Raw genomic sequence first — 48,661 nt, 5'->3', positions numbered from 1 at the left:
GTTTCGCCATCCGTGAAGGCGGTCGCACCGTCGGCGCCGGCGTCGTTGCCAAGATCCTCGCGTAATTCATGACGTGTGCCCATCTGGCCTGTGGGTCAGGTGGGCGTCATCTCTCTGTTTAAGGAGCCGTCATGGCACAACAAAAGATCCGCATTCGCCTGAAGGCGTTTGACTACAAGCTGATTGACCAGTCATCGGCTGAAATCGTCGAAACCGCCAAGCGCACCGGCGCGATCGTCAAAGGCCCTGTGCCCCTGCCGACCCGTCTGCAACGCTTCGACATCCTGCGTTCGCCACACGTCAACAAAACGTCGCGCGACCAGTTCGAAATCCGCACCCACCAGCGTTTGATGGACATCGTGGACCCAACCGACAAGACGGTTGACGCCCTGATGAAGCTCGACCTGCCGGCTGGCGTGGACGTTGAAATCAAGCTGCAATAAGCCGCGTTGGGCTGTCAAAGGCCCTTCAACCCGCTGACGCATCGCAAGTACTTGCGGTGTTCAGCGGGTTTTGTTATAGTCGCAGGCTTTTCCGCCTTTGTTGCTGGAGAGAATTAATGGTGGTTTGGCGGAATTTTCGCCCAGCCACTACCTAAGTCAGCCCGGCCAATCGATGTCGGGCTTGTGTAAAAGGCCCCTATGTGGGGCTGGAGAAAAACCATGAGTCTTAGCAATCGCCTCGGATTGCTGGGCCGCAAGGTGGGCATGATGCGCATCTACACAGACGACGGCGATGCCGTTCCTGTGACAGTGCTCGATGTGTCCAACAACCGCGTGACCCAGATCAAAACCGTTGAGACTGACGGCTACACCGCCTTGCAACTGGCATACGGCTCGCGCAAAGCATCGCGCGTGACCAAGCCAGAAGCTGGCCACCTCGCCAAGGCGGGTGTGGAAGGTGTGGAAGTCATCAAAGAGTTCCCCGTCACCCCGGAAGTTGCCGCCGAATACACGGCTGGCACCGCCATTGCCGTGTCCGCCCTGTTCCAGGTCGGTCAAAAAATCGACGTGCAAGGCACATCGATCGGTAAGGGCTTCACCGGCACCATCAAGCGTCACCACTTCGGTTCGCAGCGCGCATCGCACGGTAACAGCCGTTCGCACAATGTGCCTGGCTCCATCTCGATGGCGCAAGATCCTGGCCGCGTGTTCCCAGGCAAGAAGATGTCGGGCCACCTCGGCGACGACACCGTGACCACGCAAAACCTCGACATCGTGCGCGTTGACGAAGCCCGTCAACTGCTGCTGGTCCGAGGCGCCGTGCCAGGTTCGAAGGGTGGCTTTGTCACCGTCCGTCCTGCCGTCAAGGTCAAGGTCAAGAAAGGAGCCAACTGATGCAGCTCGAGCTCCTGAACGAACAAGGTCAGGCCACTTCCAAAGTGGAAGCTCCTGACACCGTGTTCGGCCGCGAATACAACGAAGCCCTGGTGCACCAGGTGGTCGTGGCTTATCAAGCCAACGCCCGCCAAGGCACCCGTGCCCAGAAGGACCGCGCCGTCGTCAAGCACACCACCAAGAAGCCCTGGCGCCAAAAAGGCACCGGTCGCGCTCGTGCTGGTATGTCCTCCTCGCCCCTGTGGCGTGGCGGTGGTCGGATTTTCCCGAACAGCCCTGACGAAAACTTCAGCCACAAAGTCAACAAGAAGATGTACCGCGCCGGCATGGCCGCGATCTTCTCGCAGTTGGCCCGCGAAGGCCGCCTGTCCGTGGTGGACTCGATCTCGATCGATGCCCCCAAGACCAAGCTGCTGGCTGCCAAGCTGAAGGCCCTGAACCTCGACCACGTGCTGGTGATTGCCGACGAAATCGACGAGAACTTGTTCCTCGCCGCGCGCAATCTGCCCAACGTGCTGGTGGTCGAGCCGCGTTACGCCGATCCCCTGTCATTGGTGCACTACAAAAAAGTGCTCGTGACCAAGGGCGCGATCGACAAGCTCAAGGAGATGTTCGCATGAGCATCCTCAAATTCGATGAAAGCCGCCTGCTGAAGGTTCTGGTTGCGCCAATCGTGTCTGAAAAGGCCACGGCTGCTGCTGAAGAACGTGGCCAGGTGCTGTTCAAAGTCGTGCGCGATGCGACCAAGCCCGAGATCAAAGCCGCTGTTGAGTTGCTGTTCAAGGTCGAAGTCAAGTCGGTGCAAGTGCTCAACCAGAAGGGCAAGACCAAGCGCTTCGGTGGCCGTGTTGGCCGCCGTGACCATGTCAAGAAGGCCTATGTGGCCCTCAAAGACGGTCAAGAGCTGAACTTCTCCGGGGAGGCTGCGTAATCATGGCTGTCGTTAAAGTCAAACCAACCTCGCCCGGTCGCCGTGGCGTGGTCAAGGTGGTCCACAAGCATCTGCACAAGGGCAAGCCCCATGCGCCTTTGCTGGAACCACAAATCCAGAATGCTGGCCGCAACAACAACGGTCACATCACCATCCGTCACCGCGGCGGTGGTCACAAGCAACACTATCGCTTGGTGGATTTCGTCCGTAACAAGGATGGCATCCCCGCGAAGGTCGAGACCATTGAGTACGATCCCAACCGCACGGCCCACATCGCCTTGGTGTGCTATGCCGACGGCGAACGTCGTTACATCATTGCGCCCCGTGGCTTGGTGGCTGGCGCTACCGTGATCAGCGGCTCCGATGCCCCGATCAAGGCTGGCAACACGCTGCCCATTCGCAACATCCCCGTGGGTTCCACCATCCACTGCATCGAGATGATGCCTGGCAAGGGTGCGCAAATCGCGCGTTCTGCTGGCACGTCCGCTGTGTTGATGGCCCGCGAAGGCACCTACGCTCAGGTTCGCCTGCGCTCCGGTGAAGTTCGTCGGATCCACGTCGAATGCCGCGCCACCTTGGGTGAAGTGAGCAACGAAGAGCACAGCCTGCGCCAATACGGCAAGGCCGGTGCCATCCGCTGGAAGGGCATCCGCCCAACGGTTCGTGGCGTCGCCATGAACCCGGTGGATCACCCGCACGGTGGTGGCGAAGGCCGCACGGGCGAAGGTCAAGTCCCGGTGTCCCCATGGAACACCATGACGAAGGGCTATCGCACCCGCAACAACAAGCGCACGCAAACGTTCATCGTTTCGCGTCGCAAGAAGTAAGAGGTAGGCTGAAATGGCTCGTTCTCTTAAAAAAGGTCCCTTCGTTGACCACCACCTGTCTGCAAAAGTCGACAGAGCTGCTGCCATCAAGGACAAGAAGCCCATCAAGACTTGGTCGCGTCGTTCTACGATCCTGCCCGAGTTCATTGGCTTGACGATTGCCGTGCACAACGGCAAACAACACGTGCCTGTGTACGTGACCGACCAGATGGTTGGCCACAAGCTTGGCGAGTTCGCCCTGACCCGTACGTTCAAGGGTCACCCAGGCGACAAGAAAGCCAAGAAATAAGGAGCCCGACGATGGAAACCAAAGCAATCGTTCGCGGCGTTCGGCTCTCATGCGACAAAGGTCGCCTGGTGGCTGACCTGATTCGCGGCAAGAAAGTCGATCAAGCCCTGAACATCCTGACCTTCACTCAAAAGAAGGCCGCTGGCATCATCAAGAAGGCTCTGGAGTCCGCGATCGCGAACGCCGAGCACAACGACGGTGCTGACATTGATGAACTGAAGGTCAAGACCATTTATGTGGAGCAAGGCACCACGCTGAAGCGTTTCACCGCACGGGCCAAAGGCCGCGGTAACCGCATCAGCAAGCCAACTTGCCACATTTATGTGACCGTGGGTAACTAAAAGGCAAACCATGGGACAAAAAATCCATCCAACCGGTTTCCGCCTGGCGGTGACCCGCAATTGGTCATCACGCTGGTATGCGAGCAACCGCAACTTCAGCAAAATGTTGGCTGAAGACTTGGGCGTGCGTGAGTACCTCAAGAAGAAACTGAAGAATGCCGCCGTGTCGCGCATCCTGATCGAGCGTCCCGCCAAGAGCGCACGCATCACCATTTTCTCGGCTCGTCCGGGCGTGGTGATCGGCAAGAAGGGCGAAGACATCGAGAACCTCAAGATTGAACTGGCCAAACGCCTGGGCTGTCCTGTGGCAGTGAACATCGAAGAAGTGCGCAAGCCTGAAATCGATGCTCAACTGATCTCTGATTCGATCACGCAGCAATTGGAAAAGCGGATCATGTTCCGTCGCGCCATGAAGCGCGCCATGCAAAACGCCATGCGTCTGGGTGCCCTGGGCATCAAGATCATGTCGGCAGGTCGTCTGAACGGCATCGAAATCGCACGTACCGAGTGGTACCGCGAAGGTCGCGTGCCGCTTCACACCCTGCGTGCTGACATCGACTACGGCACTTCTGAAGCACAGACCACCTACGGTGTCATCGGTGTGAAGGTGTGGGTTTACAAGGGTGACCGTCTGCCTAACGGCGACGCACCGGTGGTCAAGGGTGAGGATCGTGAAGACGACCGCCGCAACCGCCGTCCCCGCAGTGACCGCCCCAACGACCGCCGCCCACCCGCCCGTGGTGCAACACGTGGTGCCCCTCGCGCTGATGGCGCGCCGGGTGCTGCTGCTGCCCCCGAAGGTGGTGACAAGCCCGCTGATGCTGGTGCCAAGCGCGTCCGCAAGGTCGTTGCTCCGGTTGCCGCTGAAGCGCCGAAAGGAGAATAATCAATGTTGCAACCTAATCGTCGCAAGTTCCGCAAGGAACACAAGGGTCGCAACACGGGTGTCGCCACCCGTGGCGCCACCGTTGCGTTCGGCGAATTCGGTCTGAAGGCCACTGAACGTGGTCGCCTGACGGCCCGTCAGATCGAAGCTGCCCGCCGTGCCATTTCGCGTTGTGTCAAGCGTGGTGGCCGCATCTGGATCCGCATCTTCCCGGACAAGCCCATTTCCCAAAAGCCCGCAGAAGTGCGGATGGGTAATGGTAAGGGTAGCGTTGAGTACTACGTCGCTGAAATTCAGCCCGGCAAGGTGCTCTACGAAATCCACGGGGTTCCCGAGGAACTGGCCCGCGAAGCCTTCCAGCTCGCGTCCGCCAAACTGCCTCTGCGCACGACATTCGTCACGCGCATGATCGGCTCTTAATTGGTCGCAAAGGAAAAGAAGCACATGAACGCCTCTGAACTGCGCGCCAAAGATGTGGCCGCACTCGAAACCGAAGTCAAAGAATTGCTGAAAGCGCATTTCAACATGCGCATGCAAAAGGCTACTCAGCAGCTCAATGACCACTCGGCTCTGAAGAAGACCCGTCGTGACATTGCCCGTGTCAAGACGATTCTGACCGAGAAGAAAGGAGCTGCGAAATGACGCAAGCTCAAGCTCAAACCGCTGCTACACCAGCAGTCAAAAACACACGCACCCTGGTGGGTCGTGTGGTCAGCGATGCGCGCGCGAAGACCGTGACCGTGCTCGTCGAGCGCCGTGCCAAGCACGAGCTCTACGGCAAGATCGTGGCCCACTCGCGCAAGTACCACGCCCACGATGAGAACAATGAGTTCCACATCGGTGACGTGGTCGAGATCAGCGAAACGCGTCCCATTTCCAAGACCAAGGCCTGGGCTGTGACCCGCTTGGTGGAAAAGGCTCGCGCGGTCTGATCGATCGCTGGCGAAAGCCAAGCATGTCCGTGGCAGGGTAATCCTGTCATGGCCAGCATGAGAACCGGATGTCCAGTTTTATACTGGCCCTCCGGTTTTTTCATTTCCGCTTCTCTTTCAAGCCTGTTTTACTCTCACCTGAGGTTTCCCCATGATCAAAATTGGCGACACGCTGCCCAGCGGTTCCTTGTCCGAGTTTTTCGACGTGGAGGGTGAGGGCTGCAGCCTGGGTCCGAACACCTTTGACATTGCCAAGATCACGGCCGACAAGACCATCGCCATCTTCGGCCTGCCGGGCGCGTTCACGCCCACTTGCTCGGCCAAGCACGCGCCTGGCTACATCGACCAAGTCGAGGCTTTCAAGGCCGCAGGCGTGGACGAGATTTGGTGCGTGTCAGTGAATGACCCCTTCGTGATGGGGGCCTGGGGCCGCGAACTGAAGGCCGGGGGCAAGGTCCGCATGATGGCCGATGGCAGCGCCGCCTTCGCCAAGGCGACGGGGCTGACATTGGACCTGACGGAAAAGGGTTTGGGTCTGCGCTCGCAGCGCTATTCGTTGCTGGCCTCGAACGGTGTCGTCAAAGCGTTGAACGTGGAAGAAGGCGGCGGCTTCAAGGTCAGCGATGCTGACACTCTGCTGGCCCAGGCCCAGGCCTTGAAGGCCTGATCGACGGACCCGCTGGCCGACCCGAAAGCCTTTGGGTTTCAGCGGACCGTGCCGACCTTTTGCGCAATGGCGGCCTCAACGTCTTTGCGCAAGCCCAGCAAGAAGGCGACTTCGGCCAGCACGAACAGGGGCCCGATGAGCAGGCCGATGAGGTCATCAACAAAGGCGGGTTTGCGGCCTTCGAAGTAGTGGCCTAGGAACTGGATGGCCCAACCCACCAGGAACAAGCCCAGCCCCCAAGCTAGCCAGGCACCTGTGGTCAAGGGCGCGGTGTGGAGTGCGACGTCCAGACCCAGCACGAACACGGCGGTCATGACTGCACCCATGCGCAGATCCAGCTTGAGATAATAGAACGCTAGCAGGGCCGCGATGACCATGCCGGGGTTGACGGGCAGGCCGCCGAGGGTGGCCAGTGTGGGCCGGGCCAGCAACACCATCAAGGACAGCACGATCATGGGGATGCCGACCAAGTGCGTCAGGATGTTGCGGCGGTCTCGGTGGTAGCTGGCGTACTGGGCCAGAAGGTCGGTGAGCTTGTTCATGGCAGGGGTCCTTTGCGTGAATCCTAGTCCATCGGGGCTGGGGCCGACTGTCAACCGGGCGACGGATTTGCCCACGATGTGTTCAGGCGTGCTACATTGCCAAGCATGAACACGGCTCGCTTTTATTTTTGGCACTTTTACTTCTCGCCCGCAACCGGCGCAGGAGTGGAGAGCGCGTAAGCAGCCACCACCACATTCCTGAAAACCGCCGGGTCACCCTCCGGCGGTTTTTTTTCGACGTTTTCAACCCGCACCACGCCTCAGGACGCTTTTCATGAACGCCAATTCCAGCGCCTCATCCGGCTGGGTTCCGCCCGCCGACAAGACTTCGCAAACCGATGACGAACGCATCCTCAACGTGACACCGCTGCCGCCACCGGAGCACTTGATCCGCTTCTTCCCGATTCGGGGGACGCCAGTGGAGACGCTCGTGTCGGGCACGCGTCAAAAGATCCGCGAGATCATGCAGGGCAAGGATGACCGCTTGTTGGTGGTCATTGGTCCTTGCTCGATCCACGATCCTGCTGCCGCGCTGGAATACGCGCGCAAGTTGTTGGTCGAGCGTGAGCGCTATTCGGACACGCTGGAAATCGTCATGCGGGTGTACTTCGAAAAGCCGCGCACGACGGTGGGCTGGAAGGGCTTGATCAATGATCCCTACTTGGACGAGAGCTACCGCATTGACGAAGGCCTGCGCATGGCCCGCCATCTGCTGCTGGAGATCAACCGCCTGGGCGTACCGGCCGGCAGTGAGTTCCTGGATGTGGTGTCGCCTCAGTACATTGGTGACCTGATCAGTTGGGGCGCGATTGGTGCGCGCACGACCGAGAGCCAGGTTCACCGCGAGCTGGCCTCGGGCTTGAGCGCGCCCATTGGCTTCAAGAACGGCACCGATGGCAACATCAGGATCGCGACCGATGCCATCCAGGCTGCGGCGGGGGCGCACCACTTCCTGTCGGTTCACAAGAACGGGCAGGTGGCGATTGTGGAGACGGCGGGCAATCCGGATTGCCACGTGATCCTGCGCGGTGGCAAGGCGCCCAATTACGATGCGGCCAATGTGGAAGCCGCTTGCAAGGATCTGGCCGCCGCCAAGCTGCCCACCACCTTGATGGTGGACTGCTCGCACGCCAACAGCTCCAAGCAGCACGAGAAGCAGATCGACGTGGCCAAGGACATCGGGGCGCAGATCGGAGGGGGCTCGCGGGGCATTTTTGGCGTGATGGTGGAAAGCCACCTGAACCCCGGCAACCAGAAGTTCACGCCGGGCAAGGACCAGCCCTCTGCGCTTGAATACGGCAAGAGCATCACCGATGCCTGCATTGGCTGGGCTGATTCGACCAATGTGCTGGAGATCCTGTCGAGCGCCGTGAAGGCCCGGCGCGCGCGCTGAGCATTGACCATGGCGAGTAGGTACCCCCTTAAGGGGGAAACCACCGGCTTGCGGGGTATCTTGGTAACGGGCTGAAGCGGAGGCGGGGGATACTGCGGTCTGTTGCAGTTCAACCCCGCCGTTCCCATGCCTTCGACGCCCAATCCCCGCATCTTGCTGGTGGATGACCATGCCTTGTTCCGTACCGGCCTGGGCATGATCCTGCGCGAAGCTTTTCCGGGGTCGACCTTGCTGGAAGCGCCCAGCCTGGCCGAGGCCATGAAAGTGGGGCCCTCGCCATCGCTGGACCTGATCCTGCTGGACGTGCATTTGCCCGATGCGAATGGGCTGTCACTGATCCAGGTGTTGCAGGACCACTTTGGGCCCGTGCCGGTGCTGATGGTGTCGGGCAGCGATGACGCCTCCCAGATCACGCAAGCGCGAAACGCCGGGGCCGTGGGTTACTTGTCCAAGTCCGCCAGTGGTGCACAGATGGTGAACACCTTGCGCGAGTGCTTGTCGGGCGGTCAGGCCTTTCCGTTTTCGCACTATGAGCAGGCGCCCGCCGCCACGGTGTTGCTGGCCTGCCAGGATCCCATCCGTCCCAATGAGCGGCAACTGTCCATCCTTCGTCTGCTGGGGCAAGGGGCGCCCAACAAGGCGATTGCGCGCCAGGTGGGCTTGAGCGAAAACGACGTGCGGGCCGAGGTGTCCTGGCTGACCGAGATGCTGGACGCCACCAGCCGCCAGCAGGCTTACGACGTGGCCGTGCAGCGAGGGTGGCTGAGGCCATGAGTTCCTTGGCGGGCTTGCTGTCGCAGGCTTGGCGCTTTGACAAGGGCCGTGGTTTGACCGCCGAGATGGAGCTGCTGGACCGCAACCTGCCCGCGGCCTTCGTCACCTACACCTTGGTGGCCATCATGGCCGCCTGGGCCTATTGGTCCACCATCGGGGATGCCAGCGTGCTGTGGTGGGGTGTGATTTCCACGCTGTTGGGCATCGCTTGTTTCACGGGCCGACATTTCCTGCCGCGGCCAAGTGATCCCGCGAAAGTGCTGGTTTATGCCCAGGCGGTTCGCTTGATGGCGATGCTGCTGGGGATGACCTGGGGCTTGTTTGCCCTGCTGTTCATGAAGCCGGAATGGCCGATCACCCTGACCCTGGTGATCACGATGCTGTCGGGCATGAGCGCGGGCGGCCTGGTGGTGTTTTCGTCGAGTTGGCCGGTGTCGGTGGCGTATGGCTTGCCTTGTCTGCTGCCCTCGGTGCTGGTGCTGCTGCCAGCCGCCGACCCGGTCAGCCAAACCATGGGACTGGCCTCGCTGATCTACCTGTTGGTGATGGGGGTGTTTTCCTTCCACGCCGTTCAGGTGACGCGGCGGTCCATCCACCTGCGTTTTGAGAATGCGGACCTGGTCGAGCGCCTGCGGGAGCAGACCGGCCGTGCGTTCGAGGCCCGCCAGATGGCGGAAGAAGCCTTGCGCGATGCCGAAGCAGCCAACCGTGCCAAGTCGGTGTTCCTGGCATCGGCCAGCCACGACTTGCGCCAACCTTTGCATGCCTTGGGCCTGTTTCTGACGGCCTTGGGCCACACCAAACTGGATGCGCGCCAGCGTCAGATGTGGGGCCATGTCGAGGCCTCGTCTGCGGCGGCCAGCGAGATGCTCAACACCTTGCTGGATTTTTCCAAGGTGGATGCGGGGGTGATCACACCGCTGCCGCAGGCGTTTGCGGTGCAGCCCTTGCTGCACAAGCTGGAGCGTCATTTCGCGCCGCTGGCCAATGACAACGGGCTGGTGTTCCGGGTGCGCGACAGCGACCTGGTGGTGCGGGCCGATCCCCGGCTGGTGGAGCAGGTCCTGCGCAACCTGTTGACCAATGCCATCCGCTACACCGAGCGCGGGGGCGTGTTGTTGGCCTGCCGACGCCGAGGCGATCAAGCCGTGCTGGAGGTGTGGGACACCGGCATCGGCATCGAATCTGCACAGCACCAGGCCATCTTTCAGGAGTTTCACCAACTGGGCAACCCGGAGCGGGATCGCACCAAAGGACTGGGATTGGGCTTGGCCATCGTGGAGGGTTTGGCGCGCGCCATGGGCGCGACGGTCAGCCTGGTGTCCAGGCTGGGCCGGGGCTCCGTGTTTCGGCTGGGTGTGCCTTTGAGTCTGGACGTGGTGGCGCCGTCGCCAGCGCCTGCGTCTTTGGTGGATGCCCAGCTTGCGGGCGTGCGGGTGCTGTTGATCGATGACGACGAGGCCGTGCGCGTGGCCATGTCCGAGCTGTTGGTGGCCTGGGGGTGCGCTTGCGAAGTGGCGGCCGCCGAGGCCGAGGCCGTGAAGCTGCTGGATCGCTTCATCCCGGATGTGGTGTTGGCGGATTTTCGTTTGCGCGATCACCGCACCGGCCCGCAAGCCATTGAGGCGGTGCGGGCGCGACTAGGGCGAGCCGTGCCTGCCATCATCGTCACGGGTGACACGGCGGCGGACCGCCTGCGCACGGCGGTGGGCAGCGGCATGACCTTGCTGCACAAGCCGGTGGGATCGGTGCCGCTGCAAAGGGCCTTGGCCCAGGCGTTGGCGCCGACGTCTGGTCAGGCCGACGCGCCCACCGTCTGAGTTCGGCGCCATTGCATCAGGATCAGGCTGCTGGCCAGCGCGGCCAGCCACCAGCTTTGGCCCACCGCCCCAAAATGGTCGATGACCGTGCCGCTGACCAGCGGGCCCAGCGCGCCACCGGCCGTGTAGCCCGCGATCATGGCGGAGGTACCGGCCACGGCCGAGGTGTCGGCGAAATCATGCGCCACGCGGATCATCGCCAGCGTGTACAGCGCGCCGCCCACGGCGCCCCAAGCCGCGGCACACACCCAGATCAGCGGAGGCCACTGTTGGGCTTGGCCAAAGGCCAGCGAGGCCAGCACCAGGATGATGGCCGCCCCGGTGAACAAGCGCCGCGTGGCCACGTGGTCGGCCAGCCAACCTGTGGGGTATTGCAGCAGGAAGCTGCCCATGCCCAGCGCCCCGGCGATGGAGGTGGCCGCTGCCAGGTTCATGCCCAATTGCGAGCCATAGGCGGTGGTGACCGAGCCCAGGCCCACTTCAAAGACGCCGCCGACCAAGGCGGCCCACACCAGCAAGGGACGGTGGCGCCAAGCTGCGGCCAGGCCCATGGTCTGGGCGCCTTCGTGGGCGGCTTTGAGTTGGGTCACGACTGGGGCGAGGCTCAAAGCCAGGCCCAGGGCCAAACCGGCGGCGGCCACGCCATTGGCTTGGCGCGGGTCGAGGCCCAGCACGCTGGGCAACATGGGGCCCACGGCCATCGCGCAGCCCAGCACGGTCTGGTACAGGCCGGTCAGGCGACCCCGGTGGGTGGCGGGCACATTGTGGGCGATGAGGGCTTCGGTCGCGTTCCAGGCGGCGGCCGCGCCGACGCCCGCCATCAGGGCGAGGGCGCACCACGCGGCGTAGTCGTCGGTGACGAGGTAACCCAGGCACGACAGCAACTCCATGCTCAGGCCGATCTGGTAAGCCCTGCCCACGCCGATGCGGGCAAAAACATGCGGCACCACCGGCACCAGCAAGGCCACGCTGACGAAGGCGAGCATGGCGAAGCCGCCAATGGCCGTGGCACTGACACCGGCCGTTTGCAAGCGCACGGCCAGCACGGGGTTGAGGAGGCTGTAGCTGAGCACCACCATTGTGGTGCCCAGCATCACGCGCCACAGACCGGCGGGCAGCTTCAGGGCGTTCGGGCTCAGCTCAGCCACCCTCGTCGATGGAAGTACCACATGGGCACGAGCGCACTGGCGATCATCAGGCCCACGGTGTAGGGGTAGCTCCATTCACCCAAGAAGGCCAGCTCGGGGAACCTCAGGTTCATGCCGTAGACGCTGGCCACGAGCGTGGGCGGCAGCAAGGCGACCGAGGCCACCGAGAAGATCTTGATGATCTTGTTCTGGTTGATGTTGATGAAACCGACCGTGGCGTCCATCAGGAAGTTGATCTTGTCGAACAGGAAGGCCGTGTGGCTGTCCAGCGAATCGATGTCGCGCAGAATTTGCCGCGCCTCTTCGAACTGCTCGGCGCTGAGCATGCGGGCACGCATCATGAAACTGACGGCGCGGCGCGTGTCCATCACGTTGCGGCGGATGCGGCCGTTCAAGTCTTCCTGGCGCGCGATGGCGGCCAGCGCTTCACCGGCGGCCTGGTCATTAACCTCGGACTTGAGTACGCGCTTGCTGACTTTTTCCAGCCCGTCGTAGATGCCTTCGAGGGTGTCAGCGGAATACTCGGCGTCAGCGTCGTAGAGCTTGAGCAGCACGTCTTTGGCGTCTTCGATCAGCGCGGGGATGCGGCGTGCGCGCATGCGCAGCAGGCGGAACACCGGCAGGTCTTCGCGGTGGATCGAGAACAGCACGTTCTGGTGCAGGATGAAGGCCACGCGCACGTTGCGAGGTGCTTCGTCGTCATCGATCAGGAAGTCGGAGCGGATGTGGATGGCGCCTTCTTCTTCGTAGAAGCGGGCGGACTCTTCCAGGTCGTCGTCGATGATGTCCTGGGGGATGACCAGGCCGAATCGGACGGCGATCCAGCCTTTTTCTTCGGGCGTGGGGTCTTCCAGATCAACCCACACCGGGGCGACTGGGGTCAGTTCGTCCTGGCTGTCGATTTCTTCTTGGAAAAGCCGACCATTGGCCAGCGTGAAGACGTTGAGCATGCGATCTCCAGCGCCAAACAGCGGCGCGCGCGGATGAGGGGTGGTGATGTGGGTAGACCGCCCTCTCCTCGCATGAACTCAGGGCGCCGCGCCTGTTAATTCAGGCTGATGCGCCGGTCAGCTGGAGGGGCGGTCACCGAGGCGGTGTGTCCAAGGTGATGTGCTCCGAAAAGCTCCGAAATCGGTAATCCGACATTGTCGTGTAAAAAGGCCTCATGGCACTTCCTTCGTCCCGGCTTGACCTCAATTTGTTCCGCGTCATGGACGCCGTTTTTGAGCATGGTGGCATCTCCGGGGCGGCCCGGCACCTGCACCTGAGCCAGCCTGCGGTCAGCCACGCGCTGGCCCGCTTGCGGCGCCTGTGGGGTGACCCGCTGTTTGTGCGGCAGGGCAACCACATGGTGCCCACGGAGTTGACGCGGCGGGTGATCGGGGAGGTGCAGGCCCACTTGCGTGGCTTGCAGTCGGTCATGGTGCAGGCCGAGACCTTTGACCCCGGAACTTTGAACATGACCTTGCGCCTGGGCATGCGCGATGTGCTAGAGGCCATCACCCTGCCGCCGCTGGTGGCGCGCCTGGCCGAGATGGCGCCCGGTGTGCGGCTGGCCAGCGTGCGGGTGCCGCGCGACACGCTGGGGCAGGCTTTGACCTTGGGCGAGGTCGACCTGGTGCTCGACCGGCAGCGGCGCGTGGGTGCGCGCATCCGAGGTGAACGCCTGGCCGACGAAAGCCTGGCGGTGATCATGCGGCGCGATCACCCGCTGGCAATGCCAGCCATGGCGGTGGACGCGTACTTCGCGGCCAAGCACGTGATGGTGTCGGTGCAGCCTGACCAGCCGGACCCATTGAATGCCGTGTGGGCGGCCCTGGGGCGAGGCGAGCGGGACGTGGTGCTGCGCTGCCAGCACTATTTTTCAGCGGCCAACGTGGTGCTGCACAGCGATGCCCTGTTGACCTTGCCGCGCACCTACGCCGAAGAACTGGCGCGCAGCATGCCGCTGGAGGTGCGAGAGCTGCCTTTGCCGGTGCCGCCCATCACCATCTGGATGTACTGGCATGCCGACCGGGATGGGGACCCGGTGCACCGGTGGCTGCGTGAGAGTGTTTGTGTGGGGGCGCGGCAGGCGATGGCGGGGGCGCTCACAGGCCCCAGTGTTTGAACAGCCCGTAGCCGATGCCAGCCAGCACCAGCAGGACGACGGCGGTCTTCAGCGACACCAGGGGCTGGTCTCGCGTGTCCCAGGCGTCTCCCCAGAAGGAGGCGACCAGGGAGATGCCGCCCAGGAAACCCAGCACGGCGCCCGCGAGCATGATCCAGGTGCCCAACTGTTTGAAGTCGGCGATCTGATCCGGGCCCCAACGCCCGCTGCGGTAGAACATCCAGCCAGCATAAGTCGCGCCTGCGGCGGCGCCAGAAAAAAGCGCGGCGAAACAGCGCTCGAACAGCGAAGAGCGCAACCGAGCAGGTGGTTGCTCATGCATGTGATGCATGACTTGTGATGAGCAATCATCATTTGCGATTGGAACCTTGGCGGCGTAGCATCGCCTCATTCCACACGAGGAGACCACCATGAACTTCCAGCCCAGCGAACGCGCCAAGCAGACGGCCGATGCCGTGCGTGCCTTCATCAAAACCCACATCGAGCCCATTGAGGCCCTGCATTGGCAAGAGATCTTGGGCCAGCGCCATGGTGGGGACTGGACGCAGTGGACCATTCCCCCTCGCGTGGAAGCGCTGAAAGCCAAGGCCAAGGCCGAAGGCTTGTGGAACCTCTTCCTGCCCGATGCCGAACTGGGTGCGGGCCTCTCGGTGCTCGAATACGCTTTCAGTTGCGAAGAAACCGGCCGCAGCATGATGGCGCCCGAAATCTTCAACTGCAATGCGCCCGACACGGGCAACATGGAGGTGCTGTGGAAGTACGGCAACGCCGAGCAAAAGGCCCAATGGCTGACGCCCCTGCTGGCCGGTGAGATCCGCTCCGTCTTCTTCATGACCGAGCCCGACGTGGCCTCGTCTGACGCGACCAACATGGAAGCGACCGCCGTGGTTGAAGGCGACCACATTGTGCTGAACGGCAAGAAGTGGTGGTCGTCCGGGGTGGGCGATCCGCGCTGCGCCATCGGCATCTTCATGGCGCGCACGCCCAACGCCGATGCGGGCCGCCACGGCCAGCACTCGATGGTGCTGGTGCCCATGAACACGCCCGGCGTCGAGATCAAGCGCATGCTGCCGGTGTTCGGCGAATACGACGAACCGCACGGCCACGGCGAGGTGCATTTCACCAATGTGCGCGTGCCGGTGGGCAATTTCATCGCCGGCCCCGGCCGTGGTTTTGAAATCGCGCAAGGCCGCCTGGGCCCGGGCCGCATTCACCACTGCATGCGCATGCTGGGTGCCGCCGAGAAGTCGCTGGAACTGGCGATTCAACGGGGTTTGAAGCGCGTGGCCTTTGGCAAGCCCATCATCAACCTGGGGGGCAACCGCGAGCGCATCGCCGAATGCCGCGTGGCCATCGACCAGGCCCGCCTGCTGACCCTGCAAGCCGCCTGGAAGATCGACACCCTCGGCGTGATGGCCGCGCTGACCGATGTGGCCGCGATCAAGGTGGTGGCGCCCAATGTGCTGCAACAAGTGGTGGACTTCGCCATCCAGATCCACGGCGGCATGGGCGTGTCGCACGACACCCCATTGAGCGCCTTCTTCAACCAGGCCCGCAGCCTGCGCCTGGCCGATGGCCCGGATGAAGTGCACAAGGGCATGATCGCCCGCCTGGAGTTGATGAAATACGGAGTGTCTCGATGAGCGAGGCGGTGGCCGTGAACCCGCGGGTGAAGGGCGTGCAGGACCAGGGCGGCGCCGTTCGCTCGGGTGAAGAGCTCAAGATCCCAGCGGTCGACGCTTGGCTGAAGGCGCAGGTATCTGGTCTGCAAGGCCAGCCCGAGGTCACGCAGTTTTCGGGCGGCGCGTCCAATTGGACATACCGATTGAAATACCCCAACGCCGACTACATCCTGCGCCGCCCACCGGCCGGCACCAAGGCCAAGGGCGCGCACGACATGGGCCGAGAGTTCCGTGTGCAGAGCGCGCTCAAACCGGTCTACCCGGTGGTGCCGAACATGGTCGGGCATTGCAGTGACGAGTCCCTCATCGGCTCGGAGTTTTACGTGATGGAGCGCATTGCCGGCATCATCCCGCGCAAGAACATGCCGCGCGGTTTGAACCTCGACCAGGCCACCACGCGCCAGCTCTGCACCAATGTGCTGGACAAGCTGGTGGACTTGCACAAGGTGGATGTGAAAGCCACGGGGCTTGAATCATTGGGCAAGGGCAGTGGCTACTGCCGCCGCCAGATCGAGGGGTGGAGCGACCGCTACACCAAGGCCAAGACCTGGAACGTGCCCTCGTACAGCCACGTCATCGCCTGGCTGAAAGAACACATCCCCGAGGACGTGGCCAGCTGCGTCATCCACAACGATTGGCGCTTCGACAACGTGGTGCTGGCCGAAGATGACCCGACGCGCGTGATTGGCGTGCTCGACTGGGAAATGGCCACGCTGGGCGACCCGCTGATGGACTTGGGCAACAGCCTGGCCTACTGGGTGCACGCCGACGACAGCAAGTTTTTGATGAGCACCCGCCGCCAGCCCACGCACCTGCCGGGCATGCTGCGCCGCGAAGAGGTGGTGGAGTACTACCTGGACCGCATGAAGCTCAAGCCCGACAACTGGGTGTTCTACGAGGTCTACGGCCTGTTTCGCCTGGCCGCCATCGTGCAGCAGATTTACTACCGCTACCACCACAAGCAGACCCGCAACCCGGCGTTCAAGAACTTCTGGATCCTGGCCAATTACCTGGACTGGCGCTGCAAGGGCATGATCAAGCGGAGCGGCATTTAAGTGGGTGCCATCTACCTCATCCGCCACGGCCAGGCCTCGTTCGGCAGCAACGATTACGACCAGCTCTCGCCCATCGGCCACGAACAGGGGTGCGTGCTGGGCAAGGCGCTCAAGGCGCGGGGCGTGGTGCCTGACCTCGTCATCAGCGGCAGCATGAAACGCCATCAAGAGACGGCCATCAACTGCCTTGAAACTTTGGGCTGCGAGTTGCCGATGGAACTGCACCAGGGCGTCAACGAGTTCAACCACGAGAACGTGATCGAGGTGGCCGAGCCGCGCTACGTCGACAAGCTGGTGATGATGGGCGACATGGCCACTTCGGGTGATCCGCGCCGCGCTTTTCAAAGCTTCTTCAAAGGCGCGGTCACGCGTTGGGTGGAGGGCGAGTACGCACACGAGTATGCCGAGACCTGGGCCGATTTCCGCGCGCGCTGCGTGGCTGCGCTGGATGACATCGTGCGCCAGAGCAGCCCCAAAGGCACGACGCTGGTGTTCACCTCGGGCGGCACCATCAGCGTGATCTGCGCCCACCTGCTGGGCCTGAGCGATGCGCAAGCCTTCACCATCAACTGGACGCTGGCCAACGGGGGTGTGACCAAGTTGCTGGCCGGCCGCGATGGCTTGCACCTCATCTCGATCAATGAACATGCGCACCTTGAGGGCGGCGACAAGGCACTTTTGACCTATCGTTGAGCCCTGTTCAAAAACAAGCGCTGGGAGAAAAATCCATGAAGACTTTGTTGAAGGCCGTGCTCGGCCTCTTGCTGCTGGCCGTCGTCCTGGTGGCGGGCGGTGTGGCCCTGGCCTGGGCGCCTGACCGCCCGGTTGAAACGCTCAAGGCACGCTGGGCCCCGGCGCCCTCGCAGTTCATCACCGTGCAGGGCATGCAGGTGCACCTGCGCGACGAGGGCCCGAAGGATGACCCCGAGCCCATCGTGCTGCTGCACGGCACCTCGGCCAGCCTGCACACCTGGGATGGTTGGGTTGAGGCGCTCAAAGGCCAACGCCGCGTGATCCGGATCGACCTGCCCGGCTTTGGCCTGACCGGCCCCGCGCCCGACCACGACTACCAGCTCACGCGTTACACCGGCTTCATGAAGGCCGTGTTCGATCAGTTGGGCCTGAAGCAGGTGGTGCTGGGCGGCAACTCCTTTGGCGGCACCGTGTCGTGGATGACGGCGCAGGCCTACCCGGACCGCGTGGCCAAGCTGGTGCTGGTGGATGCCGGTGGCTACCCCTACAAGGCCACCTCGGTGCCCATCGGCTTCAAGCTGGCTCAAATTCCGGCGCTGCGCCCGGTCATCGCCAATGTGCTGCCCCGCAGCATGATCGAATCGAGCGTGCGCAGCGTGTATGGCGATCCCAGCAAGGTCACGCCCGAGTTGATTGATCGCTATTACGAACTCACCCTGCGCGAAGGTAACCGCGCCGCGCTCAGCGACCGCTTCAAACAATCGCCCGGTGGCGAGCATGCCGAGCTGATCAAGCAGTTGCGCCAACCCACCTTGATCCTGTGGGGCAGCAAGGACGGTCTGATCCCGCCCGACAACGCCGAGCACTTCAAGCAGGACATCGCGGGCAGCCAGCTGGTGATGTTTGATGGCTTGGGCCACGTGCCGCAGGAGGAAGACCCGGCGCGCACTGTGGCGGCCCTCAAGACCTTTTTGAACCTCAAGTAAAACCTCAAGGACACGCGCCATGCCCACACGACAGACCATCCTGATCACCGGCGCCAGCTCTGGCCTGGGCGAGGGCATGGCCCGTGAATTTGCCGCCAAGGGCCGCCACCTGGCCCTGTGCGCGCGCCGCACTGATCGCTTGCTGGCGCTCAAGGCGGAGCTTGAAAGCAAGCACCCCGGCGTGCGCGTGTCCGTGCGCGCGCTGGACGTGAACGACCACGCCCAGGTCTTCGAGGTCTTCAAGTCCTTCAAGGCAGAGTTCGGCCAGATCGACCGCGTCATCGTCAACGCGGGCCTGGGCAAGGGTCAACCCATTGGCAAGGGCCGTTTCGACGCCAACCTGCAGACCGCGCAGACCAACTTCATCGCCGCGCTGGCGCAGTGCGAAGCGGCGATGGAGATCTTCCGCGCGCAGAACAGTGGTCACCTGGTGGGCATCTCGTCGATGAGTGCCATGCGCGGCCTGGGCCGCAACCTCACCACTTACGCGGCCACCAAGGCGGGCTTCGCGGCATTGCTGGAAGGCATTCGCGCAGACGTGATGGGGCGCACGCCCATCGTGGTCACCACCATCTTTCCGGGCTACATCGAAACCGAGTTGAGCAGCAAGTCGGCCAAGACGCCGCTGATGGTCGACACGCAATCAGGTTGCCGCGCGCTGGTGGCGGCCATCGAGCGTGAACCGGCCACCGCCTGTGTGCCTCGCTGGCCCTGGGCGGCGATCGCGTGGTACATGCGCTTCGCGCCCTTGAGTTGGGTGGCCAAGGTATCCTAAGATGCCTGGAACCGGACACCTTTTATGCAGCCCATTGCCCACGATTTCACCGACGAAGACATTGCCGCCCTGGAGGACTGGTGTGAACGCCTGAGCGAGCACCAGCCGGAGGTGGCCCCCGATTGGGTCGATGGCTACCTGACCGCCCTGATCTGCGGCCCGCGCGTTGTGGCGCCCAGCGAGTACCTGACTTTGATGTTCGGCGAATCGCTGATGCACGTGCTGAGCAAGGCCGAAGATTTCGAGGAAGTCATGGCCCTGCTGATGCGCCGCTGGAACGCCCTGGCCAGCGAGCTGCACCCCGAGCGCCTGCTGGACGCGCCCGACGAGGTGCACCTGAACCCGCTGATGTCGGAGTACCCGCAAGACGAGATCGCCGAGAAGCTCGCCGAAGGCCTGATCAACGATGAACAGGCGATGAGCCTGCAAACCGGCGGCGGCTGGGCGCGTGGCTTTGGTCAGGCCTTGCTCGATTTCGAAGACGACTGGGAGGTCTTCGCGCCCGGTTCACCCGAGTTCGAGATGGTCGACCTCAATGTGCAGTGCGTGCTGGCCCTGACCTTGACCGACCGCGAGGCCCTGCGCAAGTTCTGCGAAGAGTCCTACAACGAGGCCGACCTGCCGCGCGACGACCTGATCGCCCAAGCCATGTTGTCGGTTCAAGACCTGCGCCTGTTCTGGATGCAGCACCCGCCCAAGTCGGTGCCGGTGCGCAACGAAGACAAGGTGGCGCGCAACGAGCCTTGCCCGTGCGGCAGCGGCTTGAAGTACAAGAAGTGCTGCGGCTCGGTGGCTGGCACCGTGCACTGAGGCCAACGGCCTCAGGCTCGACGGTGCTGGCGTCGGGTCAAGGCGCCAATGCCGACCAGGCCCAGGGCCATCAGGCCATGGGTTCCCGCTTCCGGCACAGCGGTGATGCCCCGGCCTGTCAGATTCATGACGAAGGCCTCGCGGTGGCCTTGATAGAGGCCCGAGCCCACGATTTGTCCCAGATCGTTGATGGCCGCGGCACTCAACTGGCTCCAGCGTTCGTCCTCGGGCAAGAGTGATTGCAGATCGCTGACTCCCACCCCTGGCTGGTAAAGGAAGCTGCCTTGCCGATAGCTATCGACCCGATACTGGCCAATCACCCAACCGAGGCTGTTGATGTCCAGGGCCCGGCTGTGGTCCCAGGCCAATGTCTGCACGCCTTGCCCAGGCGTGTACAGGAAGGCCTGAGATCCGTGGGCCATGTCCTGGTTGTTGATGCTGCCAACGATGGCACCCTGGTCGTTGATGGCGTTGGCGGTGCTGCCGTAGGGCATGTTCCAGACGAACGTTGAGCCATCCGGATTCATCTGGAAGGCCTGAGTGTTGTCCGGGGCCAAGGTGCTGGCAGAAACTTGGCCGACTATCACGCCGGCGGAATTGATCCCATGGATCCGGCTGCTCTGGCCCCCCAAGGAAGTCAGAGCGCTTTGGCTGCGATCGGGCTGGACCACGATGGCAGGTGTCTTGGCGGTCAATGTTTTGGCGGAGACCCAGGCCACGCCGATCTGCCCCTGCTTGTTCACCGCGGTGCCTTCGCTGGCATAGCTCCCGGACACGGCGATGTCTTGCAGGCCACCTGAGGCGGTGTATGAAAAGGCCGTGGTCCGCAGGAATGGCCCATGGCTTCCGACGATCAGTCCTGCATCGTTGATGGCTTGCGCCGTGCTGCCCCGCCCTGCACCCAAGTTGACCGCGCCTACGCCGAATTGGTAAGAAAACGCCTGGGATGCCCAGCCGTACTGGTCCAGCACATCTGCGTTGCCGACGATTTGGCCCAGGTTGTTGATGTCCGTGGCAGCGCTGCTGCCCCCGTAGGAGCCCAGTCCAATCAATTCGTAGGTGGCGGCTTGAACGGCTGACCACCCGGCCAGTGCGAGGGCGGCGACCAAGACTCTGGCGCCTTGGCGAAAACTGCTTGTCGACCGCATTACTCTGCTCCCCGGACTGAACCACTGATTGTTGGTGGTCGGATCCTAGCAAAGGAAGCTCTCCCTGGGCCTACTTGCCCTGGCGTTTACCCTCGAACGGGGGGCGCTTCACAACGAGGCCGCCAACCGAGCCGCTTGGTCAATCGCCTTCTTGGCGTCCAACTCGCCCGCCTCGAAGGCGCCGCCAATCACGTGGACCTTTTTGCCAGCGCTTTCCAGGGCATCGGCCAGCTCGCGCAGCGGCACCTGGCCCGCGCACAGCACCACGGTGTCACAGGCGATCCAGGTCGGGTCCGTGCGCTTCTCACCGTAGGTCACCATCAGGCCCTCGTCGTCGATGCGCTCGTAGTTCACGCCGCCCACCATCTGCACGTTCTTCATCTTCAAGGCCGCGCGGTGAATCCAGCCGGTGGTCTTGCCCAGGCCATGGCCCAGCTTGCCTTTCTTGCGTTGCAGCAGCGTCACTTCACGCGCGGGCGGGCTGACCTCGGGCTGGCCGCTGCGCAGGCCGCCGGGCGACAAGGCCGGGTCGGTCACGCCCCACTCGGCTTGCCAGGCGGCCAGGTCCAGCTTGGGTGAATGGCCATCGCTGACCAGGTACTCGGCCACGTCGAAGCCGATGCCGCCCGCGCCCACCACGGCCACGCGCCGACCCACGGGTTTCTTGTGGCGCAGCACGTCGATGTAGCTCAGCACCTTGGGGTGATCCTGCCCGGGGATGCGGGGGTTGCGCGGGCTCACGCCCGTGGCCACGATGACCTCGTCGAAGCCTTGCAGGTCGGCCGCCTGCACGGTGGTGTCCAGGTGCAATGACACGCCAGTGACCTCCACCCGCTTGCGGAAATAACGCAGCATCTCGTGGAACTCCTCTTTGCCGGGCACCTGGCTCGCCATGTTGAGCTGGCCGCCGACCTGGCTGGCAGCGTCGAACAGGTGGACCTCGTGGCCGCGTTCGGCCAGCACGGTGGCGGCGGTCAAACCCGCGGGGCCCGCCCCCACCACGGCGAAACGGCGCTTGGCGACGGCGGGCCGGTAGACCAGCTCGGTTTCGTGGCAAGCGCGCGGGTTCACCAAGCATGACGTCAGCTTGTTCTTGAAGATGTGGTCCAGGCAGGCTTGGTTGCAAGCGATGCAGGTGTTGATCTCGTCGGCTCGGCCTTGCGACGCCTTCTTGACGAAGTGCGAGTCGGCCAGCAAAGGCCGCGCCATCGACACCATGTCGGCGCCACTGGCGAGCACGGCTTCGGCCACGTCAGGCGTGTTGATGCGGTTGGTGGCCACCAAGGGGATGCTGATGCCGTCGGCCATCAGCGAGGCCTTCATCTTCTGCGTGACCCACGCGAAAGCGGCGCGCGGCACGCTGGTGGCGATCGTCGGCACGCGGGCTTCATGCCAGCCGATGCCGGTGTTGATGATGGTGGCACCTGATTGGGCGATGGCCTTGCCCAGCATCACCACCTCGTCCCAGGTGCTGCCATTGGGCACCAGGTCGATCATGGACAAGCGGTAGATGATGATGAAGTCGCGGCCCACGGCTTCCCGGGTGCGCTGCATGATCTCGACCGGCAGGCGCATGCGGTGGCTGTAGTCGCCGCCCCACTGGTCGGTGCGCTGATTGGTGTGCTGGGCCAGGAACTGGTTGATGAGGTAACCCTCGGAGCCCATGATCTCGACACCGTCGTAACCGGCTTCGCGCGCCTTTTGGGCGCAGTTCACGAAGGCACGGATCTGGCGCTCCACGCCGCGTGCCGACAAGGCAAAGGGTGTGAACGGCGAGATAGGCGACTGGATGCGCGAAGGCGCCACCGCCAGCGGATGGTAGGCATAGCGCCCTGTGTGCAGGATCTGCAAAGCGATCTTGCCACCGGCCTCATGCACGGCTTGCGTCACCACTTGATGCCGCTTGGCCGCGCCCGAGGTGGCCAGCGTGCCCGCAAAGGGTTTGACCCAGCCCGCCAGGTTGGGCGAGAAGCCGCCCGTCACCATCAGCCCGACATCCCCCTCGGCGCGTTCGCGGAAATACGCGGCCAGCTTGCTCAGGTCGCGCCCATCTTCCAGGCCAGTGTGCATGGATCCCATCAGCACGCGGTTCTTCAGGGTGGTGAAGCCCAGGTCGAGCGGTGCAAGCAGGCGGGGATACAAGGCATGCGGCATGGGGCGGTCCAAAGGGTGACAACCCGTGGATCGTAGGCGGAAATCAAGCGGCGGCTGCTGCGCGCCTGTGGGTGGCTTCAAAGCTCAGGTAGGCCAGCAAAGCCAGCACCAATGGCCCCAGGTAATAGACCGCCCGGTAGGCCAGCAGGGCGCCGATCAACTCGGCCTGCGGTACTTGCGCGCCCAGCAAGGCCATGAACACGCCCTCCAGCACACCCAGGCCGCCCGGGATGTGGGCCAGTACGCCCGCGACCGCACTGACCATGAGGCACGACACCACCGCCAGGTAAGACACCCCTTCCGGCATCAAGGCATGGATGGCTGCGGCATTGGCCAACCAGTTGGCCGAGGACAGGGCCAGTTGCAAACAGGCCATGCGTCCCGAAGGCAGGGCCACCTTTTGCCCCCGCACGGTCCAGCGTCGCCGAGGTGACCAGAAGCACGCTGCCACGTACGCCAGGGGCACCAGGCATAGCAACGGCCCGACCCACCGCAAGGCCTCGGAGGTCAAGCTCCAGTCGCTTGGCAAGGCCACCACGGGAAAGACCAGGCAAACGCCCAACAGCAAGGGGTAGGCCAGCCAATTGATCAGCATGCTCAGGCTCACCAACTTGACCACCTGGTGCACTTTCAGCCCCAGCCGCGCGTACAGGCGGTAGCGAAAGCCGACGCCGCCCACCAAGGTGCCCAGGTTCAGGTTGACCGCGTAGCTGGAGGTGGCCACACCGGCCATGCGCCACCGCGGCAAGGGGTGATTCAGGTAATGCCAGCCGAACATCTCGAAGCTGCCATAGAGGGCGTAACTCAACAGGGCAAAGCCGCCTGCGGTTGCCAAGGTGGTGGGTGAGATGCTGCGCAGAGCCTGGCCCACGGCGGGCCAGTCGATGTCGCGTGCTTTCCAGGCGATCAGCGTGATCACACCCAAGGTGAATGCGCTGATCAGGATGCGTTTGGCCACCGGCCACCAGCCAGCGGAGGACATCTGCGCCCAGGCGGTGGTGGCCGACTTCATGCGCGCCTTTGTTCGGGGTCGAGCACGGCTTCGTTGACCCGGGTCACGTCGCGGGCTTGCCCCGTGGTGGTGGCCGTGGCCAGCGCTGGGCGGTGCCTAGGCAACCAGGCCGCCCAGGCGGGGAAGCGGCGCAGAACGTGGAATACCAGCACGCTCAAACCCAGGCGCCACGCCAGGCGGTGGCCAGCCTCTGGTTCCTTCACATGCTGGCAGTGGTGCTGGATCAGGTATTGCAGGCGCTCACGCAGGTGCTGGTTGAAGCGCTTGTCCCAGATGAACAGGTTCGCTTCCAGGTTCAAGGACAGGCTGAGCGGGTCCAGGTTGCTGGAGCCCACGGTGGACCATTCGTCATCCGCCAACGCGACCTTGCCGTGCAAGGGGCGCTCGCAATACTCGTGGATGTGCACCCCCGCGCCCAGCAGGTAGTTGTAAAGGATGCGGGCGGCCAGTTTGACGATGGGCATGTCGGGCTCGCCCTGCAGGATCAAGGTGACCTTGACGCCACGCCGCGCCGCATTGCGCAGATCGCGCAGCAAACGGTAGCCCGGAAAGAAATAGGCGTTGGCCACGATCAACTCGTGTTTGGCGGCGCGGATGGCCAGGCGGTACTGGCGCTCGATGTCGTTCTGGTGGTGGCGGTTGTCGCGCGAGACAAACGAAGCCCAGGAGGGCACGCTGGCGTCCGGACGGTTCATGCCTTGAGACTTGGGGGCGCGTGGCCACCAGCGATGTCGTGGGCGGCCTGGCCTGGCTGCGGCCAAGGCAAAGCGGTGGATGTCTTCCACGATGGGGCCGCGCACCATCACCGCGTAGTCTTGCTTGGCTTGCGGGCCAAAGTCCGCCAGGTGGTCGGCTGAATAGTTGATGCCGCCGACGAAGGCCTGCTGCGCATCCACCACCACCAGCTTGCGGTGCAGGCGTCGGAACATGTTCAGTCGCATGCCCAACAAGCGCGGTTGCGCGTCAAAGATCTGCAGGTGCACGCCGGCCGCCGTCAGCGGTCCGATGAAGTCGTCGCTGAGGTCGGGCGAGCCAAAGCCGTCCACCGTCAGCGTCACGTTCACGCCGCGTTGAGCCGCGCCCAGCAAGGCCGCGTGCAGGCCCCAGCCCACCTTGTCCAAGAACAGGATGAAGGTCTCGACCAGCACCTCGCGCTGCGCCTGGCCGATGGCCTCGAACACGCTGGGAAAGAACGCTTCGCCGTTCTCCAGCAGCTCGATGTGGTCGAGGGGTTTCCAGCTTGGCCTCACAGTCGGATCTCCGCGGTCAAAGGGGCATGGTCGGACAAATGTGACCAGGGGCGCGTGGACAACACCTGCGGTTGGTGCACCTGAACGCCGCGCGCATAGATGCGGTCCAGTTGCAGGCAGGGAAAGCGCGCCGGGAAGGTGCGTGGCGGGCTGCCAAAGGTGTCGACAAAGCAGTCGTGCAAACCGGCGCAGCGCGTCAGGCGATCGTGGGCGCGCAGGCGCCAGTCGTTGAAGTCGCCCGCGATGATCAGGGGGGCGTCGTGCGGCACTTCGCGGTCGATCAATTGGCACAGCAGGTCGAGCTGCTGTTGACGGTGTTTTTCGCGCAGGCCCAGGTGAACGCAGATGGCATGCACCTGCTGGCCCAGGGGCGGCACGTCCAGCACACAGTGCAGCAGGCCGCGCTTTTCGGCACCGTTCATCGAAGGCACGGTGACGTCGTGGTTGGCAAAGCGGTGAATCGGGAATTTTGACAAGACCGCGTTGCCATGGTCGCCATGCGGGTAGACCGCGTTGCGACCATAGGCGAAGTCCGACCAGATCTCGTCCGCCATGAACTCGTACTGAGGCACCTCGGGCCACATTGAGTGGGCTGCGGCGTGGTGATCGTGGCTGCCGTGTACTTCTTGCAAAAACACCACGTCGGCTTGCACAGTGCGAACGGCGTCTCGCAACTCCGGCAGGATGAAGCGCCGGTTCATGGCGGTGAAGCCTTTGTGGGTGTTCACCGTGAGGACGCGGAAACTGAAGTCGGTCGGTCGCATGGAGGTGGTTCCATCGTGGAGGCCACCTTGCTTGGGCAATTGGTGTGCCTGGCGATCGAGTCAACCGCCCCAGCCCAAAATCACCACGTCAAAGACCCGTTCAATCAGCCAGACCAGGGCCAAGGCCGCGATCAGCAGGGAGCCGCCGCCCACGATCAGCCAGCGGTACACCGCGGTGCGGCGCAGCAGCAGCATGAAGGGCAAGCTCACGGACACGAGGGCCAGTTGGCCCAATTCCACGCCCAGGTTGAAGCCCAGCAAAGGGGCGGCCAGTTCGCCGTGTGCCAGGCCGAGGTCCTGCAAGGCACCGGCAAAGCCAAAGCCGTGCACCAGCCCAAAGCCGAAGACGACGCTCCAGCGTGGCACGCCGCGCAGCAAGGGCCAGAGGTTGTCAAGCGCGGCCAGCAGCACGCTGAGCGCAATGAGGGACTCCACCCAACGCGAGGGCGGCGACAGCACGCCAAACGCGGCCAGGCCCAGGGTGATGGAGTGCGCGATGGTGAAGGCGGTGACCAGGCGCAGAACCTCGCCCAGCGCGCCTGGCCACTTTGGGCGAGCCCGCCAACCGGCCATCGCGGGCGACCAAATGGGGCGGCCAGGGCGTTGCCACACGGCCACCAGCAAGAGCGACATCAGGAACAGAATGTGGTCGGTGCCGATGGCGATGTGGTGCACGCCGTCCTGCACGAAACGCCACAAGCTGGCCGCGAAGGATTCGGGCGCCGGGCTGGCTGGCAGCGGCGCAGTCGCGGACGTGGGTGTCGACATGGGCGTGGCGGTGCTGGTGGTTGGTCCAGGCATGCCCCGCCAGCCCAGTTCGTGCGCGGGACGGGGTGTGCCTAGCACCACGGTGCCGCCTTCGCTGGTCGCGGTACGCCAACGCACGATGCCCCGGTGGCTGGGGTCGGTCAGCGCAAACAGCCGGTAGTCCAGGCTCAGGCTTTGCCAGGCCTGCGCCGTGCTCAGAGCGCACTGCGCTGTCCATCGCAACACGGCATAGCGGCCGTCGGTGTGGGTGTCGATCTGGGGCTCGGCTTCAGCGCCCATGGCGGGCACCACGGTGCAGTCTTGTCCCGCATGGCGCAGGCTGAGGGTGGGCCGCGCAAAATTCATGATCTCTGCCCAACGCGGGCGCACTTCGCCCCAGGTGAGCTGGCCGTCGTCGTTGCGGTCCAGGCGCAACTCGGTGTCCAGATCGCGCAAGGCGATGTGCCAGTTCACGTTCACCTGTCCGGCGTTTTGCAGCGTCAGGGTGAGGTAGCTGTCGCTGGGTTTGTGGGCGTGGGCCACGGTGCAGAGCCACGCCGCGCACACCACCATCAGGGACCTGCTGATCCAGCCTGCGAACCTCATCACAGTCCTTTCAGCCGTTGGTCCGACCAACCCGCTTTGGCGATGAAATCACGCACGGGCTGGGCGGCGTCCTCTTGCCGGGCTGCGCGCGCGGCTTGCAACAAGACGAGGGCATCGGCGGGTTCTTTCTGCACGGCCCAGTTGGCCTGGGCCAGTTGCAGCGCGGTCTTCGAGCGTTTGAGCAGCGCCAGCGCAAAGCGCGCCTCTTCGCGGCGGTGCACCGAGTCGCCGCGTTCGCGGGCGGCGTTGAAGCGCGCGCGCAGGGCCTGCACGGTGGCGTCCAGCCGCGGGTCCCGGGTTTGGGCATAGGCCAGCGCTAGGCGCAGCAGCAGGCCGTCGTTGCGCTGTTGCTTCTCAAGGCGGGGGATCACTTCGGATGCGCGGCCCTGGTCCAACAGGAGATCTGCATGCGCGCCCTCGGTGTAGGCGTCTGGCGCGGTGACCAGCAGTTGCTGGTACAGCGCTTCGGCCTGTTCAGGGCGGCCCAGGCGTTCGGCCAGTTCAGCCTGGATCAGGCGCAGCCAGTCGTGCAAGGCGGGCGGCGCCTGGCGGGTCAAGGCTTGCAAGGCCACCATGGCTGCTTCGCCCTGCCCTTGCAGGCTGGACAACTCCAGCAGGCAGGCCTGGCCATGCCAGGGGGCGCCCGCGCGAGGCAAGGCTTCGCAAGCCACTTTGGCTTCGCCATAGCGACCCAGCACCTGCAAGACCGAGGCGCGGGTCAGCCAGGCTTGGGCGTTGGCGGGGTCTTGCCGCACCACCGCGTCCAGGTCTCGCAGGGCCGGGCCAAAGTCATGCTGGTTCTGCAGGATGGTGGCGCGCAGCAGGCGAATCTCCAGTGGCGGCTCGGCTTGCGGCCACCAGGCTTGCAAGGCACCTTGGGCCTGGCCCATCCATCGGGGATCGCCATCGCGCCGCGAGATCGCGATGGCCTGCCGGGCCACGCGCGCGGCTAGGTCGGCATCGTGCGGCCTTTGGCGGGCCTGGGCACGCAAGCCGCGCCAGGCCCGCTCCTCGTCCGACAAAGGCCGCTCTCGCAAGGTTTCGATGACGTCGTTGTCGGATGCGGGTGTGAAGGGCGCGCCCTGCGCCGCGCCCACCACCAAGGTGGCAAACACCACGCAGAAGACCCACTTCGTGGCTTTCACCATGACGCGGGCCACCGGCTCAGTTCACCACGCTGGGCTCGCCCGTGTCGTCAGACGCGAGCATGTCCGGCACCGCCACCGGTTCCAGCGTGTCTGACGTGGCCATGGGCACGGCCGACAGTTCGCCGACGTAGCTGGTGGCCACCGAGGGTGAGGTGGCCGCAGCGGGCGGCACCTGCGCGGTCACATCGGCGGGGGCCCTGGTGACGGGGCCATCGTCGCCCCCACCGCAGGCCACCAGCAAGGTGGTGGTGACCGCCAGGGCTGCGGCCAGGACCAGTTTGGAAGGGTGTGTCATGGTCATGCTCCTCACAGGTTCTTCGCGCCAGGCAGCGGGGTGTTCAGGTAGGGGAAGGCGCCCTTGAAGTGGGTGGGGTCGGCGCGCACGGCGTCGTTGAAGCCCAGGCCACCCACGGGGGCATCGCTGGGCATGCAGCCTACCTTCAAGGCATCTGCCGAGCCCGTCAGGGTGCACAACGCGCCCATGGCCACGCGCAGGGACACGTCCACCACGTCATCGCCCAGTCGGCGGCCATTCGGGAAGCCTGCGGTGTCGCCACCGGCCACGCCCAAGGGGTTTTGCGCCCCGATCTGCGTCGGTGGCAAGGCGGTGTTCAGGCGCAGCATTTCAGCCAGCGGCCCGGTGCGCGTGGTGTCCACCCCGGTCAGGTCGGTGATGTGGGCTGGGCGGTTCACGGTGGGCAGGCCGGTCAGGAAGGCCGTCATCAAATCCTTGCGCGGGAAGTTGGTGGGCGCCACAGCGGTGGGGAACAGCACCTGGATCAAAGCGGGCAAGGTGGGATGGGTCACGTAGTCCGCGAAGTTGCTGGCATCGTCCTTGGGCTTGGAGGCGTTGAACTTGTCCTTGTCCTTCAAGCCGATCACGACCTCGTTGACCAGCGGCATGCCCAGGCGCGAGACCTGGGTCCAGGCGCCCCCGACTTTCTCGCTGGTTTGCAGGCCCGAGCTGGGCTTGCCATTCAACAGGCGTGCCTGGCGCAGGCTGGCCGTGGTCCAGCCACCGATCACCTTGTCAGCGCCCGAGGCGGTCAGGCAGCTGGCGGGCATTTCCACGGCGAGGGAGGTGACGTTCTTGTCGGACAACTCGCCAAACTCGTTGGCATCATTGCTGCCGTTCAAGGCCTTGGCATTGGCTTCATTGGTGATGACGCTGGCCGGTGCATTGACCAAGTCAAAGATTCGGCCCAGGTTGACCGAGAACGCCTCCTTGCGCTGCCCCACAAACACCCGGCCTGGCGAACTGCAGCCGGGGATGGTGACGTTGTAGATGTATTTGTTGGCGTAGGTGTCGTAGGCGGCGGCGTCGCCCAGGGTCTTCTCGCCGATGTAGTCGATGGGCTTGGTGAAGGTGGTGCCCGATTCGCCCGTGGGGCTGCCACTGGCGATGCTGATCTGATGACGTGTGCCAGTGCGGCGGTCACCCCGCACGATGAACATCTCGTAAGTCTCGGCAAAGCTCAGCGGGTCACCCGCCACGCCAGTGATGCCGCCCGCCTGGCGCAGGGGAATCGAGACGTTCTTCTTGGCGCCGGTCGGGCCGATGGGCAGCGTGATCCCCGCGCCCGAGGCCTTCAAGGTGTTCTTGAAGCGGAACTGGATCGTGACGTCTTCGACCGCGTCGCCGTTGTTGTCAACGTGAATTTCGTACAGGGCATTGGGGTCCAGCGAGAAGTAATTGGGGCCGCCGTAGGCATCCTGCAAAGGCAGGTAGTTGGCGATCAGGGTCACGTTGGCGCTTTTGCCGCCGGAACCGTCGCTGGCCACACCCTCGTAGCTGTTGAACATGTAGAAGTCAGTGGCATCGACTTTGGGTGCGGCGGTGATGAACGGCGCCTCGCGGTGGCTCGAGGCCAGCGCGCTGGTGGCGCACAAAGCCAGGGCGGCACTGGCGATCAGGGATGAACGAAGGGATGGCAGTGCGGGTTTTGAGGGGTGCATGGACGGCTCCTTGGGTGATGGCCTGGATCCATACGCACCGTCGGGCTGACTGGATGCAACTTTCCAAAAATCAAGTTCGGGCGCCGTCGGTCCCTGTGGACTGTGCCGCCTGCACCGGCCAGGGTTGGGCTTGCTCAGCTTCTGCGGTGCGGCGTGCTTCGTCCTCCCGCTGCTCATGGCTGCGCGTGAAGCGCAAGTGCGTGATGTCCGGCGGAAAAAACATTCCCCAGCTCCATTCCAAAAAGATGCGCAGCCGCCGCCCGAACGAGGGCATCTGCGACAGGTAGTAAGCGCGCCACACCAACCAGGCTGGCCAGCCCGTCAGGGCCACACCGCCCATCTCGGCCACCCCTTTGAGTCGCCCGATGGAGGCCATCATCCCGCGTGAGCGGTGGCTGAAGGGCTGCCCCGCCTCGCCACGGCTGTGGGCCATCAGGTTGCGGGCCAGGTGCAAGGCTTGCCGCACGGCGAACTGGGCCGTGGGCGGCGAGGTGCTGCCATCGTGCTGGTTGGGCACCGCCGCGCAGTCGCCCAGGGCCCACATCGCAGGATGGCCCGCCACCGACAGGTCGGGGTTGGTGGTGATGCGGCCCTGCTTCATCGGCAGCCCCAGTTGCCTGGCCAAGGGGTTGGCCTCGGTGCCAATGGTGCAGATCAGGGTGTGGCCCTCCATGAGTTCGCCCGTGCTCAAGGTCACGCCATGGGCCGACATCGACCGGGCCCGAGTCTGCAGCCGCACCGTCACGCCACGTTGGGTCAGTGAGCTCAGGGCCGCCGCGCCAAGCCGGGCCGACAACTCGGGCAGCAGGCGCTCGGTGCTATGCAGTACGGTCACCTTCAATTCGCCCGCTTGCACCAAAGGGTAGTAACGGCGGATGCTGGCCAGGCAGTCCACCAATTCGCCCGCCACTTCAACGCCTGAAAAGCCTCCGCCAATGACGATGAAGTGGCCAAGGTGGCGCCGCAGATCGGCGTCGGTTTCCAGCTCGATGCGGGCCAGGCGGCGCAACACCATGTTGCGGATGTGCATGGCATCGCCCACGGTCTTCAAGGGCAGCGCATGCTCGGCCATGCCGGGCAGCAGATCCAGCCTGGCACGGTTGCCAAAGGCCAGCACCAGGTGGTCGTAGTGCAGCGTGATCTCGCCCGCCAGCGTGCGGCAGACCATGGTTCGGTGGGCCGCGTCCACCGACGTGACCGCCCCCATGATGAAGCGGCTGCCGCCACCGGGACGCAGCATCTCGCGCACGGGCACCACCACCTGTTCCGGGAAAACCGAGGCACCCACGGCCTCGGGCAGCATGGGGTTGAAGGTGGTGTAACTCTCGTCGGACACCAGGGTCAGCTGCAAGCCGCCGGGCCACTGGCGTTCCAGCGCGCGGATGAGGGTGGTGCCGGCAAAGCCCGCACCAATGATGACCACGGAGGCAGCAGGGGGCATGAAGTCGCTCGCATCCAAGAAGGGTGCGGCGGCTGCATGCACGAAGCGTGCGCGGGTAAAAAAAAGCACCCCGGGGTGGGGTGCTTCTCAGGGGGGCAAAACCCGGCTTGCTGCCGGGCAGGCAGATCAGGCCGCGGCCTTGGCCTTCAGGCGCCAGGCGTGCAGCAGCGGCTCGGTGTAGCCGCTGGGCTGTTCCTTGCCCTTGAAGACCAGGTCCAACGAGGCTTGGAACGCGGCGCCGGTGGGATGGTCCACCAGCGACTTGTACAGCGCATCGCCTGCGTTCTGCTGGTCCACCACCGCGGCCATGCGCGTGAAGGTTTCGCGCACTTGCGCCTCGGTCACCACGCCATGCTGCAGCCAGTTGGCGATGTGCTGGCTGGAGATGCGCAGCGTGGCGCGGTCTTCCATCAGGCCGATGTTGTGGATGTCGGGCACCTTCGAGCAACCAACACCTTGGTCGATCCAGCGCACCACATAGCCCAGGATGCCTTGCACATTGTTGTCCAACTCTTGCTGCCGGTCGGCATCCGACCAGTTGGCGGTCTCGACCACGGGGATGGTCAACAGGTTGTTCAGCAGCGCTTCGGCGTCTTCGTTCGACTTCTCGATCTCGACTTGCACGGCGGCCACGTTCACCTGGTGGTAGTGCAGCGCGTGCAGCGTGGCGGCCGTGGGCGAGGGCGTCCAGGCGGTGTTGGCGCCCGCCTTGGGATGACCGATCTTTTGCTTGAGCATCTCGGCCATCAGGTCGGGCATGGCCCACATGCCCTTGCCGATCTGGGCGCGGCCGCGCAGGCCACATTGCAGGCCGATCAGCACATTGCGGCGCTCATAGGCGGCGATCCAGGCGCTGGACTTGATGTCGCCCTTGCGCATCATCGGGCCGGCCAGCATGGCGGTGTGCATCTCGTCGCCGGTGCGGTCCAGGAAGCCGGTGTTGATGAAGGCCACGCGGCTTTGGGCGGCGGCAATGCAGGCCTTCAGGTTGGCGCTGGTGCGGCGCTCTTCGTCCATGATGCCCAGCTTGACGGTGCTGTCGGGCAGGCCCAGCAGTTGCTCGACGCGCGAGAACAGCTCGGCGGCAAAGGCCACTTCAGCCGGGCCGTGCATCTTGGGCTTGACGATGTAGACCGAACCCTGGCGCGAGTTCACGATGCCATTGGCGCCGTGGCGTTGCAGGTCGTGCAGGGCGATGGTGGTGGTCACCACGGCGTCCATGATGCCTTCAGGGATCTCTTGGCCGCCAGCACCCCACAGGATGGCCGGGTTGGTCATCAGGTGGCCCACATTGCGCACGAACATCAACGAGCGGCCGTGCAGCTTGACTTCACCGCCCTTGGGCCCGGTGTAAACGCGGTCGGCGTTGAGCTTGCGCGTGAAAGTCTTGCCGCCCTTGGCGACTTCTTCGCTCAGCGTGCCCAGTTGGATGCCCAGCCAGTTGCTGTAGCCCAGCACTTTGTCTTGCGCATCAACTGCCGCAACCGAATCTTCCAGGTCCAGGATGGTGGACAGGGCAGATTCGAGCACCAGGTCGGACACGCCAGCCGGGTCGGTCTGGCCGATGGGCGTGGTGCGGTTGATGTGCACGTCGATGTGCAGGCCGTTGTTGACCAGCAGGATGCTGGTGGGCGTGGCGGCATCGCCCTGGAAGCCCACGAATTGCGCGGGGTTCTGCAGGCCGACGGCCTTTCCGTTTGTCAGGGCCACGACCAGTTGGCCGCCTTCAACGCGGTAGCCGGTCGAATCCTTGTGCGAGGCGCCTTCCAGCGGGGCAGACTGGTCCAGCACATTGCGGGCGAAGGCGATGACCTTGGTGCCACGCACCGGGTTGTAGCCCTTGCCCTTGTCGGCGCCGTCGGCCTCGGGGATGGCATCGGTGCCATACAGGGCGTCGTACAGGCTGCCCCAACGGGCGTTGGCGGCGTTCAGGGCGTAACGCGCGTTCAGGATGGGCACCACCAGTTGCGGGCCGGCTTGCGTGGCCAGCTCGGCGTCCACGTTGGCGGTGGTCACCTTCACCTCGGCGGGCACGGGCACCAGGTAGCCAATCTTGGCCAGGTGGGCGCGGTAGGCGGGCATGTCCTTGATCGGGCCGGGGTTGGCGGCGTGCCAGGTGTCCATGTCAAGCTGGATGCGGTCACGCTCGGCCAGCAGGGCGGCGTTCTTGGGTGCCAGGTCGCTCACGATCTGGTCGAAGCCTGCCCAGAAGGCGGCACTGGCCACGCCGGTGTTCGGCAGCACCTGGTCTTCGATGAAGCGGAAGAGTTCGGTGGCCACTTGGAGGCCGTGGACGGTGGTGCGTGCGGTCATGGTGAACCTCGTGGGGTAAGGGGAATGGTCAAGGGAGGGATCAGGGGGCGAGCAAGCCTTCGGCCAGGCCCTCTGTTCAATGCAGAAATTTTATTCGATACTTCTTCAGCCATTACCAGCCCGAAAAGTCATGGATTAATGACTTTTTCGCAATAATCCGACCGCCAAGGGTGCCCATCATGGACAAACTCAAGCAGATCGACTCTTTCGTCGCCGTGTCCATCCGGGGTAGCTTGACGGCTGCCGCGCAGGCTGAAGGGGTGGCGCCCGCCGTCATCGGTCGGCGCATCGATGCTTTGGAAGAGCGCCTGGGCGTCAAGCTGTTGGTGCGCACCACCCGCCGCATCAGCCTGACCCGCGAAGGCAGCGCGTTTTTAGAAGACGCCCAACGCCTGCTGGCCGACCTGGCCAACGCCGAAGCCAGCGTCAGCGCGGGGGGTGTCAAGGCCAGCGGGCATCTGAAAATCACCGCCCCGGCCGGCTTCGGGCGGCGCCATGTGGCGCCTTTGGTGCCCCAGTTCGTGGCCCTGCACCCTGAAGTTTCCATGACCCTGAACCTGTCCGACCGCCTGGTCGACCTGGTCAACGAAGGCTTCGACTGCGCCGTCCGCGTGGGCGACATGCCCGACTCCAGCCTGGTCAGCGTGCGCCTGGCCGACAACCGCCGCCTGTGCGTGGCCAGCCCCGACTACCTGCGGCGGCACGGCACGCCCACCCATCCCACCGACATCACGCGCCACGAATGCCTGACGCTCAGCTCAGAGGCGAGCCAGACGCGCGGCTGGGCCTTCATGGTGGAGGGGCAACTGATGCATGTGCGGCCACCGTCCAAGCTCGATTGCTCGGATGGCCAGGTGCTGCACGCCTGGTGCCTGGAAGGCCTGGGCCTGGCCTGGCGCTCCTTGTGGGAGGTCGAGGCCGATCTTCGGTCAGGGCGCTTGCTCAGTGTGCTGGACCCTTTCGCCGCGCCACCCAATGGCATCTATGCCGTGTTCACACAGCGCAAGCACCTGCCACTGCGCCTGCGCCTGTGGATCGACTTCATCAAAGAAGCTTATGGGGACCCTGCCTACTGGCATCCCCACGGTTGAGTCATGCTGCGCTGCGCTGCGCCGGGCAGCGCAGGCCTTGACTTGGTTCACTGGGGGGCCGAAGCCGCGTCCTTTTCGCACTTCTTGATGGAGCTGTTCTTGGCGGCGCCAGCCAGGGCCTTGCCGTTCTTGTCGACCGCCTTGAGGGCGCAGGCAGAAGCGCCGCTGGTCTTTTCGCACTTCTTGATGAAGCTGGACTTGGCGGCGCCGGCCAGGGGCTTGCCGTTCTTGTCGATGGCCTTGGCCTCGCAGGCTTCACCAGCATGGGCCAGGCCAGTCATGGACACGAGGGCGAGGGCGGCGAGGATCATGCGCATGGAAAGCTCCGGCAGTGAATGGGGGAAGAGGTCTGCACAGTCTACGGCGGCTTGCCCCAGGCCCCTACGGCTAGGGATGGGAAATTTTCAAGGCAACCCGTACTGTGGCCGGTCCGTTGACGTTTGCCCCATTGATTCACCCATCTCTGACCCACGGGAGTTCACCATGACACCAGCATTTGCCCTTCGATCCCTGGCTTTGGCCGTGTTGGGCGCCAGCGCCGCGGCCCAGGCCGTGCCCACGCACCTGTCCACGGGACAAGTGGGCATCGACTTTGATCCAGACACTTTTGTGTTCTCGCACGACGTGTCCTCCTTTGGCAGTGTCACGCCCGAAGACATCCCCTCCTCGCTGGTGACGGTGACGGCCGTGGGCAATGGCATTGAGCTCAATTTCAACGACTACCTGTCCTTGTACGCCACCAGTTACACCAACTTCTCGCCCGAATACCTGGGGGGCAGTTTCAACGCCGCTTTCAATTTCACGCCGCTGGCGGGCTATGCAATCACGGGCTACACCATCACGTACGCCGGCACCTACAACGTCGAGACCCCTGGCTCCGTGGCGGTGTCGGGGCCTGGTGGTGCGTTCAGCGACCATGTCGGTGGGGGCAACTTCAGTGTCACGGGCAGTGTGACGGGGGCCGCTACCCCTAGCTTGACGGGGGGGCTCAGTGCGTCGGGTGAGATCTCCTACGTGGAGGTTTTTGACCGCTATGAGGAGGTTTTCTCTCACTACGAGACGGTGCTCGACTACTGCGAAGTGGACGACCCCGTCCTCTGTTACTACACCGAGGTGCCGGTCTACAACAACGTGGCGGTCTACCGCTACGAGACGGACTTGGGTGAGGCCTCCATCAATTTGCAGCGCATCACCTTGCAGGCCAATGTGGTGGCCGTGCCCGAGCCCGAAGGCCTGGCCTTGCTGGCCATGGGGGTGCCCATGGCCGCCTGGCTGGCACGGCGCCGTCGTCGCGCTTGAGCAGCTCTCGTCGGCCATTCATTCATTGACCCGAGGAGCCATGCCATGACACCAGCCTTTGCTCTGCGATCCTTGGCCCTGGTCTGGCTGGGTGCCAGCGCTGCGGCCCAGGCCGCGCCCACACACCTGACCGCGGGGCAGGTCGACATCGATTTCGACACCGATTCTTTCACCTGGGAGCGTTCTGTCCAGGCCTCTGGCGGCGTCGTCTACGAGGCCCTCCCTTTGTCATCATTCACGCTCACGCCCGTGGCCAATGGCTTCGAGGTGAATTTCAACGACCTGATGGCCGTGCAGGCCAGCAGTCATGTCAACGCTTCACCCGTCACCCTGACGGGCGCCTTCAGTTCCGTCTTCAATTTCACCCCCGCCGCTGGGCATGTCATCACCGGCTACACGGTGACCTACTCAGGCATGTACAGCATTGACGACCCAGGCTTTGTCTCCCTCAGGGGCCCCGGCTATGGCTTCAATGGGTATGCGCTCAGCGGCCCCATCGACTACGTCGGCTCCGAGGCTGCCAGCGGGGCATTCCGCCTGGACCTGAGCATCAGCGCCTTTGCCGATGTCGTCACCAGGCCCGTGTTCGATGGCCATGAAACCGACCTGGGCGAGGCGTCCATCAACGTGCGGACGGTGATGGTGCAGGCCAATGTGGCCGTGGTGCCCGAGCCTTCGGGGCAGAGGCTGTGGTTGGCGGGCCTGTCCCTGGTCGGTTGGCGGATGTGGCGCCGCCGGGGCTGACATCGCGGCCGTGGGCCCGGTGCCGGGGGGGCTACAAAATCCGCCGCGGATGCGCCAACGCCTCGTGCGCGGCATGCAAACGACGAACCAGCACCCGGATGAAGGCCTCGTCGAACAAGTGCCGCCCATTGGGGCTCAACTGCTGCATGCTCTCTGGCGTGAACGAGATCGTGGTCACCGCCTCGGTCACCACCACGTCGGTGCTGTGGCGGCGCAACTCGGGGCTGGGCGCCAGGTAGGCCATCTCGCCCACCGAGGTGCCTGCGCCCAGCAGGGCCACGCGCTTGCCGTCTCGGTACACCTCCACGCTGCCTTGCGCAATGATGTGGAAGCTGCGCCCCTCCTCGCCGCGCCGGTACAGCGCATGCCCGAAGGGAAACCGCTGCCACTTGGCCCGGTGCACCACTTCCCACAGTTCCACGTCGCCAAAGCTACTGAAGAAATCCAATGCCCGCAGCAGGTTGAAGCGTTCTGAATCCAGCACGCCCTGCAGTTGGCCGCGCGGCACCTTGTGGTCCGAGATCAGGCCCGACAGCGCCTGCGCAAACGCGTCCCAATTGGGGTAGCGATCGTCCACGTTCTTGGCCAGCGCCTTCAGGATCACCGTGCTGACCGACTCGTTCACGCCCGAGCGCATGCCCGACAAAGAGGCGGGCTCCTGGTTGTAAATTTGGTTCATCAGCACCGCTTGAGACGGTGCTTCAAACGGCGGCTTGCCGGCCACCAGGTGGTAGAGCACCGCGCCCAGTGAGTAAATGTCCGCCCGGCAATCCAGGGTGTGGCCATCCAACTGCTCGGGGGCCATGTAGGCCAGCGAGCCCACCTGGTGCACCTGCGTGGCATCGGCGGCCATGTTCAGCACGCTGCCAAAGTCAGTCACCTTCACGTCGGTGATCACGCCTGTGGCGTTGGTGATGGCCATGATGTTGGCCGGCTTCACGTCACGGTGGATCAGGCCCTGGCGGTACACATAGCCCAGCGCCATCGCGCACTTGAAGCCGATTTCAATGATCAGCTCCAGCGGCAGCAATTGGTCGGGTCGGCAATAGGCGCGCAAGGTGTTGCCCGGTACGAACTCCATCACCAGGTAAGGCGCCACCGGATCGGGCACCGCGTCCAGGATCTGCACCACGTTCGGGTGCAGCAAGCGGCCCACCAGCGCCGCCTCGGCCGCGAAGAAGCGGGCAAACACCGGCCCATCCACCGCGTCGATCAGGGCGGCGGCCCGCACCCGCTTGACCGCCACATCGCGGTTGTTGAAGTCATCCCGGCACAGGAAGACTTCGCTGGTGGCGCCCTCGCCCAGCTTTTTGAGGACCCGGTATTTGCCAATCATGCCGGTGTCCAGGTCGATATCGATGCCTGTCATGTCCCCATCTTTCCATGCCCGGGCTTTTGGCGCGCACTGAAAAGCCCCGCCCCAAGTGTGCATTTCTGCTCACTGTGCGTCCACTTGTGCCGCCCCGTAGAATCCCGCCCATGATTCAAGCCAAGCGTGCCCTCCTTTCCGCATTGGACGATGCCCTGCGCGTTGCCCTTCCCGACAGCAGTTACATCCCCGTCTTCGAGGCCCCCAAGCAAGCCTCCCATGGTGATCTGGCCTGCACGGCCGCCATGCAACTGGCCAAGCCCCTCAAGAAGAACCCGCGCGAGTTGGCCCAGGCCCTGGTCGATGCCCTGCAGCAACAGCCAGCCGTCCAGCAATGGGTGGCCAGCATGGAGATCGCCGGCCCCGGGTTCATCAACCTGCGCCTCAAGCCCGAGGCCAAGCAGGCCGTGGTGGGCGAGGTGCTGGCCGAAGGCAAGCGCTTTGGTTGTTTGCCTGAGTGCGACCGCAAGGTGTTGGTCGAGTTCGTCTCCGCCAACCCCACCGGGCCGTTGCATGTGGGCCATGGCCGCCAGGGCGCACTGGGCGATGCCCTGTGCAACCTGTTTGAAACCCAAGGCCTGTCTGTCACCCGCGAGTTCTATTACAACGACGCCGGTGTGCAGATCGCCACACTCACCCACAGCACGCAGTTGCGCATCCAGGGCTTCAAGCCCGGCGACGACTGCTGGCCGACGGATCCTGAGAATCCCGAGAGCAAGAAGTTCTACAACGGCGAGTACATCGCCGACATCGCCGCCGACTTCCTGGCCAAGAAAACCGTCAAGGCCGACGACCGCGAATTCACCGCCAGCGGCGACGTCGATGATGCTGAAGGCATCCGCCAGTTCGCCGTCGCCTACCTGCGCCACGAACAAGACCTGGACCTGCAGGCCTTCGGCGTTCGCTTCGACAACTACTACCTCGAGTCCAGCCTCTACACCAGCGGCCGCGTCGAGCAAACGGTCAAAAAGCTGGTCGATGCCGGCAAAACGTTTGAAGAGGGCGGCGCCCTGTGGCTGCGCTCCACCGACTACGGTGACGACAAAGACCGCGTCATGAAGAAGTCGGGCACCGTGGGCGCCGACGGGCGCCAGTCCGATGGCGGCTACACCTACTTCGTGCCCGACGTGGCCTACCACATCGCCAAGTGGGAGCGCGGCTTCCAGCAGGTCGTCAACATCCAGGGCTCCGACCACCACGGCACCATCGCCCGCGTGCGCGCTGGCCTGCAGGCCGCTGGCGTCGGCATCCCGCAAGGCTGGCCAGACTACGTCCTGCACAAAATGGTCACCGTGATGAAGAACGGCGAGGAGGTCAAAATCTCCAAGCGTGCCGGCAGCTATGTCACCCTGCGCGACCTGATCGAATGGACCAGCAAGGACGCCGTGCGCTTCTTCCTGATCAGCCGCAAGGCCGACACCGAGTTCACCTTCGACGTCGACCTGGCCCTCAAGACCAACGACGAAAACCCCGTGTTCTACGTCCAGTACGCCCATGCCCGCATGAGCAAGGTGTTGCGCGACTGGGCTGAAAAGGGCGGCGACCTGTCCGCTTTGCCAAAGGCCGACTTCAGCCTGCTCAAGGCCGACACCGAGCTGACATTGATGACCCGGCTGGCCGAATACCCCGGCATGCTGACCTTGGCCGCCCAAGGCCTGGCGCCGCACGATGTGGCGTTTTACCTGCGCGATCTGGCGGGTGCATTCCACAGCTACTATGCGGCGGAACGTTTCCTGATCGACGAGGTCGAACTCAGCCGAGCCCGCATGGCCCTGCTGTCGGCCACCGCCCAGGTATTGCGCAATGGTCTGGCCCTGCTCGGGGTCAGTGCTCCTGAAAAGATGTAACTCCTGCCAAGGACTAATGCACATGAAATCGCAGCGCGGAGGCTTCTTCCTCGGCATGATCGTCGGCCTGTTGATCGGGCTGGCCATGTCCTTGGGTGTGGCGGTCTACATCACCAAAGTGCCCTTGCCCTTCATCGACAAGGTGCCGCAGCGCACAGCCGAGCAAGACGCGGCCGAGGCCGAGCACAACAAGAACTGGGATCCCAACAGCGGCTTGTACGGCAAAAACCCCGCCAAGCCCCATGCGGTGCCGCAGCCGGTGGTGGACGAGGCCGCCTCGGCGCCCGCCGCCCCCGCCTCTGGCAGCAACCCGGTCACCACCGACCCGGCCGCTCCCGCCTCGTCCAAGCCTGCGGCGCCGGCCAAAGCCGCCTCCAGTGCGCGCAACCCGGCGGCCATTCTTTCTGGTGAGCCCCTGTCCACCGCTTCGGCCCCTGACTCGTTGAGTTACTACGTGCAAGCCGGTGCCTACGCCAACCAGACCGAAGCCGAGCAGCAAAGAGGCAAGCTGGCTTTGATGGATCTGGAGGCCCGCATCGTTGAGCGCGAAGTCAGTGGTCGCATCATGTACCGCGTCCGCATCGGCCCTTTTGGCCAGCGTGATTTGGCCGAAGACGTTCGCGTCAAACTGTCGACCAACGGGGTGGATTCGGCCCTGGTGCGTGTGCAGAAATGACCGAGTCACTGAAGAACAACGACAGGCATCCTCGAAAGGAAGTTTCATGAATCGCCGCGATTTTTCATCCCAGGCTCTGGGCGTTGCTGGTTTGACTTTGGCCCCCGGCATCTGGTCCAGCGCCCAGGCGCAAGGCGCTGCGCCGACTGAAGGCACCAACTACATCAAGTTGTCCCAGAACGCCCCCGTGTCGGCCCCCGCTGGCAAGGTCGAGGTCGTCGAGTTCTTTTGGTACGGCTGCTCTCATTGCCACCATTTCGAGCCCAGCCTGGCCGCATGGGTCGCCAAACTGCCTGCCGATGTGGCTTTTCGCCGCCTGCCGGTGGTGTTCCGCGAAGTCCCCTTCGTGGCGCACCAGCAGCTTTATTTCGCTATCGAGGCCCTGGGCCTGGTCCCCGTCCTGCACGCCAAGGTCTTCCACGCCCTCCACGTCGAGCAACAAAAACTGGACAGCCCGGAATCCATCGCGGCGTTCGTCACCAAAAATGGGGTTGACCCCGTCAAATTCCTGGCGATGTACAACTCGTTCGCGGTTCAGACCAAGGGTCGCCAGGCGCGTGGCCTGATGGAAGCGTACAAACTGGATGGGGTGCCCACGCTGGGCATCGCTGGCCAATACACGACCTCTGTGTCGCTCAACGCCACACCTGAAAAAACCTTGGCGGTGGCCGATTTCCTGATCGCCAAAGCCCGCAAAACCAAGTAAGTACTTGCTCCGATGGTCGCCACCCGCACAAAACCGGGTGGCACGGTGCGGAAATCACGTCATTCTTTGACCGAAGCGTGGGCTTCGCAGCTAGAATGAATGCAATTTCCATGCCGAATATGTCATCGTTTACCGCAGTGCCCCTTCCTGTCTTGCACCGTCTGGCTCACACGGCCAGGCGAGTTGCGCTCGTGGGCGCTGCGCTCCTGTTGGGCATGATGGTGTTGGGATCCCCGGCCCAGGCTGAAAAAGCCGACCGTGACCAGCCCTTGAACTTCTCGGCCGACAGTGCCCGGGTGGACGACACCCAGCGCATCAACATCCTCACTGGCAATGTCGAGATCACCAAGGGCACGATGGTGTTTCGCGCGGCCCGAGTTGAAGTCAGGCAAAACGCCGATGGCACTCAAACCGCCAACGCCCGGGGGGGCGGCGCCAATGGGCGGGCCTACTTCCGTCAAAAACGCGAAGGCCTTGACGAGTTCATCGAAGGCGAAGGCGATCGCATTGAGTACGACGGCGCGGCCGACACCGTGCGTTTCACCGGCCGCGCCATCATGCGGCGCTTGCGGGGCACCACCCTGGCTGACGAGGTCGTGGGCCAAACCATCGTGTACGACAACCGCACCGAGGTGTTCCAGGTGGTGGGTGGCTCGGGCTCGGCCATGTCCAGTGGACGCGTGCGTGGGGTGATTGCGCCTCGCCCGGCAACCTCTACCCCTGCCAAGTCCCGGCCAGACACTGGTCGTGACAAAGGTGCCTCCCTGTCTCCCAGCTCGTCCTTGTCCCAACCCGAGCTGGAAAGTGCCCGCCGATGAGCGCCGAATTCCAGCCGACTTTGGTGGACACCACCAGCCGACTGCGGGCCGAGGGGCTCAAAAAGCGCTACGGCGCCCGCACGGTGGTTCACGATGTTCACGTGGCGGTCGAAGCGGGTGAGGTCGTTGGCCTGCTGGGTCCCAATGGCGCTGGCAAAACCACCAGTTTTTACATGATCGTGGGCTTGGTGCGCGCCGATGCCGGTGTGATCGAGATCGACGGCCAGCGCGTTGAGCGCCTGCCCATCCACGAGCGTTCCCGTCGGGGCCTGAGCTACCTGCCCCAAGAGGCTTCCATCTTCCGCAAGCTCAACGTCGAGGACAACATCCGCGCGGTGCTCGAGTTGCAACGCGATGCGCGCGGCAAGGCCCTCAGTGGCCAGGAAATCGACGAGCGCCTGAACACCCTCTTGCGCGATCTCAGCATCGAGCGCCTGCGCAGCAACCCGGCCTTGTCTCTGTCGGGTGGCGAACGCCGCCGCGTCGAGATCGCCCGGGCCCTGGCCACGCAACCGCGCTTCATCCTGCTGGACGAGCCTTTCGCGGGCGTTGACCCCATCGCCGTGATCGAGATCCAGCGCATCATCAGTTTCCTCAAGGGGCGCGGCATCGGCGTGCTCATCACCGACCACAACGTGCGTGAAACCTTGGGCATCTGCGACCGCGCCTACATCATCAGCGAAGGCCGCGTGCTGGCCGAAGGTCGCCCCGCTGAGATCATCAACAACGCCGAGGTGCGCAAGGTCTACCTCGGCGAGCATTTCCGCATGTGAGCGCTGAGCCGTCATGAAGCCCTCTCTGCAGTTTCGCCTTTCCCAGCACCTGGCGCTCACGCCCCAGTTGCAGCAGTCCATCCGCCTGCTGCAGCTGTCCACCCTGGAGCTGCACCAAGAAATCGAGCAGATGCTGGAACAGAACCCCTTCCTGGAGCCCGAAGAAGAGTTGCCCGCGCTAGACGTGGCGGCTGGCCTTGAATACGAACGTCAGCGCAACGACAGCAACGCCTCTGACAACGAGGCCGCTCACAAAGACGGCCCTGAGTCCTCCGAGCCCGACGCCGCCGTCGGCCTGGACACCGCCGAGCTCGGCACCACCGAGCGCGACGACTGGGAAAACGGCACCGAGCGCGAAGACTTCGATGGCATCCGCGAAATGCCCAGTAACACCAGCGGCAACAACGACGGCGACGACTTCGACCCGCTTGAGCGCAACAGCATCGCCATCAGCCTGCAGGAACACCTGCGCCAGCAACTGCGCGGCACCCGCCTGAACGCCGCCGACATGGCCGCCGTCGAGATGCTGATCGAGTCCCTGAATGATGATGGCTACCTGGCCGACTCCCTCGAAGACATCGCCGCCTCTTTGCTTGATGAAGACGCTGATGAAGACGACCGAGATGAGGTCATGTCTCGCTTGCGTTGCGGCCTGAGCTGGTTGCAGAACCTCGATCCCATCGGGGTGGGCGCGGCCAATCTGTCGGAATGCCTGGTGCTGCAGCTGCGCGTGCTGCCAGCTTGCGAAGTGCAGGCCACCGCCATCACCATCTGCAAAAGCCACCTCGACCTGCTGGCCCGCCGCGACACCAAGAAGCTGATGAGCGCCACTGGCGCCGATGAGGTCCTGCTCAAAGCAGCGCAGACCCTGATCGTCAGCCTCGAGCCCAAACCTGGCCGCCCCTTCACGCGGGCCGAGGCCAACATCATCGTCCCCGACGTGATCGTGCAGAAGTCCGGCCGCAACTGGAAGGTCATCCTCAACCAAGATGTCATGCCCAAGCTGCGCATCAACGACCTCTATGCGCAAGCCCTGCGCCAGAGCCGTTCGCCGCGCGGCACCACCGCCTCCGAAGGCCACGTGGCCATGAGTTCACGACTGCAAGAAGCCCGCTGGTTCGTCAAGAACATCCAGCAGCGCTTTGATACCATCCTGCGCGTCTCTCAGGCCATCGTCGACCGGCAAAAGAATTTCTTCACCCATGGCGAAATCGCCATGAAGCCCCTGGTGCTGCGCGAGATCGCCGACGAACTCGGCCTGCACGAGTCCACCATCTCCCGCGTCACCACCGCCAAGTACATGTCGACCCCGTTCGGCACCTTCGAGCTGAAGTATTTCTTCGGCTCCTCGCTCAACACCGAGGCAGGTGGCAACGCCTCCAGCACGGCAGTGCGCGCGCTGATCAAGCAACTGGTCATCGCCGAAGACCCCAAGAAGCCGCTGTCCGACAGTCAGCTCAGCAGCATGCTCGAAGAGCAGGGCATCCAGGTCGCGCGCCGCACCGTGGCCAAGTACCGCGAAGCCCTCAAGATCGCCCCGGCGAATCTGCGCAAGGCGCTGTGATGTCACCGCGTCTTGACGCCTTGCTGTCCACCTTGCCTCTGGCAGATTGGGCTGCGGCGGCACTCTTCCTGTTTGGCTGGATTGCTTATGCGCTCTTTGCCAAGTGGCGCGCCAAATCCGAACACACCTTGCTGGCCAGCACCAACCACTACCGCAATCTGTGGATGCACCAGGTCACCTACCGCGACCAGCGCATCGTCGATGCGGCCGTCGTGCAAAACCTCTCCACCAGCCCCTCCTTCTGGGCCTCCACCACGATCCTGGTGCTGGGCGGCTTGCTGGCCGTGCTCGGCACCAGCGAGAAAGCCAGCGACCTCGTCAAGGACCTGCCCTTCGCGGCCCGCACCACCATGCTGATCTTCGACCTGAAGATCCTGTCCCTGCTGGCCGTGTTCGTCTACGCCTTCTTCCGCTTCACCTGGTCGATGCGCGTCTATTCCTTCGGCGCCATCCTGGTCGGCGCCGCACCCAACGTCGAGCACTTCGACTCCGGTGCCGCCAACCGCCAAGAGTTTGCCGACCGCGCTGGCCGCCTCATGGGCATGGCCGCCGAAAGCTTCGCCGACGGCCTGCGCGCCTATTACATGGCCTTCGCCGTCATCGGATGGTTCGTTTCTCCCGCTGCATTTGCCGTGGGTACCTTGGCCGTGCTGTGGGTGCTGTATCAGCGAGAATTCCGCTCCGACGTCCTGGCCGTTCTCCGCAGCTGAGCTGCCTGCCCTTTTTAGTCTGCACCGTGACGACTCCCAAGCCTCCTCCGCGCCGCATCCCCGCCCCTGACCGCGCCCAAACGGGGCCGCGCGGCCCTGCTTTTCCGGCGTCTGGCCCGCGCGGCAATGCACCCGCCTCACGCGGATTTGCGCCCCACGTGCCTGCCAAAAAGTTCATCCCGCCTGTGAGCCCGGCCCGCGTGCAAGCACTGTTCATGCCTTGCGCCACCGGCGTCGAAGTCTTGCTTGCCGAGGAAGCCAAGCGCATCCTTGGCGCGGGCGCGAAAGTCCAGTCCGTGCGCGGGGGCGTCGAAGTCCAGGCCGACGGCCCCGCCCAGCTCATCGACTGCGTCTTCAAGCTCAACCTCGAAAGCCGTCTGGCCCAGCGCGTCCTGTGGCGCGTGGCGGTCGATTTCTACCGCCACGAAGACGACCTCTACGGCATGGCGCGCCAGATCGACTGGACCGACTGGATCACCCCGCAGCACACCCTGCGCGTGGACGTCACCGCCCGCAATAGCCCGCTGCGCACCCTCAACTTCCCCGGCCTGCGCATCAAGGACGCCGTCTGCGACGTCATGCGCGACGCCACCGGCGAACGTCCCAGCGTCGACACCTGGAGCCCCGACCTCGGCCTGGTCCTGCACCTCGACGAAATCCAGGCCTTCCTCTACATAGACACCTCCGGCGAAGCGCTCTTCAAACGCGGTTGGCGAGAAGACGTCGGCGAAGCCCCTTTGAAAGAAACCCTGGCCGCCGCGATGTTGGCCGCCGCCGACTGGCAAGGCCGTCCGGAAGACGGTGCCCTGCTCGACCCCTGCTGCGGCGCCGGCACCATCCCCATCGAAGCCGCCCAGATCGCCTGCGACATCGCGCCCGGTTTGCTGCGCCACTTCGCCTTCGAGAACCTGCTGCCCTTCGCGGCCTACGAATCGAACTGGAACGACATCCGCCAAGCCGCGCAAGCCCGCCGTCGCCCGCCCCAGGTGGCCATCTACGCTGGCGACGTCTCCTTCCGCATGACCGACTTCGCCACGCGCAACGCCGAGCGCGCGGGCGTCTTGCACGCCATCGAGTTCAAAACCGGCGATGCTCTCCAGCGTCCCGCGCCCGTCGAGTCCGGCCTGCTCATGTTCAACCCCCCCTACGGGGAGCGCATCGACCCCAAAGGCACGGGTCAAGGCGGCCGCCGCTTGCATGAGCAAGAAGAGCCTGCCGCGCCCCGCTCCGGCCGTGAACAATTCGACGCCTCCGAAGCCGACGACTTCTTCCAGCGTCTGGCCGCTCACTGGAAGCGCCAGTACACCGGCTGGACCGCCTGGATCCTCAGCCCCGACATGAAGCTACCCAGTGCCATGCGTTTCAAGGAGAGCCGCCGCGTCGTCCTGTTCAACGGCCCCATCGAGTGCCGACTGTTCAAGTTCGACCTGATCGCTGGCTCCAACAAGGCCAAAGAGTCCAAGCCGGACTCCGAGTCGCCCGCTCAGCCCTGAGTAGGGCGCTGACGAGTAGCCATGATGCTCATCACGGTCAGCGGTGCCGTGTCAGCGCGCAGCACCCGAGCGCCAAGACTGACTGGCGTCCAGCCATGCTGACGCGCCAAGTCTTCCTCGGTTTCGCTCAAGCCGCCCTCGGGCCCGCTCAAGAACGTCCAGGCCTCTTTTAAAGTTGAAGCGCCCTGGGCGGCATCCTGTGGCCCCTGACCCTGCAGCCAGTCGCCCACCCACTCGGCGCCACGCAGGCTCAACACCCCGCGCCTGGCATTCGCCACGACTGCAGTTGAATCCTTCAATGCCGCTTGTTGCAACAGCCAGGCCTTCAGGCTCATGACTGGCCGCACCTCCGGCACCCTGGTCCTGCCCGATTGCTCGCAGGCCGCAATGGCCACGCCTTGCCAGTGCGCCACCTTCTTAATGGCGCGCTCCCCATCCAGCCGCAGCACCGAGCGCTCACAGATCAGAGGCTGAATCGCAAAGACGCCCAACTCCGTGGTTTTCTCCACCACGGTGTCCATGCGCTCATTGGTGGGCATGCCCAGCGCCAGCGTCACATCAAGGTTCAGCTCACGGTGATCCGCGGGTGAAAACACACCCACCATCACCCGAACCTCGCGCCTGCCCATGGCGGTCACCTCGGCGGCCCACTCGCCCCCTGACCCATCAAACAAGCACACTGGATCACCCGGCTGCAGCCGCAAAACCTGCACATGCCGCGCAGCGCCCTCAGGCAGCGCCACATCCGCGCGCTCTAACAAGAAGCCCAACCCTGGGCCGACATACAAACGGGGCAGCACAAGCGTCCTTTCAAAGTGAGCCTCTAGTGTGCCTCCACCATCTTTTTAAAAACTTTTGCAAAAGGCTTGCGCACTTCTTCAAAACCATGACATAATTGCATTCTTCGCTGGTGACGCAAAGCAAACAAGCAAAGCGGTTACCGGGGTTCAGGCAAGAAGCTAAAACCTCAAGCGATCAAGCTCTTTAAAAATTAACAGCCGATAAGTGTGGGTGTTTGGATGAGAGAAGCCAAA

The 48,661-nt window shown here is 64.0% G+C and carries 51 protein-coding genes and 1 pseudogene; 34 read left to right on the top strand and 18 right to left on the bottom strand.

Features of this window, described 5'->3' with window-relative positions:
- The 13 genes and pseudogenes from PSV38_RS09950 to PSV38_RS09890 all read left to right on the top strand — a co-directional run.
- A pseudogene (locus tag PSV38_RS09950) lies at window positions 1-65 on the top strand (elongation factor Tu); the annotation flags it as partial.
- 66 nt (window positions 66-131) lie between these two features.
- On the top strand, window positions 132-443 hold the full coding sequence (gene rpsJ, locus PSV38_RS09945) for a 30S ribosomal protein S10 (RefSeq protein WP_035037922.1): 312 nt from the start codon (window positions 132-134) through the stop codon (window positions 441-443).
- A 219-nt stretch (window positions 444-662) separates the two neighbouring features.
- Complete coding sequence (gene rplC / locus PSV38_RS09940) at window positions 663-1,337, top strand: 50S ribosomal protein L3 (protein ID WP_300547017.1); 675 nt, start codon at window positions 663-665, stop codon at window positions 1,335-1,337.
- Window positions 1,337-1,957 (top strand): 50S ribosomal protein L4, encoded by a 621-nt coding sequence (gene rplD, locus PSV38_RS09935; RefSeq protein WP_300547016.1) that lies wholly within the window; start codon window positions 1,337-1,339, stop codon window positions 1,955-1,957. The genes rplC and rplD overlap by 1 nt, the downstream gene beginning before the upstream one ends.
- Window positions 1,954-2,268, top strand: coding sequence for a 50S ribosomal protein L23 (gene rplW / locus PSV38_RS09930; protein ID WP_230182719.1), 315 nt, complete (start codon window positions 1,954-1,956; stop codon window positions 2,266-2,268). The genes rplD and rplW overlap by 4 nt, the downstream gene beginning before the upstream one ends.
- Window positions 2,269-2,270: 2 nt before the next feature.
- The gene (gene rplB, locus PSV38_RS09925) at window positions 2,271-3,095 is read left to right on the top strand and encodes a 50S ribosomal protein L2 (protein WP_300547014.1); all 825 of its coding nucleotides are present in this window, start codon (window positions 2,271-2,273) and stop codon (window positions 3,093-3,095) included.
- Window positions 3,096-3,108: 13 nt separating this feature from the next.
- Window positions 3,109-3,384: a 30S ribosomal protein S19 gene (rpsS, locus tag PSV38_RS09920; RefSeq protein ID WP_300547013.1), complete on the top strand. Its 276-nt coding sequence runs from the start codon at window positions 3,109-3,111 to the stop codon at window positions 3,382-3,384.
- Window positions 3,385-3,395: 11 nt separating this feature from the next.
- Window positions 3,396-3,725 carry a 50S ribosomal protein L22 gene (rplV, locus tag PSV38_RS09915; protein WP_230182722.1) on the top strand — a complete coding sequence of 110 codons (330 nt, stop codon included), beginning with the start codon at window positions 3,396-3,398 and terminating at the stop codon, window positions 3,723-3,725.
- A 10-nt stretch (window positions 3,726-3,735) separates the two neighbouring features.
- Window positions 3,736-4,611 carry a 30S ribosomal protein S3 gene (rpsC, locus tag PSV38_RS09910; RefSeq protein WP_300547012.1) on the top strand — a complete coding sequence of 292 codons (876 nt, stop codon included), beginning with the start codon at window positions 3,736-3,738 and terminating at the stop codon, window positions 4,609-4,611.
- A 3-nt stretch (window positions 4,612-4,614) separates the two neighbouring features.
- On the top strand, window positions 4,615-5,031 hold the full coding sequence (gene rplP, locus PSV38_RS09905; RefSeq protein WP_300547011.1) for a 50S ribosomal protein L16: 417 nt from the start codon (window positions 4,615-4,617) through the stop codon (window positions 5,029-5,031).
- A gap of 24 nt (window positions 5,032-5,055) precedes the next feature.
- Window positions 5,056-5,253 carry a 50S ribosomal protein L29 gene (gene rpmC / locus PSV38_RS09900; RefSeq protein WP_300547009.1) on the top strand — a complete coding sequence of 66 codons (198 nt, stop codon included), beginning with the start codon at window positions 5,056-5,058 and terminating at the stop codon, window positions 5,251-5,253.
- Window positions 5,250-5,543, top strand: a complete 294-nt coding sequence (gene rpsQ, locus PSV38_RS09895; protein ID WP_300547008.1) for a 30S ribosomal protein S17 — start codon at window positions 5,250-5,252, stop codon at window positions 5,541-5,543. The genes rpmC and rpsQ overlap by 4 nt, the downstream gene beginning before the upstream one ends.
- Before the next feature lie 151 nt (window positions 5,544-5,694).
- Window positions 5,695-6,210, top strand: coding sequence for a peroxiredoxin (locus PSV38_RS09890; protein ID WP_300547007.1), 516 nt, complete (start codon window positions 5,695-5,697; stop codon window positions 6,208-6,210).
- A gap of 38 nt (window positions 6,211-6,248) precedes the next feature.
- Here the strand turns inward: PSV38_RS09890 and PSV38_RS09885 are convergent, their stop codons facing one another.
- Entirely contained in the window at window positions 6,249-6,752 is a 504-nt protein-coding gene (locus PSV38_RS09885) for an Mpo1-like protein (protein ID WP_300547006.1), read from the bottom strand.
- A 274-nt stretch (window positions 6,753-7,026) separates the two neighbouring features.
- Between PSV38_RS09885 and PSV38_RS09880 the strand changes: the two genes are divergently transcribed.
- The 3 genes from PSV38_RS09880 to PSV38_RS09870 all read left to right on the top strand — a co-directional run bounded on the left by PSV38_RS09880 (window position 7,027) and on the right by PSV38_RS09870 (window position 10,739).
- Complete coding sequence (locus tag PSV38_RS09880) at window positions 7,027-8,145, top strand: 3-deoxy-7-phosphoheptulonate synthase (RefSeq protein ID WP_300547005.1); 1,119 nt, start codon at window positions 7,027-7,029, stop codon at window positions 8,143-8,145.
- 126 nt (window positions 8,146-8,271) lie between these two features.
- On the top strand, window positions 8,272-8,919 hold the full coding sequence (locus PSV38_RS09875) for a response regulator transcription factor (RefSeq protein WP_300547004.1): 648 nt from the start codon (window positions 8,272-8,274) through the stop codon (window positions 8,917-8,919).
- Window positions 8,916-10,739 carry a hybrid sensor histidine kinase/response regulator gene (locus tag PSV38_RS09870; RefSeq protein WP_300547003.1) on the top strand — a complete coding sequence of 608 codons (1,824 nt, stop codon included), beginning with the start codon at window positions 8,916-8,918 and terminating at the stop codon, window positions 10,737-10,739. Before PSV38_RS09875 ends, PSV38_RS09870 begins: the two co-directional genes overlap by 4 nt.
- Here PSV38_RS09870 and PSV38_RS09865 read toward each other — a convergent pair.
- Entirely contained in the window at window positions 10,715-11,887 is a 1,173-nt protein-coding gene (locus PSV38_RS09865; RefSeq protein ID WP_300547002.1) for an MFS transporter, read from the bottom strand. The two genes, PSV38_RS09870 and PSV38_RS09865, sit on opposite strands and share 25 nt — an antisense overlap.
- Complete coding sequence (gene corA, locus PSV38_RS09860; RefSeq protein WP_300547001.1) at window positions 11,875-12,837, bottom strand: magnesium/cobalt transporter CorA; 963 nt, start codon at window positions 12,835-12,837, stop codon at window positions 11,875-11,877. The genes PSV38_RS09865 and corA overlap by 13 nt, the downstream gene beginning before the upstream one ends.
- A gap of 215 nt (window positions 12,838-13,052) precedes the next feature.
- Between corA and PSV38_RS09855 the strand changes: the two genes are divergently transcribed.
- Complete coding sequence (locus tag PSV38_RS09855) at window positions 13,053-13,997, top strand: LysR family transcriptional regulator (protein WP_300546999.1); 945 nt, start codon at window positions 13,053-13,055, stop codon at window positions 13,995-13,997.
- Here the strand turns inward: PSV38_RS09855 and PSV38_RS09850 are convergent.
- Complete coding sequence (locus PSV38_RS09850; protein ID WP_300546998.1) at window positions 13,978-14,328, bottom strand: hypothetical protein; 351 nt, start codon at window positions 14,326-14,328, stop codon at window positions 13,978-13,980. The genes PSV38_RS09855 and PSV38_RS09850 overlap by 20 nt on opposite strands.
- Before the next feature lie 79 nt (window positions 14,329-14,407).
- Here PSV38_RS09850 and PSV38_RS09845 point away from each other — a divergent pair, with 79 nt between their 5' ends.
- Genes PSV38_RS09845 through PSV38_RS09820 form a run of 6 tightly spaced genes read left to right on the top strand, consistent with a single transcriptional unit; the run spans window position 14,408 to window position 19,998 of the window.
- On the top strand, window positions 14,408-15,640 hold the full coding sequence (locus tag PSV38_RS09845) for an acyl-CoA dehydrogenase family protein (RefSeq protein WP_300546996.1): 1,233 nt from the start codon (window positions 14,408-14,410) through the stop codon (window positions 15,638-15,640).
- The gene (locus tag PSV38_RS09840; protein ID WP_300546995.1) at window positions 15,637-16,734 is read left to right on the top strand and encodes a phosphotransferase family protein; all 1,098 of its coding nucleotides are present in this window, start codon (window positions 15,637-15,639) and stop codon (window positions 16,732-16,734) included. The genes PSV38_RS09845 and PSV38_RS09840 overlap by 4 nt, the downstream gene beginning before the upstream one ends.
- A complete protein-coding gene (locus tag PSV38_RS09835; RefSeq protein ID WP_300546994.1) occupies window positions 16,735-17,427 on the top strand; it encodes a histidine phosphatase family protein in 693 nt (230 codons plus the stop codon).
- A 35-nt stretch (window positions 17,428-17,462) separates the two neighbouring features.
- The gene (locus PSV38_RS09830) at window positions 17,463-18,413 is read left to right on the top strand and encodes an alpha/beta hydrolase (protein WP_300546992.1); all 951 of its coding nucleotides are present in this window, start codon (window positions 17,463-17,465) and stop codon (window positions 18,411-18,413) included.
- Window positions 18,414-18,432: 19 nt separating this feature from the next.
- Window positions 18,433-19,188 carry an SDR family oxidoreductase gene (locus PSV38_RS09825; protein WP_300546990.1) on the top strand — a complete coding sequence of 252 codons (756 nt, stop codon included), beginning with the start codon at window positions 18,433-18,435 and terminating at the stop codon, window positions 19,186-19,188.
- 24 nt (window positions 19,189-19,212) lie between these two features.
- Entirely contained in the window at window positions 19,213-19,998 is a 786-nt protein-coding gene (locus PSV38_RS09820; RefSeq protein WP_300546989.1) for a UPF0149 family protein, read from the top strand.
- Between the two features lie 11 nt (window positions 19,999-20,009).
- Here the strand turns inward: PSV38_RS09820 and PSV38_RS09815 are convergent, their stop codons facing one another.
- The 11 genes from PSV38_RS09815 to PSV38_RS09765 all read right to left on the bottom strand — a co-directional run bounded on the left by PSV38_RS09815 (window position 20,010) and on the right by PSV38_RS09765 (window position 34,537).
- A complete protein-coding gene (locus PSV38_RS09815) occupies window positions 20,010-21,107 on the bottom strand; it encodes a hypothetical protein (RefSeq protein ID WP_300546988.1) in 1,098 nt (365 codons plus the stop codon).
- A gap of 147 nt (window positions 21,108-21,254) precedes the next feature.
- A complete protein-coding gene (locus PSV38_RS09810; protein ID WP_300546987.1) occupies window positions 21,255-23,300 on the bottom strand; it encodes an NADPH-dependent 2,4-dienoyl-CoA reductase in 2,046 nt (681 codons plus the stop codon).
- Between the two features lie 43 nt (window positions 23,301-23,343).
- Window positions 23,344-24,312 carry a lysylphosphatidylglycerol synthase domain-containing protein gene (locus PSV38_RS09805; protein WP_300546985.1) on the bottom strand — a complete coding sequence of 323 codons (969 nt, stop codon included), beginning with the start codon at window positions 24,310-24,312 and terminating at the stop codon, window positions 23,344-23,346.
- Complete coding sequence (gene clsB, locus PSV38_RS09800; RefSeq protein ID WP_300546983.1) at window positions 24,309-25,562, bottom strand: cardiolipin synthase ClsB; 1,254 nt, start codon at window positions 25,560-25,562, stop codon at window positions 24,309-24,311. Before clsB ends, PSV38_RS09805 begins: the two co-directional genes overlap by 4 nt.
- The gene (locus PSV38_RS09795; protein ID WP_300546981.1) at window positions 25,559-26,326 is read right to left on the bottom strand and encodes an endonuclease/exonuclease/phosphatase family protein; all 768 of its coding nucleotides are present in this window, start codon (window positions 26,324-26,326) and stop codon (window positions 25,559-25,561) included. The genes clsB and PSV38_RS09795 overlap by 4 nt, the downstream gene beginning before the upstream one ends.
- 60 nt (window positions 26,327-26,386) lie before the next feature.
- Entirely contained in the window at window positions 26,387-27,679 is a 1,293-nt protein-coding gene (locus tag PSV38_RS09790) for a HupE/UreJ family protein (protein WP_300546979.1), read from the bottom strand.
- Entirely contained in the window at window positions 27,679-28,827 is a 1,149-nt protein-coding gene (locus PSV38_RS09785) for a hypothetical protein (RefSeq protein WP_300546977.1), read from the bottom strand. Before PSV38_RS09785 ends, PSV38_RS09790 begins: the two co-directional genes overlap by 1 nt.
- Before the next feature lie 16 nt (window positions 28,828-28,843).
- Window positions 28,844-29,122 carry a hypothetical protein gene (locus PSV38_RS09780; protein WP_300546976.1) on the bottom strand — a complete coding sequence of 93 codons (279 nt, stop codon included), beginning with the start codon at window positions 29,120-29,122 and terminating at the stop codon, window positions 28,844-28,846.
- An 11-nt stretch (window positions 29,123-29,133) separates the two neighbouring features.
- The gene (locus PSV38_RS09775; protein WP_300546975.1) at window positions 29,134-30,783 is read right to left on the bottom strand and encodes a DUF4331 domain-containing protein; all 1,650 of its coding nucleotides are present in this window, start codon (window positions 30,781-30,783) and stop codon (window positions 29,134-29,136) included.
- A gap of 70 nt (window positions 30,784-30,853) precedes the next feature.
- The gene (locus PSV38_RS09770; protein WP_300546973.1) at window positions 30,854-32,224 is read right to left on the bottom strand and encodes an NAD(P)/FAD-dependent oxidoreductase; all 1,371 of its coding nucleotides are present in this window, start codon (window positions 32,222-32,224) and stop codon (window positions 30,854-30,856) included.
- A 126-nt stretch (window positions 32,225-32,350) separates the two neighbouring features.
- The gene (locus tag PSV38_RS09765) at window positions 32,351-34,537 is read right to left on the bottom strand and encodes a malate synthase G (protein ID WP_300546971.1); all 2,187 of its coding nucleotides are present in this window, start codon (window positions 34,535-34,537) and stop codon (window positions 32,351-32,353) included.
- A 179-nt stretch (window positions 34,538-34,716) separates the two neighbouring features.
- Between PSV38_RS09765 and PSV38_RS09760 the strand changes: the two genes are divergently transcribed.
- Entirely contained in the window at window positions 34,717-35,628 is a 912-nt protein-coding gene (locus PSV38_RS09760) for a LysR family transcriptional regulator (RefSeq protein ID WP_300546969.1), read from the top strand.
- A 47-nt stretch (window positions 35,629-35,675) separates the two neighbouring features.
- On the opposite strand, the gene PSV38_RS09755 is transcribed toward PSV38_RS09760, so the two are convergent.
- Window positions 35,676-35,945 carry a hypothetical protein gene (locus tag PSV38_RS09755; protein ID WP_300546967.1) on the bottom strand — a complete coding sequence of 90 codons (270 nt, stop codon included), beginning with the start codon at window positions 35,943-35,945 and terminating at the stop codon, window positions 35,676-35,678.
- Window positions 35,946-36,111: 166 nt separating this feature from the next.
- On the opposite strand from PSV38_RS09755, the gene PSV38_RS09750 reads away from it, so the two are divergent.
- A complete protein-coding gene (locus tag PSV38_RS09750) occupies window positions 36,112-36,927 on the top strand; it encodes a PEP-CTERM sorting domain-containing protein (RefSeq protein ID WP_300546965.1) in 816 nt (271 codons plus the stop codon).
- 45 nt (window positions 36,928-36,972) lie between these two features.
- On the top strand, window positions 36,973-37,671 hold the full coding sequence (locus PSV38_RS09745; protein WP_300546963.1) for a PEP-CTERM sorting domain-containing protein: 699 nt from the start codon (window positions 36,973-36,975) through the stop codon (window positions 37,669-37,671).
- A gap of 31 nt (window positions 37,672-37,702) precedes the next feature.
- Here PSV38_RS09745 and PSV38_RS09740 read toward each other — a convergent pair whose 3' ends face one another.
- Window positions 37,703-39,040, bottom strand: coding sequence for a serine/threonine-protein kinase (locus PSV38_RS09740; RefSeq protein WP_300546962.1), 1,338 nt, complete (start codon window positions 39,038-39,040; stop codon window positions 37,703-37,705).
- A gap of 110 nt (window positions 39,041-39,150) precedes the next feature.
- Between PSV38_RS09740 and argS the strand changes: the two genes are divergently transcribed.
- From argS to PSV38_RS09700, 8 genes are all read left to right on the top strand, one after another.
- Entirely contained in the window at window positions 39,151-40,887 is a 1,737-nt protein-coding gene (gene argS / locus PSV38_RS09735) for an arginine--tRNA ligase (protein ID WP_300546960.1), read from the top strand.
- A 22-nt stretch (window positions 40,888-40,909) separates the two neighbouring features.
- Window positions 40,910-41,563 carry an SPOR domain-containing protein gene (locus tag PSV38_RS09730; protein WP_300546958.1) on the top strand — a complete coding sequence of 218 codons (654 nt, stop codon included), beginning with the start codon at window positions 40,910-40,912 and terminating at the stop codon, window positions 41,561-41,563.
- A 46-nt stretch (window positions 41,564-41,609) separates the two neighbouring features.
- A complete protein-coding gene (locus PSV38_RS09725) occupies window positions 41,610-42,269 on the top strand; it encodes a thiol:disulfide interchange protein DsbA/DsbL (RefSeq protein WP_300546956.1) in 660 nt (219 codons plus the stop codon).
- A 191-nt stretch (window positions 42,270-42,460) separates the two neighbouring features.
- Complete coding sequence (gene lptA / locus PSV38_RS09720; RefSeq protein WP_300546954.1) at window positions 42,461-43,087, top strand: lipopolysaccharide transport periplasmic protein LptA; 627 nt, start codon at window positions 42,461-42,463, stop codon at window positions 43,085-43,087.
- Entirely contained in the window at window positions 43,084-43,860 is a 777-nt protein-coding gene (gene lptB, locus PSV38_RS09715; RefSeq protein ID WP_300546952.1) for an LPS export ABC transporter ATP-binding protein, read from the top strand. The genes lptA and lptB overlap by 4 nt, the downstream gene beginning before the upstream one ends.
- Before the next feature lie 13 nt (window positions 43,861-43,873).
- Complete coding sequence (locus tag PSV38_RS09710; RefSeq protein WP_300546950.1) at window positions 43,874-45,424, top strand: RNA polymerase factor sigma-54; 1,551 nt, start codon at window positions 43,874-43,876, stop codon at window positions 45,422-45,424.
- On the top strand, window positions 45,424-46,134 hold the full coding sequence (locus tag PSV38_RS09705) for a DUF599 domain-containing protein (protein ID WP_300546948.1): 711 nt from the start codon (window positions 45,424-45,426) through the stop codon (window positions 46,132-46,134). The genes PSV38_RS09710 and PSV38_RS09705 overlap by 1 nt, the downstream gene beginning before the upstream one ends.
- A gap of 215 nt (window positions 46,135-46,349) precedes the next feature.
- The gene (locus tag PSV38_RS09700) at window positions 46,350-47,627 is read left to right on the top strand and encodes a class I SAM-dependent RNA methyltransferase (protein WP_300547020.1); all 1,278 of its coding nucleotides are present in this window, start codon (window positions 46,350-46,352) and stop codon (window positions 47,625-47,627) included.
- Here PSV38_RS09700 and PSV38_RS09695 read toward each other — a convergent pair.
- Window positions 47,618-48,424, bottom strand: coding sequence for a 16S rRNA (uracil(1498)-N(3))-methyltransferase (locus PSV38_RS09695; RefSeq protein ID WP_300547019.1), 807 nt, complete (start codon window positions 48,422-48,424; stop codon window positions 47,618-47,620). The two genes, PSV38_RS09700 and PSV38_RS09695, sit on opposite strands and share 10 nt — an antisense overlap.
- Between the last annotated feature and the right edge of the window lie 237 nt (window positions 48,425-48,661).

Origin of the sequence: Aquabacterium sp. (assembly GCF_029946005.1) — a bacterium.
In the GTDB taxonomy this organism is placed as follows: domain Bacteria; phylum Pseudomonadota; class Gammaproteobacteria; order Burkholderiales; family Burkholderiaceae_C; genus Aquabacterium.
The sequence above is the reverse complement of the archived record's forward strand: the minus strand, read 5'-3'. Positions and strand labels throughout refer to the sequence as shown.

Excerpts from the sequence above, each read along its gene's own strand:
- PSV38_RS09870 (WP_300547003.1), top strand. The coding sequence starts at position 8,916 with ATGAGTTCCTTGGCGGGCTTGCTGTCGCAGGCTTGGCGCTTTGACAAG.
- PSV38_RS09880 (WP_300547005.1), top strand. The coding sequence starts at position 7,027 with ATGAACGCCAATTCCAGCGCCTCATCCGGCTGGGTTCCGCCCGCCGAC.
- PSV38_RS09805 (WP_300546985.1), bottom strand. The coding sequence starts at position 24,312 with ATGAAGTCGGCCACCACCGCCTGGGCGCAGATGTCCTCCGCTGGCTGG.
- rpsC (WP_300547012.1), top strand. The coding sequence starts at position 3,736 with ATGGGACAAAAAATCCATCCAACCGGTTTCCGCCTGGCGGTGACCCGC.
- PSV38_RS09795 (WP_300546981.1), bottom strand. The coding sequence starts at position 26,326 with ATGCGACCGACCGACTTCAGTTTCCGCGTCCTCACGGTGAACACCCAC.
- rplP (WP_300547011.1), top strand. The coding sequence starts at position 4,615 with ATGTTGCAACCTAATCGTCGCAAGTTCCGCAAGGAACACAAGGGTCGC.
- rplD (WP_300547016.1), top strand. The coding sequence starts at position 1,337 with ATGCAGCTCGAGCTCCTGAACGAACAAGGTCAGGCCACTTCCAAAGTG.
- rpmC (WP_300547009.1), top strand. The coding sequence starts at position 5,056 with ATGAACGCCTCTGAACTGCGCGCCAAAGATGTGGCCGCACTCGAAACC.
- PSV38_RS09750 (WP_300546965.1), top strand. The coding sequence starts at position 36,112 with ATGACACCAGCATTTGCCCTTCGATCCCTGGCTTTGGCCGTGTTGGGC.
- PSV38_RS09755 (WP_300546967.1), bottom strand. The coding sequence starts at position 35,945 with ATGCGCATGATCCTCGCCGCCCTCGCCCTCGTGTCCATGACTGGCCTG.
- lptB (WP_300546952.1), top strand. The coding sequence starts at position 43,084 with ATGAGCGCCGAATTCCAGCCGACTTTGGTGGACACCACCAGCCGACTG.
- PSV38_RS09850 (WP_300546998.1), bottom strand. The coding sequence starts at position 14,328 with ATGCATCACATGCATGAGCAACCACCTGCTCGGTTGCGCTCTTCGCTG.
- PSV38_RS09745 (WP_300546963.1), top strand. The coding sequence starts at position 36,973 with ATGACACCAGCCTTTGCTCTGCGATCCTTGGCCCTGGTCTGGCTGGGT.
- corA (WP_300547001.1), bottom strand. The coding sequence starts at position 12,837 with ATGCTCAACGTCTTCACGCTGGCCAATGGTCGGCTTTTCCAAGAAGAA.
- PSV38_RS09740 (WP_300546962.1), bottom strand. The coding sequence starts at position 39,040 with ATGACAGGCATCGATATCGACCTGGACACCGGCATGATTGGCAAATAC.
- PSV38_RS09890 (WP_300547007.1), top strand. The coding sequence starts at position 5,695 with ATGATCAAAATTGGCGACACGCTGCCCAGCGGTTCCTTGTCCGAGTTT.
- PSV38_RS09845 (WP_300546996.1), top strand. The coding sequence starts at position 14,408 with ATGAACTTCCAGCCCAGCGAACGCGCCAAGCAGACGGCCGATGCCGTG.
- PSV38_RS09875 (WP_300547004.1), top strand. The coding sequence starts at position 8,272 with ATGCCTTCGACGCCCAATCCCCGCATCTTGCTGGTGGATGACCATGCC.
- PSV38_RS09760 (WP_300546969.1), top strand. The coding sequence starts at position 34,717 with ATGGACAAACTCAAGCAGATCGACTCTTTCGTCGCCGTGTCCATCCGG.
- PSV38_RS09825 (WP_300546990.1), top strand. The coding sequence starts at position 18,433 with ATGCCCACACGACAGACCATCCTGATCACCGGCGCCAGCTCTGGCCTG.
- PSV38_RS09830 (WP_300546992.1), top strand. The coding sequence starts at position 17,463 with ATGAAGACTTTGTTGAAGGCCGTGCTCGGCCTCTTGCTGCTGGCCGTC.
- PSV38_RS09710 (WP_300546950.1), top strand. The coding sequence starts at position 43,874 with ATGAAGCCCTCTCTGCAGTTTCGCCTTTCCCAGCACCTGGCGCTCACG.
- rpsQ (WP_300547008.1), top strand. The coding sequence starts at position 5,250 with ATGACGCAAGCTCAAGCTCAAACCGCTGCTACACCAGCAGTCAAAAAC.
- PSV38_RS09770 (WP_300546973.1), bottom strand. The coding sequence starts at position 32,224 with ATGCCCCCTGCTGCCTCCGTGGTCATCATTGGTGCGGGCTTTGCCGGC.
- PSV38_RS09705 (WP_300546948.1), top strand. The coding sequence starts at position 45,424 with ATGTCACCGCGTCTTGACGCCTTGCTGTCCACCTTGCCTCTGGCAGAT.
- PSV38_RS09725 (WP_300546956.1), top strand. The coding sequence starts at position 41,610 with ATGAATCGCCGCGATTTTTCATCCCAGGCTCTGGGCGTTGCTGGTTTG.
- PSV38_RS09765 (WP_300546971.1), bottom strand. The coding sequence starts at position 34,537 with ATGACCGCACGCACCACCGTCCACGGCCTCCAAGTGGCCACCGAACTC.
- PSV38_RS09840 (WP_300546995.1), top strand. The coding sequence starts at position 15,637 with ATGAGCGAGGCGGTGGCCGTGAACCCGCGGGTGAAGGGCGTGCAGGAC.
- argS (WP_300546960.1), top strand. The coding sequence starts at position 39,151 with ATGATTCAAGCCAAGCGTGCCCTCCTTTCCGCATTGGACGATGCCCTG.
- rpsJ (WP_035037922.1), top strand. The coding sequence starts at position 132 with ATGGCACAACAAAAGATCCGCATTCGCCTGAAGGCGTTTGACTACAAG.
- rplC (WP_300547017.1), top strand. The coding sequence starts at position 663 with ATGAGTCTTAGCAATCGCCTCGGATTGCTGGGCCGCAAGGTGGGCATG.
- PSV38_RS09785 (WP_300546977.1), bottom strand. The coding sequence starts at position 28,827 with ATGGTGAAAGCCACGAAGTGGGTCTTCTGCGTGGTGTTTGCCACCTTG.
- PSV38_RS09730 (WP_300546958.1), top strand. The coding sequence starts at position 40,910 with ATGAAATCGCAGCGCGGAGGCTTCTTCCTCGGCATGATCGTCGGCCTG.
- PSV38_RS09780 (WP_300546976.1), bottom strand. The coding sequence starts at position 29,122 with ATGACACACCCTTCCAAACTGGTCCTGGCCGCAGCCCTGGCGGTCACC.
- rplW (WP_230182719.1), top strand. The coding sequence starts at position 1,954 with ATGAGCATCCTCAAATTCGATGAAAGCCGCCTGCTGAAGGTTCTGGTT.
- rplV (WP_230182722.1), top strand. The coding sequence starts at position 3,396 with ATGGAAACCAAAGCAATCGTTCGCGGCGTTCGGCTCTCATGCGACAAA.
- PSV38_RS09885 (WP_300547006.1), bottom strand. The coding sequence starts at position 6,752 with ATGAACAAGCTCACCGACCTTCTGGCCCAGTACGCCAGCTACCACCGA.
- PSV38_RS09790 (WP_300546979.1), bottom strand. The coding sequence starts at position 27,679 with ATGAGGTTCGCAGGCTGGATCAGCAGGTCCCTGATGGTGGTGTGCGCG.
- PSV38_RS09820 (WP_300546989.1), top strand. The coding sequence starts at position 19,213 with ATGCAGCCCATTGCCCACGATTTCACCGACGAAGACATTGCCGCCCTG.
- PSV38_RS09810 (WP_300546987.1), bottom strand. The coding sequence starts at position 23,300 with ATGCCGCATGCCTTGTATCCCCGCCTGCTTGCACCGCTCGACCTGGGC.
- rplB (WP_300547014.1), top strand. The coding sequence starts at position 2,271 with ATGGCTGTCGTTAAAGTCAAACCAACCTCGCCCGGTCGCCGTGGCGTG.
- PSV38_RS09855 (WP_300546999.1), top strand. The coding sequence starts at position 13,053 with ATGGCACTTCCTTCGTCCCGGCTTGACCTCAATTTGTTCCGCGTCATG.
- PSV38_RS09775 (WP_300546975.1), bottom strand. The coding sequence starts at position 30,783 with ATGCACCCCTCAAAACCCGCACTGCCATCCCTTCGTTCATCCCTGATC.
- rpsS (WP_300547013.1), top strand. The coding sequence starts at position 3,109 with ATGGCTCGTTCTCTTAAAAAAGGTCCCTTCGTTGACCACCACCTGTCT.
- PSV38_RS09700 (WP_300547020.1), top strand. The coding sequence starts at position 46,350 with ATGCCTTGCGCCACCGGCGTCGAAGTCTTGCTTGCCGAGGAAGCCAAG.